The organism is Pseudomonas sp. zfem005 (genome assembly GCF_032621735.1).
In the GTDB taxonomy this organism is placed as follows: domain Bacteria; phylum Pseudomonadota; class Gammaproteobacteria; order Pseudomonadales; family Pseudomonadaceae; genus Metapseudomonas; species Metapseudomonas solani.
On the sequence record NZ_JAVYJE010000003.1, the window covers coordinates 507821 to 565491 of the forward strand.

Annotated in this window: 54 protein-coding genes, 1 tRNA gene and 1 pseudogene (2 of these 56 running past the window's edge); 21 read left to right on the top strand and 35 right to left on the bottom strand. The window is 65.4% G+C overall.

Annotated elements, in window-relative coordinates; translation table 11 throughout:
• A protein-coding gene (gene guaA, locus RTW82_RS09110; protein ID WP_316924882.1) for a glutamine-hydrolyzing GMP synthase crosses the window boundary here: on the bottom strand, positions 1-823 show its 5' portion. It extends 758 nt beyond the left edge of the window; the window shows 823 of its 1581 coding nt (coding positions 1-823); its start codon is at positions 821-823; its stop codon lies beyond the left edge, outside the window.
• A gap of 112 nt (positions 824-935) precedes the next feature.
• Complete coding sequence (gene guaB, locus RTW82_RS09115) at positions 936-2405, bottom strand: IMP dehydrogenase (protein ID WP_316924883.1); 1470 nt, start codon at positions 2403-2405, stop codon at positions 936-938.
• 521 nt (positions 2406-2926) lie between these two features.
• Between guaB and RTW82_RS09120 the strand changes: the two genes are divergently transcribed.
• A complete protein-coding gene (locus tag RTW82_RS09120; protein ID WP_316924884.1) occupies positions 2927-3628 on the top strand; it encodes a phosphatase PAP2 family protein in 702 nt (233 codons plus the stop codon).
• Between the two features lie 95 nt (positions 3629-3723).
• Positions 3724-5079 (top strand): annotated as a pseudogene (locus RTW82_RS09125) (OprD family outer membrane porin).
• Between the two features lie 43 nt (positions 5080-5122).
• Here RTW82_RS09125 and RTW82_RS09130 read toward each other — a convergent pair.
• Positions 5123-5902, bottom strand: coding sequence for a sulfite exporter TauE/SafE family protein (locus RTW82_RS09130; protein ID WP_316924885.1), 780 nt, complete (start codon positions 5900-5902; stop codon positions 5123-5125).
• Between the two features lie 109 nt (positions 5903-6011).
• Between RTW82_RS09130 and RTW82_RS09135 the strand changes: the two genes are divergently transcribed.
• The 7 genes from RTW82_RS09135 (at position 6012) to leuA (ending at position 14935) form a co-directional block, all read left to right on the top strand.
• Positions 6012-6911: a LysR family transcriptional regulator gene (locus RTW82_RS09135; RefSeq protein WP_316924886.1), complete on the top strand. Its 900-nt coding sequence runs from the start codon at positions 6012-6014 to the stop codon at positions 6909-6911.
• A gap of 72 nt (positions 6912-6983) precedes the next feature.
• The gene (locus RTW82_RS09140) at positions 6984-7535 is read left to right on the top strand and encodes a sugar ABC transporter ATPase (RefSeq protein WP_316924887.1); all 552 of its coding nucleotides are present in this window, start codon (positions 6984-6986) and stop codon (positions 7533-7535) included.
• Positions 7536-7582: 47 nt separating this feature from the next.
• Positions 7583-8962, top strand: coding sequence for an exodeoxyribonuclease VII large subunit (xseA, locus tag RTW82_RS09145; RefSeq protein WP_316924888.1), 1380 nt, complete (start codon positions 7583-7585; stop codon positions 8960-8962).
• A 3-nt stretch (positions 8963-8965) separates the two neighbouring features.
• Positions 8966-9787, top strand: a complete 822-nt coding sequence (locus RTW82_RS09150) for a peptidoglycan DD-metalloendopeptidase family protein (RefSeq protein ID WP_021220820.1) — start codon at positions 8966-8968, stop codon at positions 9785-9787.
• A 153-nt stretch (positions 9788-9940) separates the two neighbouring features.
• A complete protein-coding gene (locus RTW82_RS09155) occupies positions 9941-11227 on the top strand; it encodes a mechanosensitive ion channel family protein (protein ID WP_021220821.1) in 1287 nt (428 codons plus the stop codon).
• An 82-nt stretch (positions 11228-11309) separates the two neighbouring features.
• Positions 11310-12980, top strand: coding sequence for a flagellinolysin (locus RTW82_RS09160; RefSeq protein WP_043240123.1), 1671 nt, complete (start codon positions 11310-11312; stop codon positions 12978-12980).
• A 284-nt stretch (positions 12981-13264) separates the two neighbouring features.
• Positions 13265-14935 carry a 2-isopropylmalate synthase gene (gene leuA, locus RTW82_RS09165; RefSeq protein WP_316924889.1) on the top strand — a complete coding sequence of 557 codons (1671 nt, stop codon included), beginning with the start codon at positions 13265-13267 and terminating at the stop codon, positions 14933-14935.
• A 73-nt stretch (positions 14936-15008) separates the two neighbouring features.
• Here the strand turns inward: leuA and RTW82_RS09170 are convergent, their stop codons facing one another.
• The gene (locus RTW82_RS09170) at positions 15009-15374 is read right to left on the bottom strand and encodes a winged helix-turn-helix transcriptional regulator (protein WP_043240119.1); all 366 of its coding nucleotides are present in this window, start codon (positions 15372-15374) and stop codon (positions 15009-15011) included.
• A 114-nt stretch (positions 15375-15488) separates the two neighbouring features.
• On the opposite strand from RTW82_RS09170, the gene RTW82_RS09175 reads away from it, so the two are divergent.
• Positions 15489-16592 carry an alkene reductase gene (locus RTW82_RS09175; protein WP_316924890.1) on the top strand — a complete coding sequence of 368 codons (1104 nt, stop codon included), beginning with the start codon at positions 15489-15491 and terminating at the stop codon, positions 16590-16592.
• A gap of 55 nt (positions 16593-16647) precedes the next feature.
• On the opposite strand, the gene RTW82_RS09180 is transcribed toward RTW82_RS09175, so the two are convergent.
• The 23 genes from RTW82_RS09180 to trmJ form a co-directional block, all read right to left on the bottom strand.
• Positions 16648-17112 (bottom strand): hypothetical protein, encoded by a 465-nt coding sequence (locus tag RTW82_RS09180; RefSeq protein ID WP_316924891.1) that lies wholly within the window; start codon positions 17110-17112, stop codon positions 16648-16650.
• A 117-nt stretch (positions 17113-17229) separates the two neighbouring features.
• Positions 17230-20181 (bottom strand): discoidin domain-containing protein, encoded by a 2952-nt coding sequence (locus RTW82_RS09185; RefSeq protein WP_316924892.1) that lies wholly within the window; start codon positions 20179-20181, stop codon positions 17230-17232.
• 219 nt (positions 20182-20400) lie between these two features.
• Complete coding sequence (locus RTW82_RS09190; RefSeq protein ID WP_316924893.1) at positions 20401-21195, bottom strand: amidohydrolase; 795 nt, start codon at positions 21193-21195, stop codon at positions 20401-20403.
• A complete protein-coding gene (locus RTW82_RS09195; RefSeq protein WP_184487507.1) occupies positions 21183-22331 on the bottom strand; it encodes a pyridoxal phosphate-dependent aminotransferase in 1149 nt (382 codons plus the stop codon). The genes RTW82_RS09190 and RTW82_RS09195 overlap by 13 nt, the downstream gene beginning before the upstream one ends.
• A 157-nt stretch (positions 22332-22488) precedes the next feature.
• The gene (gene der / locus RTW82_RS09200) at positions 22489-23967 is read right to left on the bottom strand and encodes a ribosome biogenesis GTPase Der (RefSeq protein WP_263400122.1); all 1479 of its coding nucleotides are present in this window, start codon (positions 23965-23967) and stop codon (positions 22489-22491) included.
• A gap of 79 nt (positions 23968-24046) precedes the next feature.
• Positions 24047-25198, bottom strand: a complete 1152-nt coding sequence (gene bamB, locus RTW82_RS09205; protein WP_021220832.1) for an outer membrane protein assembly factor BamB — start codon at positions 25196-25198, stop codon at positions 24047-24049.
• Positions 25191-25835 carry a YfgM family protein gene (locus RTW82_RS09210; RefSeq protein WP_043240102.1) on the bottom strand — a complete coding sequence of 215 codons (645 nt, stop codon included), beginning with the start codon at positions 25833-25835 and terminating at the stop codon, positions 25191-25193. The genes bamB and RTW82_RS09210 overlap by 8 nt, the downstream gene beginning before the upstream one ends.
• Before the next feature lie 25 nt (positions 25836-25860).
• Positions 25861-27150, bottom strand: coding sequence for a histidine--tRNA ligase (gene hisS, locus RTW82_RS09215; protein ID WP_316924894.1), 1290 nt, complete (start codon positions 27148-27150; stop codon positions 25861-25863).
• A gap of 13 nt (positions 27151-27163) precedes the next feature.
• Complete coding sequence (gene ispG, locus RTW82_RS09220) at positions 27164-28276, bottom strand: flavodoxin-dependent (E)-4-hydroxy-3-methylbut-2-enyl-diphosphate synthase (RefSeq protein ID WP_043240098.1); 1113 nt, start codon at positions 28274-28276, stop codon at positions 27164-27166.
• Between the two features lie 3 nt (positions 28277-28279).
• Positions 28280-29323 (bottom strand): RodZ family helix-turn-helix domain-containing protein, encoded by a 1044-nt coding sequence (locus RTW82_RS09225; protein ID WP_316924895.1) that lies wholly within the window; start codon positions 29321-29323, stop codon positions 28280-28282.
• The gene (gene pilW / locus RTW82_RS09230) at positions 29320-30075 is read right to left on the bottom strand and encodes a type IV pilus biogenesis/stability protein PilW (RefSeq protein ID WP_173172882.1); all 756 of its coding nucleotides are present in this window, start codon (positions 30073-30075) and stop codon (positions 29320-29322) included. The genes RTW82_RS09225 and pilW overlap by 4 nt, the downstream gene beginning before the upstream one ends.
• Positions 30076-30088: 13 nt before the next feature.
• Positions 30089-31237 carry a 23S rRNA (adenine(2503)-C(2))-methyltransferase RlmN gene (gene rlmN / locus RTW82_RS09235; RefSeq protein WP_316924896.1) on the bottom strand — a complete coding sequence of 383 codons (1149 nt, stop codon included), beginning with the start codon at positions 31235-31237 and terminating at the stop codon, positions 30089-30091.
• Between the two features lie 24 nt (positions 31238-31261).
• Entirely contained in the window at positions 31262-31693 is a 432-nt protein-coding gene (gene ndk, locus RTW82_RS09240) for a nucleoside-diphosphate kinase (RefSeq protein ID WP_021220839.1), read from the bottom strand.
• Positions 31694-31786: 93 nt separating this feature from the next.
• Positions 31787-31987, bottom strand: coding sequence for a Fe-S cluster assembly protein IscX (gene iscX, locus RTW82_RS09245; protein ID WP_021220840.1), 201 nt, complete (start codon positions 31985-31987; stop codon positions 31787-31789).
• A 9-nt stretch (positions 31988-31996) separates the two neighbouring features.
• Positions 31997-32335, bottom strand: coding sequence for an ISC system 2Fe-2S type ferredoxin (fdx, locus tag RTW82_RS09250; protein WP_021220841.1), 339 nt, complete (start codon positions 32333-32335; stop codon positions 31997-31999).
• Positions 32336-32338: 3 nt separating this feature from the next.
• Positions 32339-34198, bottom strand: a complete 1860-nt coding sequence (gene hscA / locus RTW82_RS09255) for a Fe-S protein assembly chaperone HscA (protein ID WP_021220842.1) — start codon at positions 34196-34198, stop codon at positions 32339-32341.
• A gap of 48 nt (positions 34199-34246) precedes the next feature.
• The gene (hscB, locus tag RTW82_RS09260; RefSeq protein WP_316924897.1) at positions 34247-34768 is read right to left on the bottom strand and encodes a co-chaperone HscB; all 522 of its coding nucleotides are present in this window, start codon (positions 34766-34768) and stop codon (positions 34247-34249) included.
• A gap of 8 nt (positions 34769-34776) precedes the next feature.
• Positions 34777-35100 (bottom strand): iron-sulfur cluster assembly protein IscA, encoded by a 324-nt coding sequence (gene iscA / locus RTW82_RS09265; RefSeq protein ID WP_021220844.1) that lies wholly within the window; start codon positions 35098-35100, stop codon positions 34777-34779.
• A 26-nt stretch (positions 35101-35126) separates the two neighbouring features.
• Positions 35127-35513, bottom strand: coding sequence for a Fe-S cluster assembly scaffold IscU (gene iscU / locus RTW82_RS09270; RefSeq protein WP_021220845.1), 387 nt, complete (start codon positions 35511-35513; stop codon positions 35127-35129).
• Between the two features lie 31 nt (positions 35514-35544).
• Positions 35545-36759 (bottom strand): IscS subfamily cysteine desulfurase, encoded by a 1215-nt coding sequence (locus tag RTW82_RS09275; RefSeq protein WP_316924898.1) that lies wholly within the window; start codon positions 36757-36759, stop codon positions 35545-35547.
• A 30-nt stretch (positions 36760-36789) separates the two neighbouring features.
• A complete protein-coding gene (gene iscR / locus RTW82_RS09280) occupies positions 36790-37296 on the bottom strand; it encodes a Fe-S cluster assembly transcriptional regulator IscR (RefSeq protein ID WP_263400129.1) in 507 nt (168 codons plus the stop codon).
• A 148-nt stretch (positions 37297-37444) separates the two neighbouring features.
• Positions 37445-38221, bottom strand: a complete 777-nt coding sequence (gene cysE / locus RTW82_RS09285; protein WP_316924899.1) for a serine O-acetyltransferase — start codon at positions 38219-38221, stop codon at positions 37445-37447.
• Complete coding sequence (gene trmJ / locus RTW82_RS09290; RefSeq protein ID WP_043240082.1) at positions 38221-38994, bottom strand: tRNA (cytosine(32)/uridine(32)-2'-O)-methyltransferase TrmJ; 774 nt, start codon at positions 38992-38994, stop codon at positions 38221-38223. Before trmJ ends, cysE begins: the two co-directional genes overlap by 1 nt.
• A 145-nt stretch (positions 38995-39139) precedes the next feature.
• Here trmJ and suhB point away from each other — a divergent pair, with 145 nt between their 5' ends.
• The gene (suhB, locus tag RTW82_RS09295) at positions 39140-39955 is read left to right on the top strand and encodes an inositol-phosphate phosphatase (protein WP_021220850.1); all 816 of its coding nucleotides are present in this window, start codon (positions 39140-39142) and stop codon (positions 39953-39955) included.
• A 94-nt stretch (positions 39956-40049) separates the two neighbouring features.
• Here suhB and RTW82_RS09300 read toward each other — a convergent pair whose 3' ends face one another.
• The 6 genes from RTW82_RS09300 to queA all read right to left on the bottom strand — a co-directional run bounded on the left by RTW82_RS09300 (position 40050) and on the right by queA (position 46230).
• The gene (locus tag RTW82_RS09300; protein WP_021220851.1) at positions 40050-40604 is read right to left on the bottom strand and encodes a glycine zipper 2TM domain-containing protein; all 555 of its coding nucleotides are present in this window, start codon (positions 40602-40604) and stop codon (positions 40050-40052) included.
• Between the two features lie 202 nt (positions 40605-40806).
• Positions 40807-41721: a protein translocase subunit SecF gene (gene secF, locus RTW82_RS09305; RefSeq protein WP_184487499.1), complete on the bottom strand. Its 915-nt coding sequence runs from the start codon at positions 41719-41721 to the stop codon at positions 40807-40809.
• 7 nt (positions 41722-41728) lie between these two features.
• Positions 41729-43591: a protein translocase subunit SecD gene (gene secD / locus RTW82_RS09310; protein ID WP_021220853.1), complete on the bottom strand. Its 1863-nt coding sequence runs from the start codon at positions 43589-43591 to the stop codon at positions 41729-41731.
• A gap of 61 nt (positions 43592-43652) precedes the next feature.
• Entirely contained in the window at positions 43653-43994 is a 342-nt protein-coding gene (gene yajC, locus RTW82_RS09315; protein ID WP_184487498.1) for a preprotein translocase subunit YajC, read from the bottom strand.
• Between the two features lie 56 nt (positions 43995-44050).
• Complete coding sequence (gene tgt / locus RTW82_RS09320) at positions 44051-45166, bottom strand: tRNA guanosine(34) transglycosylase Tgt (RefSeq protein WP_316924948.1); 1116 nt, start codon at positions 45164-45166, stop codon at positions 44051-44053.
• A 14-nt stretch (positions 45167-45180) separates the two neighbouring features.
• The gene (gene queA, locus RTW82_RS09325; RefSeq protein ID WP_271658906.1) at positions 45181-46230 is read right to left on the bottom strand and encodes a tRNA preQ1(34) S-adenosylmethionine ribosyltransferase-isomerase QueA; all 1050 of its coding nucleotides are present in this window, start codon (positions 46228-46230) and stop codon (positions 45181-45183) included.
• A gap of 107 nt (positions 46231-46337) precedes the next feature.
• Here queA and RTW82_RS09330 point away from each other — a divergent pair.
• The 3 genes from RTW82_RS09330 to RTW82_RS09340 all read left to right on the top strand — a co-directional run bounded on the left by RTW82_RS09330 (position 46338) and on the right by RTW82_RS09340 (position 47591).
• Positions 46338-46423, top strand: a tRNA-Leu gene (locus RTW82_RS09330).
• 344 nt (positions 46424-46767) lie between these two features.
• Positions 46768-46980, top strand: a complete 213-nt coding sequence (locus RTW82_RS09335; protein WP_003298189.1) for a cold-shock protein — start codon at positions 46768-46770, stop codon at positions 46978-46980.
• A gap of 113 nt (positions 46981-47093) precedes the next feature.
• Entirely contained in the window at positions 47094-47591 is a 498-nt protein-coding gene (locus tag RTW82_RS09340; RefSeq protein WP_316924900.1) for an RDD family protein, read from the top strand.
• Positions 47592-47653: 62 nt separating this feature from the next.
• On the opposite strand, the gene lptG is transcribed toward RTW82_RS09340, so the two are convergent.
• Positions 47654-48715, bottom strand: coding sequence for an LPS export ABC transporter permease LptG (lptG, locus tag RTW82_RS09345; protein ID WP_316924901.1), 1062 nt, complete (start codon positions 48713-48715; stop codon positions 47654-47656).
• Positions 48708-49826, bottom strand: a complete 1119-nt coding sequence (gene lptF / locus RTW82_RS09350) for an LPS export ABC transporter permease LptF (RefSeq protein WP_043240067.1) — start codon at positions 49824-49826, stop codon at positions 48708-48710. Before lptF ends, lptG begins: the two co-directional genes overlap by 8 nt.
• Positions 49827-49969: 143 nt before the next feature.
• Here lptF and RTW82_RS09355 point away from each other — a divergent pair, with 143 nt between their 5' ends.
• From RTW82_RS09355 to RTW82_RS09385, 7 genes are all read left to right on the top strand, one after another.
• Complete coding sequence (locus tag RTW82_RS09355) at positions 49970-51454, top strand: leucyl aminopeptidase (protein ID WP_316924902.1); 1485 nt, start codon at positions 49970-49972, stop codon at positions 51452-51454.
• A 63-nt stretch (positions 51455-51517) separates the two neighbouring features.
• A complete protein-coding gene (locus RTW82_RS09360; protein ID WP_316924903.1) occupies positions 51518-51937 on the top strand; it encodes a DNA polymerase III subunit chi in 420 nt (139 codons plus the stop codon).
• A gap of 9 nt (positions 51938-51946) precedes the next feature.
• On the top strand, positions 51947-52420 hold the full coding sequence (locus tag RTW82_RS09365) for a DNA polymerase III subunit chi (RefSeq protein ID WP_316924904.1): 474 nt from the start codon (positions 51947-51949) through the stop codon (positions 52418-52420).
• 109 nt (positions 52421-52529) lie between these two features.
• Positions 52530-55379: a valine--tRNA ligase gene (locus tag RTW82_RS09370; RefSeq protein WP_043240057.1), complete on the top strand. Its 2850-nt coding sequence runs from the start codon at positions 52530-52532 to the stop codon at positions 55377-55379.
• 55 nt (positions 55380-55434) lie between these two features.
• A complete protein-coding gene (locus RTW82_RS09375; protein ID WP_316924905.1) occupies positions 55435-55884 on the top strand; it encodes a hypothetical protein in 450 nt (149 codons plus the stop codon).
• Positions 55885-55897: 13 nt separating this feature from the next.
• Entirely contained in the window at positions 55898-56194 is a 297-nt protein-coding gene (locus RTW82_RS09380) for a helix-turn-helix domain-containing protein (RefSeq protein ID WP_184487491.1), read from the top strand.
• A gap of 109 nt (positions 56195-56303) precedes the next feature.
• Positions 56304-57671, top strand: the 5' portion of a protein-coding gene (locus tag RTW82_RS09385; RefSeq protein ID WP_184487490.1) for an SLC13 family permease. Its footprint extends 462 nt past the window's final position; only the first 1368 of its 1830 coding nucleotides appear in the window; its start codon is at positions 56304-56306; its stop codon lies off the right edge, out of view.

Here is a 57671-nt window from a genome sequence, read left to right on the forward strand (position 1 = left end):
TCACCTGGTCACCCTCGTGCAGGCGCAGCAGGCCGTTGTCGACGAAGACGCAGGTCAGCTGGTCGCCGATGGCCTTGTGCAGCAGCGCCGCGACCACCGAGGAGTCGACGCCGCCGGACAGGCCCAGCAGCACCTTGTTGCTGCCCACCTGGGCGCGCACGGTGGCGATGGCGTCTTCGACGATGTTCGACGGGGTCCACAGGGCGGCGCAGCCGCAGATGTCCAGCACGAAGCGGGAGAGGATGCGACCGCCCTGCTTGGTGTGGGTCACTTCCGGGTGGAACTGCACGCCGTAGTAGGCACGGGCGTCATCGGCCATGGCGGCGATGGGGCAGCTCGGGGTGCTGGCGAGGATGTGGAAGCCCTCGGGCATGGCGGTGACCTTGTCACCGTGGCTCATCCACACGTCCAGGCCGAGCACGCCGTCAGCGTCGACGTGATCTTCGATGCCGTCCAGCAGGCGGGCCTTGCCGACCACGTCGACACGGGCGTAGCCGAATTCGCGCAGGTCGGAACCCTGGACCTTGCCGCCCAGTTGCTCGGCCATGGTCTGCATGCCGTAGCAGATGCCGAACAGCGGGACGTTGAGATCGAACACCGCCTGGGGCGCGCGCGGGCTGTTGGCCTCGTGCACCGACTCCGGGCCGCCGGCGAGGATGATGCCCTTGGGCGCGAAGGCGCGGATGGCATCGTTTTCCATGTCGAACGGGTGGATCTCGCAGTACACGCCGATCTCGCGAACGCGGCGAGCGATCAGCTGGGTGTACTGGGAACCGAAGTCGAGGATCAGGATGCGGTGGGCGTGGATATCTTGATTGGCCATGAGCTTTCCTTCGGAAAGAGCTTGAAGCTGAAAGCCAGAAGCTGGAAGTGCAGGGCGAAAGTCATGCTTCCGTCCTCCAGCTTCCAGCTTCCAGCACCTGTTACGCGGCCCCTTAACCTACGCGGTAGTTGGGCGCCTCTTTGGTGATCTGCACGTCATGCACATGGGACTCGGCCATGCCGGCGCCGGTGATGCGCACGAACTCCGGCTTGGTGCGCATCTCTTCGATGGTGGCGCAGCCGGTGTAGCCCATGGAGGCACGCAGGCCGCCCATCAGCTGGTGAACGATCGCGGACATGGTGCCCTTGTAGGGCACGCGGCCTTCGATGCCTTCCGGGACCAGCTTCTCGGCACCGGCGGAGGAGTCCTGGAAGTAGCGGTCGGAGGAACCCTGGGCCTGGGCCATGGCACCCAGCGAACCCATGCCGCGGTAAGCCTTGTAGGAACGGCCCTGGAACAGCTCGACCTCGCCCGGGGCCTCTTCGGTACCGGCCAGCATGGAGCCGATCATCACGGCGGAGGCGCCGGCGACGATGGCCTTGGACAGGTCACCGGAGTAACGGATGCCGCCGTCGGCGATCAGCGGAACGCCGGTGCCGGCCAGGGCAGCGGCGACGTTGGCGACTGCGGAGATCTGCGGGACGCCGACGCCGGCGACGATACGGGTGGTGCAGATGGAGCCCGGGCCGATACCGACCTTGACCGCATCGGCGCCCGCTTCGGCCAGGGCCTTGGCGGCTTCGCCGGTGGCGATGTTGCCGCCGATCACCTGGACTTCAGGGAAGGTCTGCTTGACCCAGCGAACGCGGTCGATCACGCCCTTGGAGTGGCCGTGGGCGGTGTCGACGATGATCACGTCGACGCCGGCATTCACCAGCGCAGTGACGCGGTCAGCGGTATCGGCGCCGGTGCCGACGGCAGCGCCGACGCGCAGGCGACCCTGGTCGTCCTTGCTGGCCAGCGGATAGGCCTTGGCCTTCTCGATGTCCTTCACGGTCATCATGCCCTTCAGGCTGAAGGCGTCGTCGACGATCAGGACTTTCTCGATGCGGTGCTTGTGCAGCAGCTCGCGGACGGTGTTCTTGTCGGCACCTTCCTTGACGGTGACCAGGCGCTCTTTCGGCGTCATCACGTCACGGACGCGGGCGTCCAGGCGGTTTTCGAAACGTACGTCACGGGAAGTGACGATGCCCACCAGGTCACCGTTGGACAGCACCGGTACACCGGAGATGTTGTGCTGGCGGGTCAGCTCGAACAGGTCGCGCACGGTGGCGTCGGCCTCGATGGTGATCGGGTCCTTGACCACGCCGGCCTCGAACTTCTTCACCTTGCGGACCTCGGCAGCCTGCTGCTCGACGGTCATGTTCTTGTGGATGATGCCGATGCCGCCTTCCTGCGCCATGGCGATAGCCAGACGGGCTTCGGTCACGGTGTCCATCGCGGCGGACAGCAGGGGGATATTCAACTCGATGCCGCGCGTCAGGCGGGTCTTGAGGCTGACGTCCTTCGGCAGGACCTCGGAATACCCCGGGATCAGGAGTACGTCGTCGAAGGTGAGGGCTTCTTGGCTGATGCGCAGCATGGCGGGGCTCCCAGGCGGGAAAATTGGAAGCGCGGCATTATATCTCAGCTGTGATGGCGCGCTCAATGAAACCGTTACCTTCGGCCTCACCTTCTTCACCGCCGTACCACCCTTTCCGATGGAGTGCCATCCCGCATCTGCAGGATAGCGGCGCCGCGCCGGGCCTTCCGATACTCCCCCATGACGCTGCGCCCCAGGCGGGGCGCGTTCGCCGACGCCGATAACGACAAGAATAAAGAGTGGGAGCCATGCACCAGCCACTTGCCCTCCATCCGTCACCCGCCGACTCGACGCTGGCCGATCCCCCAGGGCAACGCAACGGCCGCGCCTGGTTCCGCCGCAAGCGCAGCACCGGCGATCCGCGACCGCCCCACCCTGCCAGGCTTCATCCCCGCACCACCCTCCCGCGGCACCAAGCGCCCCGCGCGCACCGCCCCCAGGCGCCCCCAGACCTCCCGCCCGCTCACCACCACCGCCCATCAAGCGGCGACACCCGTTCGCCCCGAGGAAAGGACATCGTCATGACCCGTTCACCCTTGCCCCTTTTCGCCACCCTGCTGCTGATCCTGAGCCCAACCACCCAGGCCACCCAGCCGGAACTCATGCCCTACCTGCCGCAACAGACACTGGAGCTCGCGGAGTACCTGCCACCGCCGCCGCCCGCCGGCACCGCCGAAGACCGGCTCGACCTCGATACCGTGCTGCTCGTCCAGCGCGAGCGCACCCCGCAGCAGGTGGAGCAGGCCAAGCGCGACGACGCGGCCTTCCCCTTCGCCCAGGGCATCCTCGGGGCGGAGTTCACCGTCGAGCGGCACCCACAGACCGCGCACTTCTTCCGCCGCGTGCTGGTGGACCTGGAGCAGACGCTGATGCCCGCCAAGCACCACTTCGCCCGCCCCCGCCCCTACGAACTCAGCCAGGAGGTTAAGCCGATACTGCCGCCCCCCATGGGCGAGTCCTACCCCAGCGGCCACACCATGGATGCCTACCTCACCGCCATCCTGCTGGCCAAGATGCTGCCGGAACACCGCGCCGACCTCTTCGCCCGGGCCGCAGCAGCCGCGCAAAGCCGCGTGGTGGCGGGCGTGCACTACCCCACCGACCTGGAAGGCGGGCGCATATCCGCGGCGGTACTCGCCAACGAGCTGCTGAAGAACCCCGGCGCCCTGCGTGACTTCGAGCACGCCCGGCGCGAGGTGAGAAGCAACCTCGCCCTGGATTGACGCCCACACGGGCCGCGGCGGGCGACGCCGCGGCCCGCCATGGAAGGCACCACCCCACGCAGGGAGCCGTAGCCTCGATAAGAAGGAGCGACACCATGTTCGTGAATCGCCTCGCCCTCCCCCTCTGCCTGCCACTGCTGACCGCCCTCGCCTGCCACACCCAGGCGCAGGAGACCTCCTGGAGCGATGTTCTCGCCCAGGGCGACGCCCGCCTGTTCTTCGACAACCAGTACTTTGCCCGCGACTTCCGCGATGGCCCGAACAACGCCGGGCGCAACCGCTACAAACCCCGAGACGAACGCAACGGCTACCGCCAGGAATGGGGGCAGTCCGTACAGCTGCATTACCAATCGGGCTTCACGCCCGGCCTCATCGGCCTGGGCGTCGATGCCTTCGCCATGGCTGCGTTCAAACTCGACAGCGGCGGCGGGCGCACCGGCACGGGCACCCTGGCGGTGGACGGCCAGGGCCACCCGCGAGACAGCCACGGCAAGGCCGGCGGCGCGCTCAAGCTGAAAATCGCCGATGCGCAGCTCAGGTACGGCAACTTCAGCACCCAGGCGTCGGTGCTGGCGGCGGACAACAGCCGCATCATCCCCGGCATGGCCCACGGCCTGCACCTGCAGGGCGACTGGGCCGGGCTGCAACTGGAGGCGGCGCGTTTCACCGCGCTTTCCGGCCCCACCGAAAGCAAGAACCGTGGCGCCATCTCCACCGTCGTCGGCCGTCCGGACCGGCGCGGCCTCGATATCCACAGCGCCAGCTATATAGGGCTCAGCCATCGCGGCGAACCCTGGAGCCTCTCCTATTACCTGGGCCAGCTGGAGGACGTCTGGACCCAGCACTACCTGCACCTGGGCCACGAACAGGCGCTCGGCGCCGGCACCCTGAGCAACAGCACCCACCTCTATCGCACCCGCGACAGTGGCGCCTCGCTGTTCGGCCCCATCGACAACCTCATCGGCTCCCATGCCATCGCCTACCGTTTGGGCGCGCACCGCCTGACCCTGGCCTAACAACGCACCTTCTCGGACACGCCCTTCGACTACATCGGCTTCGGTGATGGGCAGAGCAGCCAGTCGATCGTCCTGGCCAACGCCGCCGCGTATTCGGACTTCAACGGGCCCCGTGAGCGCTCCTGGCAGCTTCGCTATGACCAGCGCCTGCACTGGCTGGGCCTGCCTGAGCTGAACCTGGCCCTGCGCTACCAGCGGGGCTGGGGCGCAGACGGCAGCCATGCCCCCAGCCACAGCATCTACCACGAGCTCTACGGTCGCGACGGCAAGCACCACGAGCTGGACCTGGACCTCGGCTACACCTTCGCCAGTGGCCCCCTGAAAAACCTGCACCTGCGCGCCACGCAGATCTGGCACCGGAGCAACCGCGCCTACGCGGACGCCTCCATCGACCAGACGCGCCTGCGCATCCAATACCCGCTGGAGCTGTTCTAACCCCGCGCCGCCCGCATCAGTGGCGCAGCGGGCGGCGCGCCCCTCAAGGCTGCAGCGCCAGGTAGCGCGCCACCAGCGCCACGCCGCTGCACAGCACCAGCCAGGTGACCAGCCGCACAAAGGCCTCGCGGGACAGGCGCAGGGTCAGGCACCGGCCTATCCACAGCCCCAGCGCCATGGCCGGCAGCAGGCTCAGGGCGAGCAGCAGTATCTGCCAGTCGGCGTAGAGCCCGGCCACAACGAACAGCCCCAGGCGCACCAGGGTGCTGCAGCCGATCAACGCACTCTGGGTCGCGCGGATCCGCTCCTTCTCGGGCAGACGGCCGCTGAGGTACAGCGCATAGAGGAAGCCACCGCTGCCGAACAGCGCCCCGAAGGTGCCGCCGAAGACACCGAAGGGCACCACCCAGAGGGGCTTCATCGGCGCCTGCCGCACCGGCTGCAAGAACAGCGACCAGATGGCATAGGCGCAAACGAACAGGCCGAACAGCAGCATCAGCAACTCGGCATCCAGGTTCACCAGCCCGTAGGCGCCGATGGCGCAGCCCAGCGCCATGCAGGGCAACAGCCGGCGCAGCTCGCTCCCGGCCACCGCCTGGCGCGCCGTGAACCAGCTGCCGGCGGAGGCGACGAAATCCAGCAGCACCAGCAGCGGGATGATCCGCGCCATGGGCAGGCTGCTCACCAGCAGCGGTCCGGCCACCAACGCCGTGCCGAAGCCGGCGATGCCGAACACCACATAGGCCAGGGCGATGGCCCCTGCGATGAGCAACCAGTCGGTCGGCGAAAACGACAGCAGGGCGAACAGGCTTTCGACACTCATGGAACGGCGCTCGGCAGGGAAGTGCCGTCAATCTAGCGAGCGCGACAGGCATCGGGCCAATACAATCCACCCCCTCGTCCCATCTCCAAAAGGCATGGCAGGAGCCCCCGTGATCTCATTACGACAACTGCGCTATTTCATCGAGATCGTCGAGAGCGGCAGCTTCAGCCGCGCGGCCGAACGCCTGTTCATCGCCCAGTCGGCCCTCAGCCGGCAGATGCGCGAACTGGAAACCCACCTCGCCACCCCGCTGCTGGAGCGCGGCCCGCGCCAGGTCGAGCTGACCCCGGCGGGCCGTGCCTTCCACCCCCTGGCCCTGCGCCTGCTGCAGGATCTGGAAGCCGCCGGCGAGCTGGCCCGCCAGGTCGGCCAGGGCCAGCACGGCACCCTGCGCCTCAGCCACTCCAGCTCGGTGCCCCTGGGCACGCCCTTGCAGGCGCCCCTGCGCACCTACCTGGAGCAGCACCCGGGGGTGAACCTGGAGATCGTCCAGCAATCCTCCGAGCAGCAACTGGCCGACTTGCAGGAAGGCCGCCTGGATGTGTGCCTGCTGCGCCTGCCGGTGCTGCGCCAGCACCCCGGCCTGGCCCTGCAGCCGCTGTACCGCGAACCGCTGCTGCTGGCCGTGGCGGCCGAGCACCCGCTGGCCGATGAGGCAGAGCCCATTCCCCTCGCCCGTCTGGCGGACGAACCCTTCGTTTCGGTGCCGCACATGCAGCGCGGCGGCCTCAGCTACCGTGCCGCCGAACTCTGCCTGCGCCAGGGCTTCTTTCCCCGTGCGGCCCGCGCCGTCTCACGCAAGACCAGCCAGCTGCAACTCATCGAAGTCGGGCTCGGTGTCGCCCTGGTGCCGGCCTCCATGCGCGCCATCGCGCCTGCCGGGGTGCGCTTCCTGGCACTGGCCGATGCCGACTGCGACAGCCAGGTCGCCCTGGCCTGGCGCCACGATGGCACGCCCCTGAGCCAGGGCTTGGTGGAGCACTTCCGCCAGCAACTGGGCGCAGGCTGATTCCGTCGCCTCGCGATTGACGCCCGCCGACTGGCGGTTAAGCTGCGCGCCCCTGATCCCTCGGAGCCCCGTGTGGAAACCCGTCAACTGATCATCGTCCCGCAGATTTCCACCGTGCCCGGCCACCATGCTCTGGCCGGCCGCATGCTGCGCTGGCTGGTGCGCCAGGGTGTGGTCGAGGCCTTCCCGAGCGCCTTCGCCCGGGGTGGCAACCGCATGATCCACGCCGTCGCACCCGGGGCGCGCCAGGTGGTCGAACATCCCGACCGGCTGCCGCTGGGCAAGCCCGGCGCCGGGTTGGAAATCGTCGACAAGCGCTGCATCTACACCCCCGCCCGTGGCTTCCTGCACGAGGCCGGCTGCCCGGAGTGCCGCCGCGAGATCGGTGAGCCGCTGTTCGAAAGCCTGGAAGAGTGGTGGCCGGGCGAGACCGATAACTTCACCTGCCCCGAATGCGGCTTCGAAGACGACATCAACGGCTTCCTTTATCTACAGGCCTGCGGCTTCTCCAACCTGGCGTTCGTCTTCAACGATTGGCTGGAAGCCGGCTTCAGCCGCGCCTTCCTCGCCGCCTTCGCCGACCGCCTGGGCTTCCCCGTGCGCCTGGTCGAAGTGCACGACTGAACAGCGCGCATTGAGCGCGGGCCATCGCCGCCCGTATCATGCCGCTCATGTTCAAAGACCCCTTCCAACGGCTCGGCCTCGACCGCGAGGTGCTGACCGTCAGCCAGCTCAACCAGCGTGCCCGCCATCTGCTGGAGGACGTGTTCCCCCAGGTCTGGGTGGAAGGCGAAATCTCCAACCTGGCCAAGCCCGCGTCCGGCCACCTGTACTTCACCCTCAAGGACAGCCAGGCCCAGGTGCGCTGTGCGCTGTTCCGGCAGAACGCCGCCAAGGTGCGCCAGGCGCTGCGCGACGGTCTGGCGGTGAAGGTGCGCGGCAAGGTCTCGTTGTTCGAAGGCCGTGGCGACTACCAGATGATCGCCGATGCCGTGGAGCCCGCCGGTGACGGCGCTCTGCGCCTGGCCTTCGAGGCCCTGAAGGACAAGCTCGCCGCCGAAGGCCTGTTCGACGCCGAATCCAAGCGCCCGCTGCCGGCCCACCCGCAACGCATCGGCATCGTCAGTTCGCCCACGGGTGCGGTGATCCGCGACATCATCAGCGTGTTCCGCCGCCGCGCCCCGCAGGTGGAACTGACCCTGGTGCCCACCGCCGTGCAGGGCCGCGAGGCCACCGCGCAGATCGTCCGCGCCATCGAGCGGGCCGACGCCCAGGGCTTCGATGCGCTGATCCTGGCCCGTGGCGGCGGCTCGCTGGAAGACCTCTGGTGCTTCAACGAGGAAGCCGTGGCCCACGCCGTGGCCGCCTGCCAGACGCCCATCGTCAGCGCCGTGGGCCATGAGACGGACGTGTCCATCGCCGACTTCGTCGCCGACGTCCGCGCACCCACGCCGTCCGCCGCCGCAGAACTCCTGGCCCCGGATTCCAGCAGCCTGCGCCAACGCCTGGAGAGCCTGCAGCGGCGCCTGGTGTTGCGCATGCAGCAACAGATCGCCCATCACCACCTGCGCGTCGACGGCCTGACCCGCCGCCTGCGCCACCCGGGCGAGCGCCTGCGCCAGCAGGCCCAGCGCCTCGACGACCTGGAGATGCGCCTGCAACGCGCGCTCGACCGCCAGCTGAGCACCCGCCGGGAACGCTTCGCGCGCCTGGAGACCCGCCTGGCCGCACAACACCCGGGCCGCGCCCTGAGCCTGCTGCGCCAGCGCCTGGACAGCCTCGCCGCGCGCCTGCCACGCGCCATGCAGGAAGGCCTGAAGGAGCGCCGCCTGCAACTGCAAAGCCAGGTGCAGACGCTCAACGTGGTCAGCCCGCTGGCCACCCTCGGCCGGGGCTACAGCATCCTGCTCGACGAACGCGGCCAGGCCATCCGCAACGCCGCCCAGACCCGCCCCGGCCAGCGCCTGAAGGCTCGCCTGGGCGAAGGCGAACTGGACGTGCGGGTCGAAGACAATCACCTGACCCCGGTCACCCTTTCCCTGCTGGATTGATAGATGCGCCTGCTGCTCGCCCTGCTTCTCGTCGTCACCCTCCCCGCCCAGGCCGAAGGCTTCATCAGCCGACTGCTGAACAAACCCGTGCCCGGCGGCGTTGCCGTGGTGCAACTGGGCCAGGGCGCCACGGCGCCGACGGCGCGCTTCCAGGACAAGCCCGTGCTGGTGGTAAAGGAAGAGGGCCGCGACTGGATCGCCATCGTCGGCATTCCCCTCGGCACCCAGGCTGGCACCCAACAGTTAAAGGTGAGCGATGGTCGCAGCCTGCCTTTCAGCGTCGGCAGCAAGCACTACAAGGAACAGCGCATCACCCTGAAGAACACCCGCCAGGTGAACCCGCTGCCCGAGGACCTCAAGCGCATCGACCGCGAACTGGCCGAGCAGACCCGTGCCTACCGCAGCTTCACCCCGGGCACGCCGAGCAACCTGCTGTTCGACAAGCCGGTGAACGGGCCGCTCTCCAGCCCCTTCGGCCTGCGCCGCTTCTTCAACGGCGAGGAGCGCAACCCGCACTCGGGCCTGGACTTCGCCGTGGGCGCCGGTACGCCGATCAAGGCACCGGCGGCCGGCAAGGTGGTGCTCATCGGCGACTACTTCTTCAATGGCAAGACGGTGTTCGTCGACCACGGCCAGGGGCTGATCAGCATGTTCTGCCACATGTCGAAAGTGGACGTGAAGCTCGGCCAGCAACTGCCGCGCGGCGGCGTGGTCGGCCGCGTCGGTGCCACCGGCCGGGCCACCGGGCCGCACATGCACTGGAATGTCAGCCTCAACGATGCGCGTGTCGACCCGGCCATCTTCATCGGCGCCTTCAAGCCCTGACCTCCTGCGCGGAATAGCCCGCCGCCGGCCACGCCATACAATTCCCCTTACAGACGTCGCCTGGGCCAAGCGGCGCATTTTTGCTAAGGTCCGCCAGCTCCGGAGGCCCGCCGCAACGGCCGGCCCGATCCCACCGCTGACATGGAGCCGCACATGCCCCACGAGCTGGCAACCTGGATGGACTGGCTGAAGGGCCACCCCGAACTCCTCACTCTCTGCGCCTCCACCCTGCTGGTACTGGGTGCCTGGCTGGCCAACTGGATGGTCAAGCGCATTCTCGTGCGCGGGCTCTATCGCGCCCTGAGCGCCACCGCCGTAGGCCGCAACACGCACCTGGGCGAGAACGGCATGATCAAGCGGCTGGCCAATATCGTGCCGGCACTGATCCTCTCCAGCGGCGTGGTCCTGATCCCCGGCCTGCCGGAAACCCTGGTCACAGTAGTGCGCAACGTCTGCGGCGCCTTCATCGTGCTGACCATCGCGCTGGCCCTGAGCGCCCTGCTCGACCTGATCAACACCCTCTACCAGCTGCGCAAGGACGCTCACCTGCACCCGATCAAGGGCTACCTGCAGGTGATCAAGATCCTGGTGTTCGCCATCTGCGCGATCCTCATGGTCGCCACCCTGATCGACCGCTCGCCGCTGATCCTGCTCTCCGGCCTGGGTGCCATGGCAGCCGTGCTGATGTTGATCTTCCAGGACACCCTGCTGTCCCTGGTGGCCAGCGTGCAGATCTCCTCCAACGATGTGATCCGCGTGGGCGACTGGATCGAGATGCCGCAGCTGAACGCCGACGGCGACGTGATCGACATCGCCCTGCACACGGTGAAGGTGCAGAACTGGGACAAGACCATCACCACCATTCCCACCAAGCGCTTCATCACCGACTCGTTCAAGAACTGGCGCGGCATGCAGGAATCCGGCGGCCGGCGCATCAAGCGCTCGATCTACCTGGACCAGAACAGCGTGCACTTCCTCGTCGCCGACGAGATCGCCCAGTTGCGCCGCTTCCGCCTGCTGGACCAGTACCTGAAGGCCAAGGAGAGCGAACTGCTGAGCTGGAACAGCCAGCTCGACGAACCGCTGCGGGTACCGGTCAACAGCCGCCAGCTGACCAACCTGGGGACCTTCCGCGCCTACGTGGAGAACTACCTGCGCCACAACGACGACATCCGCAAGGACATGACCCTGCTGGTGCGCCAGTTGAACCCCACCGCCGACGGCCTGCCGCTGGAGCTGTATTGCTTCACCAACACCACGGCCTGGGCGCGCTACGAGGCCATCCAGTCGGACATCTTCGACCACCTGCTGGCGATCCTCCCGGAGTTCGGCCTGCGCGTGTTCCAGCACCCGAGCGGCGCCGACATGCGTGAGCTGCGGCTGCCCGCCCAGCAGCCACAAGCCCCGGCTCCCGCAGCTTTCGACCACTCGTCGGCCTGAACCGAAGCGGCATCAAGAAGCCAGTACGCCCGCCGATGCAGTGTCGATACCGGAATTTCCGGTAGTGCGAGCGAGAAACGGGATGCTGACGGTCAATACCAACATCGCCTCCTCGTTCACGCGTAGACAGTTGAGCAACACGGACAACGCACTGGGTAAGGCCATGCAGCGTCTGTCGACCGGCCAGCGCATCAACAGCGCCAAGGATGATGCCGCCGGTTTGCAGATCTCCAACGCCCTTACGTCCCAGGTGCGTGGGCTCAACGTCGCCACGCGGAACGCGAATGACGGCATGTCGATGCTGCAGGTGGGAGAAGGCGCGCTGGAAAGCGTGACTACCGCCCTGCAGCGCATCCGTACGCTCGGCCTCCAGGCCATGAACGGCTCCAACACCGAGACCGATCGCGCCGCACTGAACCAGGAGGCGCAGAAGCTCCTGGAAGAGATCAACCGGGTCAACGAGACCACCACCTTCGGCGGCCGCAAGATCTTCAGCCAGGCCTCCGGCTCGCAATTGGGCAAGCTGGACGAGCGCGCGGTGCTCAACTCGCTCAAGGGCTTCTGGATCAGCGAGGGCGAGCAGCGCGTCTTCGACGCCTACGGCATCAAGGCCGACGGCGCCACGCTGAAGATCACCCTGAGCAACGACCCCTCCAGCACCACCCTCGCCTCGGTCGCCGGCTCGCCCGGTGCCGGGGGCAAGTACTACAACCAGGTGCTCGACGTGAACCTGGCCTACTTCGATGGGTCCAGCCTGCCCAACGGCGGCAACAACCCCGGCCAGTACACCGACCGCGTCCTGGCCCACGAGATGACCCACGCGGTGATGGGCCGGGCGATGAACTTCAACGCCCTGCCCGGCTGGTTCAAGGAAGGCACGGCGGAGGCGGTGCAGGGTGCCGACGAGCGCCTGCGCAGTGACATCGCCGCCAGCAGCATCGGCGCGGTGGTCGGCGCCTTCGGCGGCATCGGCAACAGCGCCGGCTACTCCGCCTCCTACGCCGCGGTGCGCTACATGCACGCCGAGATCAAGGCCGCCGGCGGCAACGGCATCAAGGACGTGATGCAGTACCTGGCCGGCCACGCCAACTCCACCCTCGACGACGCCCTGGCCAACGCCAGCCGTGGCGCTTTCGCCAGTGCAGCCGACTTCGGCACCCAGTTCTCCGCCAACGGCGCCGCGTTCATCGCCGGGATGGACCTGACCAACGAGGACACCGGCGCCATCGGCGGCTTCGATGCCGACGGTGGCGATGTGCTCACCGCCGAAAACGTGCTGCCCAACCGCGGCACCGGTACGCCCGGCTCACTGGGCTTCACGCTGGAAGAGCCCAAGCTGTTCGACGCCAACGCCACCGGTAACGGCGTGCAGACCTCGCTGCAGGTGGGCGCCAATGCCTGGGAAACCATCGACGTCGGCCTCGCCTCCTTCAACACCGGGGCAATGGCGCTGAACAACGTCAACCTGATCAAGACTCCGGGCCTGGCGGTGATGGACATCGACGATGCCCTCGCCTACGTGGACCGCCAGCGTGCCTATATGGGTGCCATCCAGAACCGCCTGGACAACACCGTCGCCAACCTGCAGAACATCGCCGAGAACGCCAGCGCCAGCCGCTCGCGCATCACCGATGCGGACTTCGCCTCGGAGTCCGCCACCCTCGCCTCCCAGCAGATTCTCCGGCAGGCGGCGCAAAGCATGCTGGTGCAGGCCAACCAGATGCCCCAGGCGGTACTCTCGCTCCTCGGCTGACGCGCAATTCTCGCTACGTTTGGCCTCCCTCCGAGCAAGAATCTCTCACCTCACCAATCCCTTCGCACGAAATCACCAATTTTCTGACAAGCCTTGCCATATTCAACCCGAGTGAATAGGGTTGTCGGCATGAAAACCGCTCACACCCTCATCCTCCTGCGTCAACACGCCTGCCTACGTCTGGTCAGCCCACGACTGCGTAGCTGAATCGCGACGCCCTGCTCCACCCCGCATTTCATTTGGCCGGCCGCCGTCATCAGGCCCATCAGAACAAGGATTTCCCCATGAGCATGCTCAACGACCCGTCTCGCAAGTACCGCGCCTTCCCCGCCATCAACCTGCCCGACCGCACCTGGCCGTCGAAGACCATCACCGACGTGCCGATCTGGTGCAGCTCCGACCTGCGCGACGGCAACCAGTCGCTGATCGAGCCGATGGACGCGCAAAAGAAGATGCGTTTCTTCAAGACCCTGGTGCAGGTGGGCCTGAAGGAAATCGAGGTGGCCTTCCCCTCCGCCTCGCAGACCGACTTCGACTTCGTCCGCGAGCTGATCGAGAACGGCCACATCCCGGATGACGTCACCATCCAGGTGCTGACCCAGGCCCGCGAAGACCTGATCACCCGTACCTTCGAATCCCTCAAGGGCGCGAAGAAGGCCATCGTCCACGTCTACAACGCCACCGCGCCGTCCTTCCGCCGCATCGTCTTCAACCAGGACCGCCAGGGCGTGATCGACATCGCCACCGGTGCCGCCCGCCTGATCAAGCAACTGGCCGCCAAGCAGCCGGAAACCCAGTGGACCTTCCAGTACTCGCCGGAAATCTTCAGCTCCACCGAGCAGGACTTCTCCCTGGAAGTGTGCAACGCGGTGATCGACGTCTGGGAACCGACCCCGGCCAACAAGATCATCCTCAACCTGCCGGCCACCGTGGAGTGCGCCACGCCGAACGTCTACGCCGACCAGATCGAGTGGTTCGGCCGCCACATCAACAAGCGTGACAGCGTGATCATCAGCCTGCACACCCACAACGACCGTGGCACCGGCGTAGCCGCCACCGAGCTGGGCCTGATGGCCGGCGCCGACCGCGTCGAAGGCTGCCTGTTCGGCAACGGCGAGCGCACCGGCAACGTCGACCTGGTGACCCTGGCGCTGAACATGTACACCCAGGGCCTGCACCCGCAGCTGGACTTCTCCGACATCGACGCCGTGCGCAAGGTGGTCGAGGAGTGTAACCAGCTGCCGGTCCACCCGCGTCACCCCTATGTGGGCGACCTGGTGCACACCGCCTTCTCCGGCTCCCACCAGGACGCCATCCGCAAGGGCTTCGCCCAGCAGAAGGAAGACGGTGTCTGGGAAGTGCCCTACCTGCCGATCGACCCGGCCGACATCGGCCGCAGCTACGAGGCGGTGATCCGCGTCAACAGCCAGTCGGGCAAGGGCGGCATCACCTTCCTGCTGGAGCAGGAATACGGCATCAGCCTGCCGCGTCGCATGCAGATCGAATTCAGCCAGGTGGTGCAACGCGAGACCGACCGCCTGGGCCTGGAGATGACCGCCGAACAGATCTACAAGCTGCTCGACAGCGAGTACCTGCAGGCCACCACGCCCTACACCCTGAAGGGCCACCGCCTGCAGGAAGAGAACGGCACCAGCGCCGTGGACATCGAAGTGCAGATCAAGGGCGAGACCCAGCACCTGCGCGGCATGGGCAAGGGCCCGCTGGAAGCCCTGGTGGCCAGCCTGCCGGTGAAGGTGGAGATCATGGACTACTCCGAGCACGCCATCGGTGGCGGCGCCAACGCCAAGGCCGCAGCCTATATCGAACTGCGCCTCGACGGTGGCCGCGCGCTGCACGGCATCGGCATCGACGAGAACATCACCACCGCCAGCTTCCGTGCCCTGTTCAGCGCCCTCAACCGCGCCCTGAGCCAGACCGAAGCCGAAGCCGCCTGACACCCGGCCAGTAAACGAAAACCCCGCCAATCGGCGGGGTTTTGTTTTTCCGGGGATAACCCGGCGTGCATCTCTAGCCCTGTTGCTGCCAGTGGCAACGGCCCCAGGCGCACATCGCTTCCAGCACCGGCTGCAGGCTGGCGCCGTGCTCGGTGAGGCGGTACTCCACACGCGGCGGCACCTCGGCGAACACCGTGCGCGACAGCACGCCATCGTGCTCCAGCTCGCGCAGCTGCTGGGTCAGCATCTTTTCGGTGATGCCCGGCACCCGGCGCTTGAGCTCGGAGAAGCGCAGCGCCTCCTTCATCAGGTGATACACCAGCAGCGACTTCCACTTGCCGCCGATCACATCCAGCGTCACCTCCACCGGCGTGTTGTAAACCTTGTCGCCCGAAACCAGACGCTTGGATTCGGTGGCGATCGGCTCGTGTTCGCTCATATTGCTTACCCACTAGTAAGTGACTGCCAGAATCGTACGTACTTGTCAGCAAGAATGCCACCTGCATAATCGACCGCCACATTCATGCCGAATGCAGCCGATGGAGATCGAACCATGACCGCACGCAACCTGTTCCAGCCCACCCGACTGGGCAGCCTCCAGCTCCCCAACGCGGTGGTGATGGCGCCCCTAACCCGCCAGCGCAGCCTGCAACCCGGCAACATCCCCAGCGAACTCAATGCCACCTACTACGCCCAGCGCGCCGGCGCCGGCCTGATCATCAGCGAAGCCACCCAGGTCTGCCCCGAAGGCCAGGGCTATGCCTGGACCCCGGGCATCCACAGCGCCGAACAGATCGAAGGCTGGAAGAAGGTCACCCGCGCCGTGCACGACAAGGGCGGCCGCATCGTCCTGCAGCTCTGGCACGTGGGGCGCATCTCCCACCCGCTGCTGCAACCGGGTGGCGTCGATCCCGTCGCCCCCTCCGCCATCCAGGCCAAGGCTGATTGCTATGTGCAGGAAGCCGACGACAGTCACCACCGCGAACCCACCGCCAAGCCCCGTGCCCTGGAGATCGACGAACTCCCCGGCGTGGTCGCCGCCTACGCCCAGGGCACGGCCAACGCCCTGCGCGCCGGTTTCGACGGCGTGGAGGTGCACGCCGCCAACGGCTACCTGCTGGATCAGTTCCTCTGCTCCGGCAGCAACCAGCGCACCGACGCCTACGGTGGCTCGGCTGCGAACCGCGCGCGCTTGGTACTGCAGGTGATCGACGCCGTGATCGCCACCACCGGCGACAGCGGTCGCGTGGGCGTGCGCATTTCCCCCATGGGCACCTTCGGCGACATCAGCGACGCCAACCCGCGCGAAACCTTCGGCTACCTGGTGGAGCAGCTGAACAGCCGCAACCTCGCCTACCTGCACATCAACAAGCCGGACTGGCTGGGCGGCACCTTCGAAGGCTTCGACGACCTGCTGCGTGAACTGCGCGACCGCTACCAGGGCAAGATCATCCTCGCCGGCGGCCTGGACAGCAGCAGCGCCGAAGCAGCCCTGAGCACCGGCCTGGCCGACGCCGTCGCCTTCGGCCGCCCCTACATCGCCAACCCCGACCTGGTCGAGCGCCTGCGCCAGGACGCGCCCCTCAACCAACCGGACGCCAACACCTTCTACGGTGGCGCCGAAGCCGGCTACACCGACTACCCGACCCTGGGGTGAACGGAGGCTGAAACGAAAACGCCGGGCAATGCCCGGCGTTTTTCATGGCGACGGCTCAGACGAGCCCGAACAGCAGAAGGACCGGCACCATGGCGACGATGAACCCCAGCATGAACAGCAGGCCGATGCCCACACTGCGCCACAGCGAGAAGAACGCGCCATTGGCGATCTTGTGCTGGTTCACTTGCGTACCGAACAACTGCCGGGCATAGGCATTCATCGCGATCACCTGGACCACGCCGAACACGATGGCGGGCACGTTCTCCGGCAACAGGGCGCCGGCGACGATGATCGCGATGAAGAAACCGATCGAGACGGCCCAGAGCTTCCCGGTCTCACCACCCCGCCCCATCGCCTTGAGATTGGCGGCGATGACATAGGCCCCCGCCAGCGGCGTGCCGAAGAAGGTAGCGATGCCGATGCCGGGGATGCTGTAGAGGCGCAGATGCTCGGTGCCGGTAGTCGGCGCCAGCAGCTCGGCGGCGGGGGTCTGGAAGGGGTTTTCGGCTTCCGTGCTCATATCGGGCTCCTTGGGGTAACGCAGAAGAAGGATGCAGGAGCGCCATGATACGGAGCCGCCCGGCATCGGGCGACCCCGGATGAAGGGGCGACCAGTATCAACTGGCCGCCCCGCCCATCAGTTGCAGGCGCCCTCGTCGCGCCACACCTTGCCGCTGCCTGCACCACCGGTGAATTCCGGGTTGCCGGGCTCGTTACCCTTGGTCCACCAACCCGCGGTATAGAAACGGCCCTTGTGGCTCACCCTGTCCTTGGCCACGTAGGTGCTTTGGGGGTTCCACGGGCCCTGGCAACCAACCGGGGTTTCCACCTTGTCGGCGATGACCTTGACCGAGTGATCCCGCGTCACCGTCTGCTTGCCGTTGCTCAAGCTGAGGGTGACCCGGTAGGTGACGTCCTGGGCCGCTTTCGGGGCCATGAACTTCATCAGGGCGCCCGCAGCCTGGAAGTCGACGCGAGGCGTCACGCTCCATGCATAGTTCAGGGGCAGGCCGGCCGGGTCGCTGGAGGCCGTGGCATTGAGGTAGACGGTTTCGCCGGACTTGGCCTCAGTGGCTCCGCCGATGATGGCCACAGGCGGCTTGACCGATTCCACCGGCGGCTCGACCGGGTCTACTGGCGGCTCGCTCGGCTGCCCACCCGCGCCCTGGCAAGGCCCCAGGTCACGCCAGACCTTGCCGGCGCCATCCATGCCCGTGGTGGAGACCTGGCCCGGCTCGGCGCCGGAGGTCCACCAGCGGGCCTGGTACTGGCGCCCCTTCCACTGCACCACATCGTTGCCGACGTAGGTGGCGGTCTTCTTCCATTCCGGCTTGCAGTTGCCCACCGTCGCCTTGGCCTTGACCAGCACCTCATGGGTGCGGGTAGTGCTCTGCTTGCCGTTGCTCAGGGTCAGGGTGAAGCGGTAGCGGGTGTCTTCCTGCAGGTCCGGCGCGGTGAAGCTGATGCGTGCACCGTCGAAGCTGAAATCAAGCCTGGGCGTCGACTCCCAAGCGAAGCTCAGCGCCAGCCCCTGTGGGTCGCTGGAGGCGGAAGCATCCAGGACGATCCGGTCACCGGCATTGGCTTCGGTCTTGCCGCTGATCTGCGCCACGGGTGGCTTGCTGGCTTCCATGGGTTTGAGCGCTGTGGCCTTGGCCTGGTTGTCGCCACTGAACTGGCCGTCGGCGAGCAAGGTCCAGCCGCCGTTGGGGCTGTCGCCGCCGTACACCTGGTAGCCCTTGATAACGCCGCTCTGGCCCGCGTCCTGACGGGGCAGGTAGTGCAACTGGGAGAAGCGGCTGTCCGCCCCCAGGTCGATGACGATCTGGTGCGGGTAGCGGGCCCCGGCGGCGGAGCTCCAGTAGGACGCCGGGTTGCCGTCGATGGCATGGGCCGCGGGCGCAGAACCGGCAATGGCACTGCTGGTGGAGTGGACCTTCCAGCTGTTACGCGGCAGCTGCTTGCCCTGGGCATCCACCAGCAACAGTTCGGCGACGCTGGCGCCGTCCTTACCGTCCTGGGAAGAGGTGGCCACCAGTTTCAGGTAGCGGCCCTGGGCCGTGTCTTGGGTGACACCGAAGGCCTGGCCTTCAAGCACCAGGTCACGGGTGGCCTTGATATCCGACTCGATCGCCAGGTACCAGCGCCCGGGCTGAGGGTCGTTCACCCCCAGGGCCACGCTGTACTGCATGATCGAACGGTAATCGAAGCTGGAATTGCTGGGGTGCGCACCACGCTTGAGCAGCAGCCGGACCTGGCCGGCTCTCTCCGAGCCCTCGCCATCCAGCACGCTGAATACCAGGCGCTGGGTGCCTTCGGGCACATCGACCGGGTAATAACGCGTTTCACGCGGAGCCAGGCTGACCCTCTGCTCGAGAATCGAGGTTACCTGCTCACCCTCAAGCGGCACCACCGATGGGCTATAGGCCGACATCCGCGCCGCGTTCTCACGCCAGACACGGGCCATGTTGGCGGTACGGGCATCCCCGAGCGGCACCCCCTGGTTGTCCTTGATGTCCGGGTTGGAGTAGTAGCCCACGTGGTTACCGCAGAGGATGGTGCCGATCCGGCCGTTGTTGTAGCCGAACCGATAGCTGCTGCCGTCCGAGCAATGGTTGCCACCGATGTTGTGAGCCAGCTCGTGACGGAAGGTGGTCGACGAGTTGATGTAGTTGATCGAGTAGCGGCCGGGAAGGTAGCCCCAGCCCACGGCGGTATCCACGCCCGGGGTGCCCATGATGAAGCTGGCGACCACGTCCGGGCTGTACTGGCGCATGCCCTGGGCATAGACGCGGCTCACCTGGCTCAAGGTCCCGGTGGTGATCGGGTAGTCCTCGGCCACCACCTGGGTGCCCACCAGGCGCACGCGCACGCCCTGGACCTGGGATTGCTTCAGCGCGCGGTTGACCGAGGCCACCTGGACCAGCGCATAGGCTTCGTGGTCCCCCACCCAGTTGGCCGCCTTCTGCGAGAACCCCGCCAGCAGGTCGATCACGGTTTCGCCCTGGGCGTTGCGATGGGCCTGGAAGCTGCGCTGGCCGCTTTGCGACTCCTGCTGCCCCGCCACGTCGTTCTCGTCACCGGCCACGTAGTCGATGCTGCCCGGGGTGTGGGACGGTGCGGCGTCGAAGCGGATCAGCGATTGCTCGCCATCGGCGGTGCCGCGAATGATCGCGTTGGCATCGGGCAGCAGCGCGATGAAGCTGCCGTCGGGGCGGGCCGCCAGGGTCATTTCACCGGGTGCCTGCAGGGAGCGGGCGCGGCCTTCCAGTTGCCCGGTCATCACCTGCAGGTCCTTGAAGCTGTCGCCTTGCAGCGCGGTCAGGCTGCGGATGCGCATCCCGGTTTCCTGCAGCAACAGCTCGGTTCCCGCTTCGGCGGTGCTGCGCAGCGAGGTACCGGCGGCCGGAGCCTGGAGGTTGATGAAGTGACCAGGGGTCACCCGCTCATGGCCCGCTGGAACGCTGGCGGCAGCCTGCTCATCCTGTGCGACAACGGGGGAAGACAACGGCAGCAGCACGGCCAGGCTGAGGTGGGTGCCCCAGCGTCGGGTGGCTCGGGTCAGTGCATTCAATCGGAAGCTCGGCATAACCAGTCCTTCAATACCCAGCGCAGCCGTCAGCCTGACGAACAGCGGCCATCGGGCCGCAGCGCTGGAAGGTTCATGGAGTTGGAGGTGTGCCGGCGGCGCGATGGTAGGCAAGGCGCCTGGTCGCTGTAAAACGTAGAGGGGGTATTTCAGACCCGTCCTAGGAACGGCCTATCGACGAGCACCTGAGCACCCCGAACGGTGCCCAGGTGACGGGCATCAGGGCTGCAGGGTGAAGCCATCCGCATCCAGGTGCGCGGGGAAGCGCTCGCGGTAGCTGGCCAGGGCGCTGGCGCTGAGGGTGACGCTGAATACGCCCTCCTGCGCGGCGGCATCGAGCAGCGTCTCGCCCTGGAAGTCCAAGGCCTGGCTATCACCACTGTAGGGATGGCCCTTGCCGTCCTCGCCGACGCGGTTAACCGCTGCCACGTAGCAGAGGTTTTCGATGGCCCGGGCGGGTAGCAGGCGGTTCCAGTGGTGGCGGCGTGCGGCAGGCCAGTTGGCGGTGTAGAGCAGCAGGTCGGTGTCGTGGGGGTCGCGGCTCCAGACCGGGAAGCGCAGGTCGTAGCAGACCAGCGGGCGCACCCGCCAGCCCTTGAGCTCGAACAGCGCCTGGGTCTCGCCCGGCGTGTAGTGCTTGTGCTCGCCGGCCATGCGGAACAGGTGGCGCTTGTCGTAGTGCAGCACTTCGCCGTCGGGGCGCGCCCAGAGCAGGCGGTTGCGATGGCTGCCGTCGGCGGCGCGGATGATCAGGCTGCCGGTGACCACGGCATCGATGCGCCGGGCCTGCTCGCGCAGCCAGGCGTAGGTGACGCCCTCTTCCTCCTCGGCGAGGGTGGCCGAATCCATGGAGAAGCCGGTGGTGAACATCTCCGGCAGCACCACCAGGTCGGCGCCACGGGCCTGTTCCAGCAGCACCTCGAAGTGGCTGCGGTTGGCAGCGGCGTCGTGCCAGACCAGGGTGCTTTGCACCAGGGCCAGCTTGAGGTCGGGCAACGTGGTCAAATCGCGCATAGTTTTTCCGCTGCCTGGCGCAGCGTCTCCTCACGTTTGGCGAAGCAGAAGCGCACCAGACGCAGGTCGCGCGGGGCGCTCTGGTAGAACACCGACACGGGAATGGCGGCAACGCCATGTTCACGGGTCAGCCATTCGGCCATGGCCACATCGTCCAGCTCGGGGCGGATGGCGCTGTAGTCCACCAGTTGGAAGTAGGTACCGGCGGCGCGGGTGAAGCCGAAGCGGGAGCCGGCCAGCAGGTCGCAGAACAGGTCGCGCTTGGCCTGGTAGAAGCCGGGCAGCTCGGTGAGATGTTCCGGGTGCGCGGCCATGAAATCGGCCAGCGCCCACTGCAGCGGGGTTACGCCGCAGAAGTTGACGTACTGGTGCACCTTGCGCAGCTCGGCGGAGAGCGCCGGTGGCGCGACCACGTAGCCGGTCTTCCAGCCGGTGACGTGGTAGGTCTTGCCGAAGGAGCTGACCACGAAGGCGCGGGCGTAGAGCTCGTCGTGGGACAGCACGCTGACATGGGCCTGGCCGTCGAACACCAGGTGCTCGTAGACCTCGTCGGACACCAGGTAGATGTCACGGCCACGGATCAGCGCCGCCAACTGGTCCAGCTCGGCGCGGGAGATCAGTGCACCGCTGGGGTTGTGCGGGCTGTTGAGGATGATCATCCGGGTGCGGTCGCTGAGGGCGTCGGTCATGCGCTGCCAGTCGATGGCGAAGCCCGGCAGGGCCAGGGGAACATGCACGCAACGTCCACCGGCCAGCTCCACGGACGGCTCGTAGCTGTCGTAGCAGGGGTCGAGGACGATGACTTCGTCACCGGCGCGCACCACCGCCTGGATGGCACAGAAGATCGCTTCGGTGGCGCCAGGGGTGACCGTGACCTCGGTGTCGACATCCACCTGGCGGCCGTAGAAGGTCGCGACCTTGGCGGCCACCTGCTGGCGCAGCGCCGGCAGGCCGGTCATGGGCGCGTATTGGTTGTGGCCAGCGCCGATATGACGGGCCACCGCATCGCACAACGCGGCAGGGGCGGAGAAATCCGGGAAGCCCTGGGACAGGTTGATGGCGCCGGTTTCGGCGGCGAGCTGGGACATGCGGGTGAAGATGGTGGTGCCGACGTTGGGCAACTTGCTGGCGATCATTTCTTCAGGCTGCTGGCGACTGGGGATGGCGGCTAGCTTAAGGCCTGACGGGGCTCGTGACCAAGATGAAAGCGGTGCCGGGTGGCGCTGCGTGAGGGCCCGGGACAACAGAAATGAAAAAGGCGCCCATGGGCGCCCTTTTCCGGTGCTGCGAGAATCAACGGTTCTTGTCGCGGCGCTTCTTGTCAGCCTTCTTGTGGTGGGACATGAGGCGGCGCTTCTTGTTCACCTGGCGGTCGGTGAGGGTGTTCTTCTTGCCCTCGAAGGGGTTGTCGCCCCCCTTGTACTCGATGCGGATGGGCGTACCCACCAGCTTCAGCACGCGCCGGTAGGTGTTCTCCAGGTAGCGCGAGTACGACTTGGGCACCGACTCGACCTGGTTGCCGTGGATCACGATCAGCGGCGGGTTGGCACCCCCGAGGTGGGCATAGCGCAGCTTGATGCGGCGACCGTTGACCAGCGGCGGCTGGTGCTCCTGCACCGCGCCCTCGAGGATCTGAGTCAGGCGGCTGGTGGGCCAGCGGGTGATGGCGGATTTGAAGGACGCCTGCACCGACTTGTACAGGTTGCCGACGCCGGTGCCATGCAGCGCGGAGATGAAGTGGATGTCGGCGAAGTCGACGAAGAACAGCCGGCGCTCCAGCTCGGTCTTCACGTAGTCGCGCTCACCGGATTCCATGCCGTCCCATTTGTTCAGGGCGATGACCAGCGCGCGGCCGGTTTCCAGCACGAAGCCGAGCAGGTTGAGGTCGTGCTCGACCACGCCTTCGCGGGCATCCATGACGAAGATCACCACGTTGGCGTCCTGGATCGCCTGCAGCGTCTTGACCACCGAGAACTTCTCGACCGCTTCGAAGATCTTGCCGCGACGGCGCACGCCGGCGGTATCGATCAGGGTGTACTTCTCTTCGTTGCGCTCGAAGGGGATGTAGATGCTGTCGCGGGTGGTGCCGGCCTGGTCATAGACGATGACCCGCTCCTCGCCGAGCATGCGGTTGACCAGCGTCGACTTGCCGACGTTGGGGCGCCCGATGATGGCGATCTTGATGCCGTCCTTCTCGCTCGGCCCGGGGATGCGGCTGAGCTCTTCGCCTTCGGCGACCTCCTCGGTCTGGAGCGCAGCGTCTTCCTCGGCCGCGTCATCGCGGGGGAATTCGCCGAGGGCTTCCTGCAGCATCTGGCTGATGCCACGCCCGTGGGCGGCGGCGATCGGCAGGGCGTCGCCCAGGCCCAGGGGGCTGAACTCGGCGCGGGCGAGGTCCGGGTCGACGGTGTCGACCTTGTTCGCGACCAGGTAGGTCTTCTTGTTGCGCTTGCGCAGGTGCTCCGCGATGGACTGATCGGCAGCGCTCATGCCGGCGCGGGAGTCGACCATGAACAGCACTGCATCGGCCTCTTCGATGGCCTGCAGGGACTGTTCGGCCATCTTCGCGTCGATGCCCTGCTCGTCACCCGAGATACCACCGGTATCGATGACGATGAAGGTGCGGCCGTTCCACTTCGCCTCGCCGTACTGGCGGTCACGGGTCAGCCCCGCGTACTCCGCGACGATGGCGTCGCGGGTCTTGGTCAGGCGGTTGAACAGGGTGGACTTGCCGACGTTCGGGCGGCCCACCAGGGCAATTACGGGAACCATGAGGCTCTCCAATTCGTTATTTCAGAAAACGCAACGGCCGCTGCCGTCAGACGGCAGCGGCCGGACACTATTTTTCAGCTTAGCGGATGGTCAGCGCGACCAGCTTCCCGCCGTTGCCGAAGGCATACAGCATGTCGCCGATCACCAGCGGACGGGCACGCAGGCCGTCGCCGTCGATCTTCTCGCGGCCCACGAAGTGACCATCCACCTGGCTCAGCAGGTGCAGGTAGCCTTCGAAGTCGCCGACAGCCACGTAGCTGGAGAACACTTCCGGAGCCGAAAGCTGGCGACGGGCCAGGGATTCGTTGCTCCACAGCGCCGAGGAGGAACGCTCGTCGATGCCTTCGATGGTACCGCTGGCCTGGCTCACGTAGACGTTGCCGAAGCCCTGGGCGACGCCCACGTAGCTGGAGGCTTCGCGCTGCCAGAGCACACGGCCGCTGTCCAGGTCCAGGCCCGCGACGCGGCCCTGGTAAGTGGCGACGTACAGGGTGCCACCGGACAGCAGCAGACCACCGTCGATGTCGACCACGCGATCCAGCTCGGAACGGCCTTGCGGCACGGCGACGCGTTGTTCCCAGATGGGCAGGCCACGTTGCACGTCGAGGGCGATGACCTTGCCCGACGACAGGCCGGCAACAGCCAGGCGGTTGGTCACGATCGGCGCACCGGTGCCACGCAGGGTCAGCACGGCGGGGGTGTTTTCGTAGATCCAGCGCTGCTCACCGGTCGCGGCGTCGAAGCCGAACAGGGTGTCGTTCTGGGTCTGTACCACCACCACGTCACCGTTGGTGGCCGGCGGAGCGAGGACTTCACCGTTGACCCGGGCACGCCACTTCTCTTCGCCAGTGCTGGCGTCGAGGGCGATCACCTGGCCCTTGAGGGTACCGACCAGCACCAGGCCGTAGCCTGCACCGACCGCGCCGGATACCGGCAGGTCCAGTTCCTGTTCCCAGAGCTTGTCGCCGCTCATGCGGTCGATGGCGACCACCAGGCCTTCGACGTCACCGGCATAGATGACATCGCCGTCCACGGAGGGGACCAGCATGTTGTAGGAATCACCCTGACCTTCGCCGATGGAGCGGCTCCAGACTTCTTTGAGCTGGACCTCTTCGGTGATGTCGGGCAGTTCGGCAGGCGGCAGTTCCTTCTTGCTATTGCTGCTGCAACCTGCGGCCAGAACGGCCATGGCCAGCAGTGCGGCAAATTTCCAGCGCATCACGTCACGCATCCCCTTTGGCCAGGTCGTCGAGCTTCATCTGCAAGCCACCGACCGCCGCGTCTTCCGGCAGGGCGGCCTTGGCTTTCTCATAGGCGGCATGCGCCTCGTCGGAACGACCCAGCTGTACCAGCAGATCGCCTTTCAGTTCTTCACGGCTGGCCAGGTAGGACTTGCTGGCATCGCCTTCGAGCAGCTTCAACGCGTCGTCGACCTTGCCCTGGGCAGCCAGGACACGGGCCAGGCGCTGACGGGCCAGCTCGCCGAGGGTGGCGTCGGCAGGCTTGTCCACCACGGCCTTGAGTTCGGCGGCAGCGTCATCAAGCTTGCCGGATTCGACCGCCACCTTGGCGACGAACAGGCTGCCGTACTGGGCGTAGTGGGTACCGCCGAAATCGGTCTTGAGCTTGGTGGCCAGTTCGGCGACCTTGCCGGCGTCGGGCTTGCCGGACGGATTCAGCGCGGTTTCCAGCAATTGCTGGTAGACCTGGGACGCGCCCTGGGCCTGGTTGGTCTGGTGCTTCTGCCAGGCCTGCCAGCCGAAGACCACCACCAGCGCGAGGGCGCCGCCGGTGAGCAGGGGCTTGCCATTGCGCTGCCACCAATCCTTGATCGCCGCCAGCTCTTCATCTTCGGTACGCGTGCTCACCCCAATACTCCTATGTTCTAAAGGCTCAAGCCTGATCGATGCAGGCCGCCAGGCGCTCTGCGAGAGCGTCCCAGGCGATGTTCTGTTGTTCGCTGTCGTCGCGCAGGGGTTTGAAACCTACCACGCGGTTGGCCAGTTCGTCCTCACCCAGGATCAGGGCGAAGCGCGCGCCGCTCTTGTCGGCTTTCTTGAACTGGCTCTTGAAGCTGCCAGCACCGGAGTTGACCAGCAGGCGCAGGCCGGGAACGGCATCGCGCAGTTGCTCGGCCAGGGCCAGGGCCGCGAGTTCGGCAGGCTCGCCGAATGCGCAGATGAAGGCATGCGCCGGGGCGTTGAGCTCGGCGGGGATCAGCTCCAGGGTTTCCAGCAGCAGCACCAGGCGTTCGACGCCCATGGCGAAGCCAACACCCGGGGTCGGCTTGCCGCCGAACTGGGTGATCAGGCCGTCATAGCGACCACCGCCGCAGACGGTGCCCTGGGAGCCGAGCTTGTCGGTGACCCATTCGAAGGCGGTGCGGCTGTAGTAGTCCAGCCCGCGCACCAGCTTCTGGTTGATCTCGTAGCGGATGCCGACCGCGTCCAGGCGCGCCTTGAGGCCTTCGAAGTGGGCCACGGACTCGGCGTCCAGGTAGTCGTGCAGGCGCGGTGCCTCGACCAGCAGGGCCTGGGTTTCCGGCACCTTGCTGTCGAGGATGCGCAGCGGGTTGGTGGTCATGCGGCGCTGGCTGTCTTCGTCGAGACGGTCGAAGCGCTCCTGCAGGTAGGCCACCAGGGCCTCGCGGTAGGCGGCACGTGCCTCGCTGGAACCCAGGCTGTTGAGCTGCAGGGTCACGGCGTCGCCGAGGCCGAGCTTCTTCCACAGGCGCCAGGTGAGCACGATCAGCTCGGCGTCGATGTCCGGGCCGGGCAGGTTGAAGACTTCCACGCCGATCTGGTGGAACTGGCGATAACGGCCTTTCTGCGGCTTCTCGTAGCGGAACATCGGGCCCGCGTACCACAGTTTCTGCACCTGGCCGCCTCCGGTCATGCCGTGCTCAAGCACCGCACGCACGCAGCCCGCGGTGCCTTCGGGGCGCAGGGTCAGGGATTCTTCGTTGCGGTCGAGGAAGGTGTACATCTCCTTGTCGACCACATCGGTGCCTTCGCCGATGCCGCGGGCGAAGAGCTCGGTGAACTCGAGGATCGGCAGGCGGACTTCACGGTAGCCGTAGCTGTCCAGCAGGTCTGCCAGGGTGCGTTCCAGATACCGCCAGGCAGGGGTCTGCTCCGGCAGGATGTCGTTCATGCCACGGATGGCTTGCAGCGTCTTGCTCACTCGGAATCCTTAATCAGCTGCGGGCGATGACGGCCGCGTCAGCCTCGACCTTTTCGGCCGCTTTGCGACGGATCAGCTTTTCCAGCTCATCCACCAGGTTGTCATTGTTCAGCTTCTGCGCCGGCTTGCCGTCGATGTAGATCAGGTTGTTCGGCGTGCCGCCGGTCAGCCCCACATGGGCTTCCTTGGCTTCGCCGGGACCGTTGACCACGCAGCCGATGACCGCGACGTCCAGCGGAACCAGCAGGTCCTCAAGGCGCCCTTCCAGCTCGTTCATGGTCTTGACCACATCGAAGTTCTGCCGCGAGCAGCTCGGGCAGGCGATGAAGTTGATGCCACGGGAGCGCAGGCGCAGGGACTTGAGGATGTCGTAACCGACCTTGATCTCTTCGACCGGGTCGGCCGCCAGCGAGATGCGGATGGTATCGCCAATCCCGTCGGCGAGCAGCATGCCCAGGCCCACGGCGGACTTCACGGTGCCGGAGCGCAGGCCGCCGGCTTCGGTGATGCCCAGGTGCAGCGGCTGGACGATCTGCGTGGCCAGCAGGCGGTAGGCTTCCACCGCCATGAACACATCGGACGCCTTGACGCTGACCTTGAAGTCCTGGAAGTCCAGGCGATCCAGGTGCTCGACATGGCGCAGCGCGGACTCCACCAGGGCTTGCGGGGTGGGTTCGCCGTATTTCTTCTGCAGGTCCTTCTCCAGCGAACCGGCGTTGACGCCGATGCGGATCGGGATGCCACGGTCACGGGCGGCATCGACCACGGCGCGCACGCGGTCTTCGCGACCGATGTTGCCAGGGTTGATGCGCAGGCAATCGACGCCCAGCTCCGCCACGCGCAAGGCGATGGTGTAGTCGAAGTGGATGTCGGCAACCAGGGGTACGTTGACCAGCTTCTTGATCTTGCCGAAGGCCTCGGCGGCGTCCATGTCCGGTACCGAAACGCGGACGATATCGGCGCCGGCTTCTTCCAGGCGACGGATCTGGCCAACGGTGGCAGCCACGTCGCAGGTATCGGTGTTGGTCATGCTCTGCACGGCGATGGGGGCATCACCGCCCACAGGTACCGAGCCGACCCAGATCTTGCGGGACTGGCGGCGTTTGATCGGGGATTCACAATGCATGGCTTATTGCCCCAGCTTCAGGCGAGCGGTCTCGCCGTGAGTGTAGGGCGCTACGTCGACGGACTGGCCGTTGTAGCTGACCTGGGCGCCACGGGCGTAGCCGAGGCGCAGTTCGAACGGCGGCCGGCCAGCCAGCTCGACGCTCTCGCCGCTGCGCTTCAGGGCACTGAGCAGGACCTTGCCATCGGCATCGGTCACCTGGGTCCAGCAGTTGGCGACGAACTGGATACGCACCAGGCCCTGGCCTGCGGCGGCAACCACCGGAGCCTGAGCGGGCGCGGTAGCGGCCGGAGCAGCCGGAGTGGTCGGCGTAGCCGAAACGACGGGAGCGGACGGGGCTGCGGGGGCCGACGACACGGCCGGAGCTGCCGGGGCGCTGGTGGCGGGTGCGCTGCCCTGGGGCAGCGGCAGGGCCTGGGCCGGTGCCGGGCTGGTGCCTGCGGTGGGCGGCGTGCCTTCCGGCTGTGCGGCCACTTCCGGGGACAACTCGCCCGGTGCAGCGTCTTCGCCCTCCTGGGCGTCGGCCACGGCCTGGTCTTCGGGCTCGTCCAGCGGGTGGATCTGGGTGGTGCCGTCGGCGCTTTCGACTTCGACGTGCTCCATGCTGATGTCGGCGGTTTCGCCGCTGCGGCGCTCGGCCTGGTCCTGCCACCAGAGGAAACCGATGACGCCGAGGACCAGCAGGAGGGCGAAGCTGACGAAGCGCAGCACGCTCTGCGACAGGCGCACGGGCTCCTCGATGCGGCCGAGGCTGTGGACATTGCTGCCGGTGGCGTCGGTACCGGTATAGAGGTCGAAATCGGTCACCAGGCGCGCCTGGTCCATGCCCAGCAGCTTGGCGTAGGCGCGGATGTAGCCACGGGCGAAGGTGTGGCCGGGCAACTGTTCGAAAGAGCCCGCTTCGAGCTGGCGCAGGGCCTGCTCGGTCAGGTTCAGCTGTCGGGCGACTTCGGCAAGGCTCAGGTCCTTGCTCTCACGTGCCTGGCGCAGGGTCTCGCCTGGGTTGGCACGGGTCGCGGCGGCAATTTCGGGTTGCGACGCTTTCATCTTTGCTCCGACAGGTATTGCTGGTATTCCGGCGTGCCGGGATAGAGTCGTTTGAGTTGCAGACCCAGGCTCGCGGCCTGGTCGCGATCATCGAATACGGTAGCCAGACGAGTGCCCAGCAGCAGGCTGCGGGCGGTCTGGGGGGCGATCTTGCTGTAGCGGTCGTAATAGTCGCGGGCCGGGACGTATTGTTTCTCGGCGTAGGACAGGTCGGCCATCTCCAGCAGCGCAACGGGCTGCTGGCGGTTCAGGCGCAGGGACTTGTCGAAATGCTGCTTGGCCAGGTCCGGGCGGTTCATCCGCAGGGCGGTCAGGCCGAGGTTCTCGAATACGCGGGAGCGTTCGGGATAGAGGCTGTCTTCAGCGGCCTGCTCGAAGCGCTTGTAGGCTTCCTCGTAGCGTTTCTGCTCATAGAGGAAACCGCCGTAGTTATTGAGGATGCGGGAGTCGGTACGCGAGGACAGGGCCTTGCGGAAATGCTCGTCGGCGAGCTTGGGTTCCATCTCGGTCTGGAACACCAGGGCCAGCGCAGCGTTGGCGTCAGCGCTGGACGAGTCGAGCTCCAGAGCCTTGCGCAGCGGCACCTTGGCCCGCTCGGCCGCCCCTTGGGAGAGATAGCCGATGCCCAGCTGGATGTAGGCGTCGCGGGCCTTGTCGCGGCCTTCCGCGGTCTTCATCGGGTCAACGGAGCCAGTGGACACGCAGCCCACCAGGCTGGCGAAAACGAGAAGCAGCGCGGGGCGCAGGGTCATGGATGTCCTCTCTTCAGTTTCGGTTGGCAGCGTTCTGTGGCGCGTCGGTATCGCCATTGAGTTGGCGTACGGCGATGTAGCGCTCGCTGCGACGGGTACGGTCCATGACCTGGCCAACGAGTTGACCGCAGGCGGCGTCGATATCATCCCCGCGCGTAGTGCGCACGGTGACATTGTGGCCGGCTTTGTGGAGCAGGTCCTGGAAACGGCGAATGGCGTTATTGCTCGGCCGCTCGTAACCGGAGAAAGGGAAGGGATTAAACGGAATCAGGTTGATCTTGCAAGGAAAATCCTTGAGGAGTGCGATCATCTGCTCAGCGTGGGCCGGCTGATCGTTCACATCCTTGAGCAGGGTGTATTCGATGGTCAGGAAACGCTTCTCGCCCAGCCGGGAGATGTAGCGCTTGCACGCCTCGAGCACCACCGCCAGGGGGTACTTCTTGTTGATCGGCACCAGCTTGTTGCGCAGCTCGTCGTTGGGCGCGTGCAGCGAAAGCGCCAGGGAGACGTCGGTCTGCTCGGCCAGCTTGTCGATCATCGGCGCCACGCCCGAAGTGGACAGGGTCACCTTGCGCTTGGAAATACCGTAGCCGAGGTCGTCCATCATGATGTTCATGGCGGAGACCACGTTGTCGAAGTTCAGCAACGGCTCGCCCATGCCCATCATCACCACGTTGGTGATGGCGCGATCGATCTTGGCGGGGACGGTGCCGAAGGACTTGTTGGCGATCCACACCTGGCCGATGACTTCCGCCGCGGTGAGGTCGCTGTTGAAACCCTGCTTGCCGGTGGAGCAGAAGCTGCAATCCAGCGCGCAGCCCGCCTGGGAGGAGACGCAGAGGGTGCCGCGCCCGCCTTGCGGGATGTACACGGTCTCGACGCAGCTGCCGGATGCCACGCGCACGACCCACTTGCGGGTGCCGTCGGTGGAGATGTCCTGGCTGACGATCTCGGGGCCGCGAACTTCGGCAGAGGCCTTGAGCTTGTCGCGCAGGGCCTTGCCGATATTGCTCATGGCGTCGAAATCATCGACGCCAAAGTGGTGAATCCATTTCATCACCTGTCCGGCACGGAAACGCTTCTCCCCGATGGACTCGAAGAAGCTCTCCAGTTGCGGCTGGGTCAGACCCAGCAGGTTAACTTTACCGGTTGATTCAGTCATGGCTTCACCCTCGTGCCTTCGCTATCAGCGAATACGAGCGCACACCTCGGTGGCGGCGAAGAAGTAGGAGATCTCGCGAGCAGCGGAAGCCTCGGAGTCGGAACCGTGTACGGCGTTTTCGTCGATGGAAACGGCGAAATCAGCGCGGATGGTGCCAGCGTCGGCTTTCTTCGGGTCGGTAGCGCCCATCAGTTCGCGGTTCTTGGCGATGGCGCCTTCACCTTCCAGTACCTGCACGACAACCGGACCGGAGGTCATGAAGGAAACCAGATCCTTGAAGAAGGGACGCTCTTTGTGCTCGGCGTAGAAACCGCCAGCTTCGCGCTCGGAGAGCTGAACCATCTTGGCAGCGACGACGCTCAGGCCGGCTTTTTCGAAACGGGTGACGATCTCGCCCACTACGTTCTTGGCAACGGCGTCGGGCTTGATGATGGAAAGGGTACGTTCAACGGCCATGTGAAACTCCAGAAATCAGGATTAAAGCGAAAAATTAAACCCGCGAATTATACGCGGGTTCCTGTTAAATGCGTAGGGTCAGCAGACCGGGCTTCAGTCGGCTTCTTCGATCCATGCCGCCTGGATGGCTTCAAGGACCTTCTCGCCGCCGCGCTGACTGTTGTCATCGAACTCCGGCAGGCTCACGACCCAATTGTGCAGATCGACGAAGTTGACGTAGCGCGGGTCAACCTCGGGCTTGCTCTCGGCCAGCTGGATGGCGATCTCCAGAACATCGACCCATTTGAGACTCATGACCTTTCCTCAGTGCTTTTCAGAAACCTGGTTGAGAGTGTACTTCGGAATCTCCACGACGAGATCCACCTCCCCCACGACGGCCTGACAGGACAGTCGCGACTCGGCTTCCAGGCCCCAGGCCTTGTCCAGCATGTCGTCTTCCAGCTCGTCGGACGCTTCGAGGGTGTTGAAGCCCTCGCGGATCACGACGTGGCAGGTGGTGCAGGCACAGGACATCTCGCAGGCGTGCTCGATCTCCAGGCCGTTGCGCATGGCCGCCGCAATGATGGTTTCACCCGGCTGGGCCTCGACCACCATCCCTTCAGGGCAATGCTCGGCATTGGGCAGAAATACGATCTGCGGCATCAGTCATTCCTCGATTTCATTCAGTCGGCGCCCCGCCAGGGCAGCCTTGACGCTGGCATCCATGCGACGCGCCGCGAAGGCGTCGGTCACTTGGGTCAGCCGCTTGGTTTGCTGTTCGATGGCGGCACCGTCGGTGCCCTCCAGCAGAGCCTGCAGTTGCTCCAGCTGGAAGTCGATGGCGATCCGCTCTTCAGCGGTGAGCAGCGCGTCGCCATCCGCCTGCAACGCGGCCTGGACCGCCTCGATCAGGCGCTGGGCATCGACTTGCTGCTCACGCAGCACGCGGGCAACCTTGTCGTCGTTGGCGTGCTGGAAGGAGTCCTGCAGCATGCGGGTGATTTCACCGTCGGTCAGGCCGTAGGAAGGCTTGACCTGGATGCTCGCCTCCACGCCGGAGGCGGTTTCGCTGGCCGTCACGCCCAGCAGGCCGTCGGCATCCACCTGGAAGGTCACACGGATCTTCGCCGCGCCGGCAACCATAGGCGGTATGCCACGCAGCTCGAAACGGGCCAGGGATCGGCAGTCCTTGATCAACTCGCGCTCACCCTGGAGCACGTGGATCATCATGGCCGTCTGGCCGTCCTTGTAGGTGGTGAACTCCTGGGCACGGGCGACGGGAATGGTGGTATTGCGCGGAATCACCTTCTCCATCAAGCCCCCCATGGTTTCGAGCCCCAGGGACAGCGGAATGACGTCCAGCAGCAGCAATTCTTCGCCACGCTTGTTGCCCGCCAGGGTGTCCGCCTGCACGGCAGCGCCGATGGCCACGACCTGATCAGGGTCGATATCGGTCAGGGGCGGACGGGAGAAAAGCTCGCCGACCGCTTCGCGCACGCGCGGGACACGGGTGGAGCCGCCGACCATGACCACGGCCTCGACCTCGTCAACTTCGATGCCGGCGTCACGAACAGCACGACGGCAAGCCTTGAGACTGCGAGCGACCATGGGCTCGATCAGCTCGTCGAAGCGTGCACGGGTCAGCTGGCCCGACCACTGCGCATAACGAACCTCGACCGTATCGGCAGTGGTCAGCGCTTCCTTGGCGGCGCAAGCGGCCTCCAGCAGGCTGCGCTGGGCACCGGGATCGAGATCGGCGGAAAGCCCGGCCTGCTCGACGATCCAGCCCGCCAGGGCATGGTCGAAATCATCACCACCGAGGGCGCTGTCGCCACCGGTTGCCATGACTTCGAAGACGCCACGGGTCAGACGCAGGATGGAAATATCGAACGTGCCGCCACCCAGGTCATAGATGGCTACGACGCCTTCGGCCTGCTTGTCCAGCCCGTAGGCAACGGCAGCAGCAGTGGGCTCGTTGAGCAGGCGCAGAACATTCAGCCCGGCGATGCGGGCAGCGTCCTTGGTGGCCTGGCGCTGGGCATCGTCGAAATAAGCGGGAACGGTGATCACAGCACCCACCAGCTCACCACCCAGGGTGGCTTCGGCGCGCTGGCGCAAGGCGCGGAGGATTTCGGCCGAGACTTCAACGGGGCTCTTGGCGCCCTGCACGGTCTCGATGAAGGGCATGTGCGACTCGCCGGTGGCGAAGCGGTAGGGGAGCTGCTCGCCCAGTTGCTTCACGTCTTCCAGGCCGCGCCCCATGAAGCGCTTGACCGAGAGGACGGTGTTCAGCGGATCGGCGGAAGCCGCCTCCTTCGCCGAACGGCCGACTTCGACGCGATCCGCGTGGTAGCGCACGGCGGACGGCATGATGACCTGCCCATCGGCATCGGCCAGCGGTGCGGAAACACCACTGCGTACAGCGGCCACCAGGGAATTCGTGGTGCCCAGGTCAATGCCCACCGCCAGGCGGCGCTGGTGCGGTTTGGGGCTCTGTCCGGGTTCAGCGATCTGCAGTAGGGCCATGCTTGTCTGATTTTCAGGCGCACCATCGTCCATGCGGCGATGCGCGGGTTAGTCGTCGAGGCGCTCTTCCAGTTGGCGCACTTCGTGAGTCAGCTTGTCGAGGAACTGCATGCGGCGCACCAGGCGCTCGGCATCCTCGCGGCGGGCATCGTCGTTCCAGCAGGCGGAGAAGGCGCCATCCAGATTGGACTGGGCCGCCTTGAGACGCCGCTTGAAAGCAGCCACGCCGGGCAGGTCCGCACTGTCGTGGAGCTCTTCCAGCTCTTCCCGCCATTGCATCTGCTGCAACAGGAACTCGGGGTCCTTGACGGTCGCCTCCAGGGGCAGCTCGTGGCCACGGATCGCCAGCAGGTAACGCGCCCGACGAGGCGCGCTCTTCAGCGTCTGGTAGGCCTCGTTCAGCTGCGCCGCGTGCTCCACGGCCAGGCGCTGCTCGCGCTCGGAGGTATCGACAAAGCGATCCGGATGGGCGCTGCGCGCCAGCTCGCGATAGCGGCTCGCCAACTGATCCAGATCGAGGTCGAAGCCAGGCTTCAGTTCAAACAATGCGAAATGACAGGGGGTGCCCACGAGACGCCTCAGACGTTGAAGCTCTCGCCGCAACCACACTCGCCGCGAACGTTCGGATTGTTGAACTTGAACCCCTCGTTGAGGCCTTCGCGGACGAAGTCCAGCTCAGTGCCGTCGAGGTAGGACAGGCTCTTCGGATCGATGATCACCTTCATGCCGAAGCTTTCGAAGACCATGTCCTCGCTCGCCACTTCATCGACGAACTCCAGGACATAAGCCAGGCCGGAGCAGCCGGTGGTGCGAACACCCAGGCGGATACCTTCACCCTTGCCGCGCCCTTCGAGGGAGCGACGCACGTGATCGGCGGCGGAAGCGGTCATGCTGATGGCCATAGCGGCTCCTTAACTCAGTCGAGCGGTTAGAGCAGACCCTTTTTCTGCTTGTAATCCTGGACGGCCGCCTTGATGGCGTCCTCGGCCAGAACCGAGCAGTGGATCTTCACCGGCGGCAGCGCCAGTTCTTCGGCGATGGTGGTGTTCTTGATCGCAGCGGCTTCGTCCAGGGTCTTGCCCTTCATCCACTCGGTGGCGAGAGAGCTGGAGGCGATGGCCGAACCGCAACCGTAGGTCTTGAACTTGGCGTCTTCGATAACACCCTGCTCGTTGACCTTGATCTGCAGGCGCATCACGTCGCCGCAGGCCGGCGCGCCGACCATGCCGGTGCCGACATCGGGATCTTCAGCGTCGAGCTTGCCGACGTTGCGCGGGTTTTCGTAGTGGTCGATGACCTTTTCGCTGTATGCCATGGTGCTTATTCCTCACTCATCAGGGGTGGCGTCAGTGCGCCTGCCATTCGACCGTCGAGAGGTCGACGCCCTCTTTGTACATGTCCCACAGGGGAGACAATTCACGGAGCTTGTCTACGGCTTCACGGACCTTGCTGGCTGCGTAATCCACTTCTTCTTCGGTGGTGAAGCGGCCAAAGGTGAAACGAATGGAGCTGTGGGCCAACTCGTCGTTGCGGCCCAGTGCGCGTAGCACGTAGGACGGCTCGAGAGAGGCCGAGGTGCAGGCGGAACCCGAAGAGACCGCGAGGTCCTTCAGTGCCATGATCAGCGACTCGCCTTCGACGTAGTTGAAGCTGATGTTCAGGTTGTGCGGGACACGGGAAGTGGCGCTGCCATTGAGGTAGAGCTCTTCCATGCCATCCACTGCAGCCCAAAAGCGGTCCGCCAGTGCCTTGATGCGCTGGTTCTCGGAGGCCATTTCCTGCTTGGCGATGTGGAAGGCTTCGCCCATGCCGACGATCTGGTGGGTGGCCAGGGTGCCGGAACGCATGCCGCGCTCGTGACCACCGCCATGCATCATGGCTTCCAGACGCACACGCGGCTTGCGACGCACGTAGAGCGCGCCGATGCCTTTGGGGCCGTAGGTCTTGTGGGCGGAGAAGGACATCAGGTCGACCTTCAGCTTGTCCAGGTCGATCTCGACCTTGCCGGTGGACTGGGCCGCATCGACGTGGAACAGGATGCCGCGAGCACGGGTCAGTTCACCGATGGCCGCGATGTCGTTGATGGTGCCGATCTCGTTGTTCACGTGCATCACCGACACCAGGATGGTGTCGTCGCGCAGGGCCGCTTCGACCATCGCGGGGGTGATCAGGCCGTCTTCGCCCGGCTCGATATAGGTGACTTCGAAGCCTTCACGCTCGAGCTGGCGAGTGGTGTCCAGGACCGCCTTGTGCTCGATCTTGGAGGTGACGATGTGCTTGCCCTTGGTGTTGTAGAAGTGCGCGACACCCTTGATGGCAAGGTTGTCGGACTCGGTGGCACCGGAGGTCCAGACGATTTCGCGAGGGTCGGCATTGACCAGCTCAGCGACCTGGCGACGGGCATTCTCCACCGCTTCCTCGGCCTTCCAGCCGAACACGTGGGAACGCGAGGCCGGGTTGCCGAAGTTGCCATCGACCAGCAGACAGTCGCTCATCTTCTGGGCAACACGAGGGTCCACCGGCGTGGTAGCGGAGTAGTCCAGGTAAATCGGCAATTTCATCGGTTATCTCCTATCAGGCGGGCGCCCTGCTCATTCGATGGCGGACACTTCAATCTTTTCTGAACGCGGCATCCTGCCACCGAGGCGGCGCTGGTCATGGCGCTCGTTCTGGCGCTGGGCCACCTCTTGGACTTCGTTACGGGCGACGATGTCACTCAGGCTGATGCTGCTGAGGAACTCGTGGATCTGCATGCTCAGGTCATCCCACAGATGGTGGGTCAGACAGGCGCCCCCGGAGGAGTCGCAGTTGCCCTGCCCCTGGCAGCGCGTGACATCGACCGACTCGTTGACGGCGTCGATGACTTCGGCCACGTAGATGCTGGCCACATCGCGGGAAAGCTGATAACCGCCACCCGGGCCACGAACGCTGCTGACCAGATTGCCACGGCGCAACTTGGCGAAGAGCTGTTCGAGGTAGGAAAGGGAGATGCCCTGACGCTCGGAAATATCTGCCAGAGAAACCGGACCTTGCTGCGAATGCAAAGCCAGGTCGAGCATGGCTGTGACGGCGTAGCGGCCTTTAGTGGTCAAGCGCATGGGAGTTCCACGGTTCGCTGATTTGCCAGCGAGTATGCGATTCCCGACTATTTAAGTCAACTATAAGACCTATCAAATTAGTCGGAATTAGCAGATACAGGGGCGCGTATGATATCAGAATTACACCCCCTATCGCACCCCTCGCCTATCAGGCCGCCGGCGGCCGCGCCTCGTCCTTTACACCCTCGAAATCTTCTTCGCGAAGCGCCGGCAGTGCCTTGCCGCAATAGTCGCTACCCAGGGCCGTCAGCGCCTTGCACATGCCCTCCAGACGCTCATCCACCGCCTGGACGTGGTCCAGCAACTGCCCGATCGCGCGCGCCACCGGGTCAGGCATGTCCTGGCTCACGCCATAAGCATCGAAACCGAACTTCTCGGCGATGGCCTGGCGCTTGGCCACTTGCTCCGGGTCTTCCTTGACGATGACCCGCCCCGGAATCCCCACGGCAGTGGCGCCGGCCGGCACCGCCTTGGTCACCACGGCGTTGGAGCCGATCTTGGCGCCAGCTCCCACCGTGAACGGGCCGAGCACCTTGGCGCCCGCACCGACCACCACGCCGTCTTCCAGCGTCGGGTGGCGCTTGCCGGCATTCCAGCTGGTGCCACCCAGGGTCACCCCTTGATAGAGGGTGACGTCATTGCCGATCTCGGCGGTTTCGCCAATGACGATGCCCATGCCGTGATCGATGAAGAAGCGCCGACCGATGCGAGCACCCGGGTGGATCTCGATACCGGTCATCCAGCGACTGAAGTTCGACACCAGGCGCGCCAGCCACTTCCAGCCCGCCAGCCACAAGGCATTAGCCAGACGATGCAGCCAGATAGCGTGCAGGCCGGGGTAACAGGTGAGCACCTCGAAGGCATTGCGCGCAGCCGGGTCACGGTGGAATACGCTTTGAATGTCTTCTCGCATGCGTTCGAACATCACTTCTCTCTCCGCTTCTGGATTTCTCCACGCGCAGCCTTCTGGGTCTCAGTCAGGATGCCGCGCAGGATATTCATCTCGAGCTTGCTGATGGCACTACGCCCGTACAGGCGACGCAGCCGTGGCATCAAATGGCGCGGGCGCTCCGGGTCGAGAAAACCGATATCGACCAACGTACGTTCGAGGTGGCCGAAGAACAGTTCCAGCTCATCCACCGTCACCGGCTGGATGTTTTCCTCGGCGGTCAGCTCCACCTTTTCCATCTTGGTCGGCTTGCCCTGCACGCCCAGCCAGGCCATGCGCGCCTCATAGGTCAGCACCTGGACAGCCGCCGCCAGGTTCAGCGAGCCGAATTCGGGATCGGAAGGGATATGCACATGGAACTGGCAGCGCTGCAGCTCTTCATTGGTGAGGCCGGCGTACTCACGCCCGAACACCAGCGCCACTTCAGCACCACCCTCCACCTGCTCGACGCAACTGGCACCGCACTCGCGAGGGTCGAGCAACGGCCAGGGAATATGGCGATCACGCGCGCTGGTGCCGTAGACCAGGCTGCAGCCGACCAACGCTTCTTCCAGCGTTCCGACGACCTGCGCGGACTCGAGAATGTCATCAGCACCAGAGGCCCGCGCCCAGGCCTCCTGATGCGGGAACTGCTCGGGCTCGACCAGCACCAGGCGCGATAACCCCATGTTTTTCATGGCACGCGCCGCACCACCGATGTTGCCGGGGTGACTGGTACCCACCAGGACCACGCGAATGTTTTGCAGCAAGGCGCTGGCTCCAACCTAGACTTCAGGGGACGAAATCTTACAGAAGCACTCGGCCGAACGCCATGAAAGCGCCGGCCTGCACTTCATGCGCAACGCTTTTCTGTTAGAATGTCCGGCTTTCTTTAACGACCCAGGTGACTCCCCCATGCAGCCTATGCTGAACATCGCCCTGCGCGCCGCTCGCAGCGCCGGTGAATTGATCTTCCGCTCCATCGAGCGCCTGGACGTGATTTCGGTGAACGAAAAGGACGCCAAGGACTACGTCACCGAAGTCGACCGCGCCGCCGAAGAAACCATCATTCAAGCACTGCGCAAAGCCTATCCGACCCACAGCATCCTCGGCGAGGAAGGCGGCTCCATCGCAGGCAGCGGCGAAGGCGCTGACTACCAGTGGATCATCGACCCGCTGGATGGCACCACCAACTTCATCCGCGGCGTGCCGCACTTCGCCGTCAGCGTCGCCTGCAAATACAAGGGTCGCCTGGAGCACGCCGTCGTAATCGATCCGGTTCGCCAGGAAGAGTTCACCGCCAGCCGCGGCCGCGGCGCCGCCCTCAACGGCCGCCGCCTGCGTGTCAGCCCGCGCAAGAGCCTGGAAGGCGCCCTGCTGGGCACCGGCTTCCCCTTCCGCGACAGCCAACTGGACAACCTCGACAACTACCTGAACATGTTCCGCAGCCTGGTCGGCCAGACTGCCGGCATCCGGCGCGCCGGCTCCGCCAGCCTGGACCTGGCCTACGTTGCCGCCGGTCGCTTCGACGCCTTCTGGGAGTTCGGCCTGTCCGAGTGGGATATGGCAGCAGGCGCCCTGCTGGTTCAGGAAGCCGGCGGCCTGGTGAGCGACTTCACCGGCGGCCATGACTTCCTCGAGAAAGGCCACATCGTTGCCGGCAACACCAAGTGCTTCAAGGCGGTCCTGACGGCCATCCAGCCGCACCTGCCGCCTTCGCTGAAGCGCTGATACGTATAGCGACAAGAAGAACCCGGCCAGGCGCCGGGTTTTTCATGCCCACGAAAAAGGCGCCCTCGGGCGCCTTTTTCCTTTCACCGACGGATCACTGCTGGATGCCGGCCTGACGCTGCGTCAGCACCAGACGACCTTCCTTGGTGACAGGGATCTGCGCGCCCGGATCGTGATCCATGCGCACCTGGTTCACCTTGCCATCCAGCTGGTACTGCACGTCATAGGCAACCACTTTCTCGTTGCTCTCCTGAACGGTGTTGCAGCGGGTTTCAGTGGTGGTATAGGTGTCGCTGTTCTGCATGTGCTCCTGCACCTTGTTACCGGCATAACCACCGCCTACGGCGCCTGCCACGGTGGCGATCTTCTTGCCGTTGCCGCCACCGACCTGGTTGCCCAAAAGGCCACCCGCCACAGCACCCAGTACGGTACCGGCGATCTGGTGCTGGTCCTGGACCGGCCTCTGACGGGTCACAGCGACATCCTTGCAGACCTCACGCGGGGTCTTGAAAGTCTCCTTGACCGGCTGGACCGCGAGCACCTCGGCATATTCCGGGCCGTTACCCACAAGGCTGTAGGTAGCGACGGCGCCACCGGCGGTTACACCGACGGCACCCAATACGGCGCCGACGAGCATCGACTTGTTCACATGGACCTCCTGGTTCAAAACCGGCGCATCTGCGCCCTACTCCCTGCCTTGGAGTACAGCTCTTTGCCCGAGTTCCCGTAGGACCTATCCCACGCAAGCGACTGGGACAGCCATCACACCGCGCCACTTCCCCAGAAAGAACACCGCCGCCCCAAACAAAAAGGGCCTGCAGATGCAGGCCCCATAGGCAACACGCTCAAACTCAGGGACGTTCGTCCACCTCGGTGGCCACGGCCGGAGGAATCAGGTCCTCCGAACGCAGGCCCAGCCAGATGAGGACGGGGGCACTGATGTAGATCGACGAGTAGGTACCCACGACCACACCCACCAGCAGCGCGACCGCGAAGCCGTGCAGGCTGTCGCCCCCGAACACCAGCAGCGCGACCAGAGCCAGCGCGGTGGAGGTCGAGGTAGCGATGGTACGCAGCAGGGTCTGGGTGCAGGAGACGTCGATGTTCTCGATCAGGTCAGCCTTGCGCAGCACGCGGAAGTTTTCGCGGATACGGTCGAAGATGATGATGGTGTCGTTCAGCGAGTAACCGATCATCGCCAGCACCGCCGCCAGCACCGTCAGGTCGAATGGCAGCTGGAAGAACGCCAGGATGCCCAGGGTGACGATCACGTCATGCACCAGGGAAGCGATCGCGCCGACGCCGAACTTCCACTGGAAGCGGAAGGCCAGGTACAGCAGGACACCGCCCAGCGCGAGCAGCATGGCGAGGCCACCCTGGTCACGCAGCTCTTCGCCCACCTGCGGGCCGACGAACTCGACGCGCTTGACCACGAACTTGCTATCGGCGTCAATCTTGCGCAGCGCCGCGGCGACCTGGTTGCCCAGTTGCGGGTCCTCGCCAGCCATACGCACCAGCACATCGGTGCTGGCGCCGAAGCTCTGTACCACGGCATCGCGATAGCCAGCCTGCCCCAACTCTTCCTTGATCAGCTCGAGGTTGGCGGGCTTCTCGTAGGACAGTTCGATCAGAGTGCCACCGGTGAAGTCCAGGCCGAAGTTCAGCCCCTTCATGAACAGGGCACCAATACCGACCAGGCTGATGACGACAGTAACGGCGAACGCAAGATTGCGGATCGCCATGAAGCGGATTGTTGACTTGATCATGGCTGCCTCAGATCCACAGTTTCTTGAAGTTACGGCCACCGAAGATCAGGTTGACCAGACCACGGGTGAACATGATCGCGGTGAACATCGAGGTGACGATACCCAGGGACATGGTGACGGCGAAGCCCTTGATCGGACCGGTACCCAGTGCGAAGAGAATGCCGCCCACCAGCAGGGTGGTCAGGTTGGAGTCGACGATCGCCGCATAGGCACGGTCGAAGCCTTCATGAATGGCACGCTGTACGGACATGCCATTGGCCAGCTCTTCTCGTATCCGTGAATAGATCAGTACGTTGGCGTCCACCGCCATGCCCAGGGTCAGCACGATACCCGCGATGCCCGGCAGGGTCAGGGTCGCACCGATGGCAGACATCAGGCCCACCAGCAGGGCCAGGTTGAAGGCCAGGGCAACGGTCGCCAGCACACCGAAGAAACGGTAGATGGCGATGATGAACAGCGAGACGAAGACCATCGCCCACTCGGTGGACTCGATGCCCTTGACGATGTTCTCGGCACCCAGGCTCGGGCCGATGGTGCGCTCTTCAGCGAAGTACATCGGCGCAGCCAGGCCACCGGCGCGCAACAGCAGGGCCAGCTCGGACGACTCGCCCTGGCCGTTCAGACCGGTGATGCGGAACTGGTTGCCCAGCGGCGACTGAATGGTCGCCAGGCTGATGATCTTCTTCTCTTCCTTGAAACCGGGAACCACGACTTCCTGCTCGACACCGTCCACCACCTGCTTGACCTTGCGGTTCATCGGGCGCTGCTCGATGAAGATCACCGCCATGCTGCGGCCGACGTTGTTTCGGGTGGCGCGGTTCATCAGCTCGCCGCCATGGCCATCCAGACGGATGTTCACCTGCGGGCGACCGTTCTCGTCGTAGCTGGCCTGGGCATCGGTAACCTGGTCACCGGTGATGATCAGGCTGCGCTCCAGCGGTACCGGCGGGCGACCCGGCTCGCGGAATTCGAAGGATTCGGTGCTGGCCTTGCTCGCATCGGGGGCGGCAGCCAGGCGGAACTCGAGGTTGGCGGTCTTGCCGAGAATACGCTTGGCTTCGGCCGTGTCCTGCACGCCCGGCAGCTCGACCACGATGCGGTTGGCGCCCTGACGCTGTACCAGCGGCTCGGAAACGCCCAGCTCGTTCACGCGGTTGCGTACGGTGGTCAGGTTCTGCTTGATCGAGTATTCGCGGATTTCGGTCAGCTTGGCCTGGGTCAGGGTCAGGCTCATCACCTGCTGATCACCACGCTCGGCGGTCTTCAGGTCGAAATCGGTAAAGGATTTGCGGATCAGCGACTGCGCCTTGTCCAGCGACTCCTGGTCACTGAAGCCGAGCTGGAAGCCGTTGTCGATGCCCGGCAGGCTGCGGTAGCGCACGCGCTCCTTGCGCAGCAGGGTGCGGACTTCGCCTTCGTAGATCTTCACCCGGGCGGAAACGGCCTTCTCCATGTCCACTTCCAGCAGGAAGTGCACACCACCGGAAAGGTCGAGGCCCAGCTTCATCGGCGTCGCACTCACGCTGCGCAGCCAGTCCGGCGTGGTCGGTGCGAGGTTCAGCGCAACCACGTAGTCCTCGCCCAGCACCTGGGTGACGACCTCCTTGGCCGGCAGTTGATCACCCAGCTTGGTCAGGCGCAGCAAGCCACCACGCTCACTGAGGCTCGCGCTTTTGACTTCGAACCCGGCAGCCTTGAGAGCCGCCACGGAGCGATCAAGATCGCCCTGCTGGATCTTCAGCGCGGTGCTGTTGCCAGAGATCTGGATGGCCGGATCATTGGGGTAGAGGTTAGGTGCGGAATAGACCAGGCCGAGGGCGAGAACCGCCAGGATCAGCAGATATTTCCACAGAGGGTACTTGTTGAGCATGACACCGCCCGTTATGACGCGGGGCGCCTTAAGCGCCCCGTGAATGGTGAAGAACGAATCGTTAGATGGCTTTCAGCGTGCCTTTCGGCAGCGTGGCCGCGATGGCGACCTTCTGGATCTTCAGTTCGACGGTGTCGGACACCTCAATGACCACGAAGTCATCGGAGACCTTGACCACCTTGCCGGCGATACCGCCAGAGGTAACCACTTCGTCACCCTTCTGCAGGTTGCCCAGCAGATTCTTGTGCTCTTTGGCGCGCTTGGACTGGGGACGCCAGATCATCAGGTAGAAGATGACCAGGAAACCGACCAGGAAAACCCACTCGAAGCCAGTGCCGGCGGGACCAGCTGCTGCGGCCGGGGCGGCAGCGTCGGCATAGGCGGCGGGAATCAGAAAGCTCATGTAGCACTCCTGTTGCGAAAATTTGAAGAATGTTCAGCTCTATATATGCGGCTTTATCAGTCCAGGGGCGGTGTCGGTAGTCCGCGCCGGGCATAGAAGGCATCGACAAAGGCGGCCAATTTACCCTGTTGGATTGCCTCGCGCAAACCAGCCATCAGGCGCTGGTAATGCCGCAAGTTGTGGATTGTATTCAACATGCTGCCGAGCATTTCACCGCATTTGTCCAGATGATGCAGATAGGCCCTGGAGAAATGTTTGCAGGTGTAACAGTCGCAGGTCGGGTCCAGCGGCGAGTCGTCGTGCTTGTGCACCGAGTTACGGATTTTCAGCACCCCGGTCTCGACGAACAGGTGGCCGTTGCGGGCGTTACGGGTCGGCATCACGCAGTCGAACATGTCCACACCGCGGCGCACGCCTTCCACCAGGTCTTCCGGCTTGCCCACGCCCATCAGGTAGCGCGGCTTGTCCGCCGGCATCTGTGCGGGCAGGTAATCGAGTACACGGATCATTTCCTCCTTGGGCTCACCCACGGAGAGGCCACCGATGGCCAGGCCGTCGAAACCGATCTCGCTCAACCCGTCCAGCGAACGCATGCGCAGCTCTTCATGCATGCCGCCCTGGACGATGCCGAACAACGCGGCCGTGCTTTCGCCATGAGCGGTCTTCGAGCGCTTGGCCCAACGCAGCGACAGCTCCATGGAGCGCTTGGCCACATCGAGGTCGGCCGGGTACGGCGTGCACTCGTCGAAGATCATCACGATGTCGGAGCCGAGATCGCGCTGTACCTGCATGGACTCCTCAGGGCCCATGAACACCTTGGCGCCATCCACCGGGGAGGCGAAGGTCACGCCCTCCTCCTTGATCTTGCGCATGGCGCCCAGGCTGAAGACCTGGAAACCACCCGAGTCGGTGAGGATCGGCCCCTGCCACTGCATGAAGTCATGGAGGTCGCCGTGGCGCTTGATCACCTCGGTACCGGGGCGCAGCCAGAGGTGGAAGGTATTGCCGAGGATGATCTGCGCACCGATGTCCTCGATGTCACGCGGGAGCATGCCCTTGACCGTTCCATAGGTGCCAACCGGCATGAAGGCCGGCGTTTCGACCACGCCACGGGGGAAGGTCAGACGGCCACGACGGGCCTTGCCTTCGGTGGCCAGCAGTTCGAAGGTCATGCGGCAGGTACGGGTCATGCTTGGTCCTCGGGCCCGCGGGGAGCGGGGTTGCGGGTGATGAACATGGCATCACCGTAACTGAAGAAGCGATAGCCCTGCTCAACCGCTGCACTGTAGGCAGCCATTGTTTCCGGATAACCGGCAAAGGCCGACACCAGCATCAACAGGGTGGATTCGGGAAGATGGAAATTGGTCACCAGGGCATCCACCACATGGAAGGGCCGGCCCGGGTAGATGAAGATATCGGTGTCGCCACTGAAGGGCTTGAGCACGCCATCGCGTGCAGCGCTTTCCAACGAGCGCACGCTGGTGGTACCGACGGCGATCACCCGGCCGCCACGAGCACGGCAGGCCGCCACGGCGTCAACCACTTCCTGGCCAACCTCCAGCCACTCGAGGTGCATGTGGTGCTCCTCGATGCGCTCGACGCGGACCGGCTGGAAGGTACCGGCCCCCACGTGGAGGGTGACGAACGCGGTTTCGACGCCCTTGGCAGCGATGGACTCCAGCAACGCCTCGTCGAAATGCAGCCCGGCCGTGGGCGCCGCAACCGCACCGGCATGGCGGGCATAAACGGTCTGATAGCGCTCGCGGTCCGCGTCTTCGTCCGGCCTGTCTATATAAGGAGGCAACGGCATGTGCCCGAGGCGGTCCAGCAGCGGCAGCACGTCCTCGGCAAAGCCCAGCTCGAACAGCGCATCGTGGCGCGCCAGCATGGTCGCCTCGGCACCGCCGTCGATGAGAATGGTCGAGCCCGGCTTGGGCGACTTGCTCGAACGCACATGGGCCAGCACGCGATGGCTGTCCAGCACGCGCTCCACCAGTATCTCCAGCTTGCCGCCGGAAGCCTTCTGACCAAACAGGCGCGCCGGGATCACCCGGGTGTTGTTGAACACCATCAGGTCGCCTGGGCGCAGATAGCCCAGCAGGTCGGCAAAGCCCTTGTGGGCCAATTCACCCGTGGGGCCATCGAGCACCAGCAGGCGGCTGGCACGCCGTTCGCTCAGCGGATGACGGGCGATGAGGTGCTCGGGGAGCTCGAAATGGAAGTCGGCAACGCGCATGGTGGGGTCTTCTTGCAGGGGCGCGAATATTAACGGAAATGCGTAAATCTGACCACGCGGGCGGATTGACCCGACTCGGCCGCCTCCCTATACTCCGCCGCCATCGTGCCCCGGTGGCGGAATGGTAGACGCGGCGGATTCAAAATCCGTTTCTGGCGACAGAGTGAGAGTTCGAGTCTCTCCCGGGGCACCACGATTTCAGCAAGCCCGCTTCTCACGCGGCCTGCAGTCCATAGCTACACCTCAGAACAACCCTGCCGAAACCCCTTTTTCAGAAGCCGTACATCGGCACTGGAAATCTTCTTAAACCCCGCCTAGGATTGACCTTTCGGGGGGTTGGCAATTCCAAGAAAGTTAGCGTAGAGTGTGCGCACTGTGTTTGCATGGGTCGCTGTTGAATCGTGACCTGGTGCAGTAGATCCTACAGATCCGCTACATCCCGCTCGACTTCTCTTACTCTCTGCAACCAGTTCCAGCCCTCTATGCTTTAAGAAAAGCAAGAGGCTGTCATCAACTCTAGTTTCAAGGAAATAAGACATGTCGAATCGTCAAAACGGCACCGTTAAGTGGTTCAACGACGAGAAGGGTTTTGGTTTCATCACTCCCGAAAGCGGTCCGGATCTGTTCGTGCACTTCCGCGCTATCGAAGGTAACGGCTTCAAGAGCCTGAAAGAAGGCCAGAAAGTCAGCTTCGTAGCTGTGCAAGGTCAAAAAGGCATGCAGGCTGACCAGGTTCAAATCCTGGGCTAAGCCTTCTGCTTTGAAAGAACCCCTGATGGAAACATCAGGGGTTTTTTTATGCCCGTGATTCTATGGAGCCCAGCCCTTAGAATGTCGCGACCCCACGTTTGCAAGGGCTTTCCATGCCGAACCAGAAACTGCGTCCCGAAGGCGATTTCCCCGTCGCGGGTCCGATCCGCCGCTTCGCTGCAATCTTCTACGACTTCCTTCTCTGCGTTGCCCTGATGATGGTCGTCACCCTCTTCTATCAGCAGGCGATCCTGCGCGCGATCTTCGGCGGCGAACGCCTGCGGCAGATGGCCGAACAGGGCGCATTGATCGGCGACCCGGTGCTTTCCAGCCTGCTGTTCCTCAGCCTCTTCGCCTTCTTCAGCAAGTTCTGGATGCGCGGCGGCCAAACCCTCGGCATGCAGGTCTGGGGCGTGCGCATCCAGAACCGCGACGGCTCGGCCATCAGCCTGTGGCAGGCCCTGCTGCGCTTCGTGGTCGCCATCGGCTCCTGGCTGTGCTTCGGCCTCGGCTTCCTGTGGATGATCTTCGACAAGCAGAAACGCAGCTGGCACGACATGTACTCCGACAGCCAGGTCGTCCAGTTGCCGAAGAACATCCACAAGAAGTAGCGCCGCCGAATCGCACCCAAGAAAAAGCCGGCTCGCAGCCGGCTTTTTCTTGCCCGGGAGAACTACCCCGCGCGCCTCAGCAGCAGCACGCCGGCCAGCGCGCAGATCCCCGCCGGGATCAGCACCGCCAGCAGCGGCGAGAACCCGAACACCAGGCTGGATGGCCCGAGCAGGTCCTGGCTGATGCGCACCACGAAGCCGATCACCACGCCGGTGAACACGCGCTGCCCCAGCGTCACCGAGCGCAGCGGACCGAAGATGAAGGAGATCGCCATCAGCACCAGCGCGCCGGTGACCAGCGGCTGCAGCACCTTGGTCCAGAACGCCAGCCAGTAGCGGCCGTTGTTCAGCCCCTGGTCCGCCAGGTAATGGGTGTAGCGCCACAGACCGGTGATCGACAGGGCCTCCGGCTCCATCACCACCGTGCCCAGCAGTTGCGGGTTCAGCTCGATGTCCCAGCGCTCGTTCGCCGCTTCCACCACCTCGGTGTGGTCGCCACGGAAGTACGTCGTGGAAACATCTTCCAGTTGCCAGTGATCGGCCTGGTACAGGGCGCGCCGGGCGAAGCTCGCCGACTGCATATGGCGTTCGCCGTCGAAGTCGTAGCGGGTCACACCATAGAGCACGCCATTGGGCTGCACGGCGTTGATATGCACGTACTGGTTACCCTGACGGTGCCACAGACCACGCTTGGCGCTCTGCGCCTCACCGCCGCCTTGCGCCAGGGCGCGGTTGCCCTGTGCCAGGTTCTCGCTCCACGGCGCGACGTACTCGCCGATCAGCACGCCCACTAGCATCAGCACCAGCAGCGGCTTCATCACCGCCCAGACGATGCGCCCGATGGACACGCCCGCCGCACGCATGATGGTCAGTTCGCTGCTGCTGGCCAGGCCACCGAGGCCGATCAGGCTGCCGATCAGCGCCGCCATCGGCAGCATCTCGTAAACCCGGCGAGGCGTGGTCATCAGCACATAGGTGGCCGCTTCCAGCACACCGTAGGAGCCATCCACATCGCCCAGTTCGTCGATGAAGGCGAACAGCAGCGCCAGCCCGACTATCACCCCCAGCACCGCGAGGATGCCGAAGAACACGCTGGTGCCGATATAACGATCCAACCTAACCATGGGCCACCTCACGGGCATCACGACGAGCTGCCCACTTCAGCCGCAACGGCTCCCAGTAAAGCAATGACAGGCCGACCAGCAGGAACATCCCGTGCACCCACCAGAGGCCGAGCGCCATGGGGATCTTGCCTTTGTCCAGCTGGCCGCGCGCAGCGATCAGCAAGGACAGGTAAGCCATATAGAGAAGGATCGCCGGCAGCAGCTTGAGGAAGCGGCCCTGGCGCGGATTGACCCGCGACAGCGGCACCGCCAGCAGGGTCACCACGAACACCAGCAGCGGAATGGACAGGCGCCATTGCAGTTCGGCCTGGTAGCGCGGGTTATCGCTGCCGATCAGCTCGGAAGTCGGGATCGCCTCGCGCTCGCCGATCTCGCCACTGATTTCCGGCTTGGGCAGGAGGATGCCGTAGGTCTCGTACTTGATGGCACGGTAGTCGGCCTTGCCCGGGTTGCCGTCGTAGCGGTAGCCGTTCTCCAGGATCAGGTAGCGGCTGCCATCCTTGTGGATGACCTGGCTGCCCTTCTCCGCCACCAGCACGCCGATGCCACGTTCCTTGTTGTTCTGCGACAGGCGCTTCTCGGAGATGAACACCCCGCCCAGCTCGCCACGGTCGGCCGAAAGGCTCTCGGTGTAGGTCACCCGCGTGCCGTTCTTCATGGTCTGGAAGCGGCCCGGCACCAGGGTGTCGAACTCGGTCAGCGCGTCCTGCTCATTGAGGATGCGCGCCACCTGGGCCACGCCCTGGGGCGCCAGGCCCAGGCTCAGCCAGGCCACCAGCAGCGCCACCAGGGTCGCCGGCGCCAGGCTATAGGCCATCAGCCGTTGCTGGCTCATGCCGGTGGCGGCGAGCACGGTCATCTCGCTGTCCAGGTAGAGCCGGCCATAGGCCAGAAGGAAACCGAGGAACAGGCCCAGCGGCAGGATCAGCTCGAGGAAGCCCGGCAGGCGGAAGCCCATGATCAGGAACAGCACGCCCGGGTCCAGAACGCCTTGCGCGGCCTGGGCCAGGTACTTGATGAAGCGACCACTCATGATGATCACCAGCAGCACCGCACTCACGGCGCTCAAGGTGACCAGGACTTCGCGGGACAGATATCGGAAGACAATCAAACCAGACACTCCAGGGTTGTCAGGCTCAGGCGGCTACGCTCAAACTAGCCGCTTTGTGGCCAGCCCGCCGAACCGGCGGACCACTGAAAAATGGCCGGCATTATATCCTGCAATCCCGACTCTTTGTCTTGGGGACATACGTCATGGAATTCCTCGTCAAAAGCGCTCGTCCCGAAACCCTGAAAACCGCCACCCTGGTCGTCGCCGTCAGCGAAGGCCGCAAACTGGGCCCCGCCGCCAGCGCACTGGATGGCGCCACCGGTGGCGCCATCAGCGCCCTGCTCAAGCGTGGCGATATCGCCGGCAAGGTCGGCCAGACCCTGCTGCTGCACAGCCTGCCCAACCTCAAGGCCGACCGCGTGCTGCTGGTGGGCGTGGGCAAGGAACGTGATCTCGGCGACCGCCAGTTCCGCAAGGTCGCCGCCGCCGTCAACGGCGTGCTCAAGGGCCTCGGCGGCAGCGACGCCGTACTGGCCCTGGGCGAACTCGCGGTCAAGGGCCGCGACGCCTACGGCAAGGCCCGCCTGCTGGTGGAAACCCTGGCCGACGGCTCCTACCGCTTCGACCGCTTCAAAAGCACCAAGGCCGATGCCCCGGCGCTGAAGAAAATCACCCTGCTGGCCGAGAAGGCCGAAGTCGCCGACGTCGAGCGAGGCAGCGCCCATGCCCAGGCCATCGCCACCGGCATGGCCTTCACCAAGGACCTCGGCAACCTGCCGCCGAACCTCTGCCACCCCAGCTTCCTCGCCGAGGAAGCCAAGGCACTGGCCAAGGCCCACAAGAACCTCAAGGTCGAAGTGCTGGACGAGAAGAAGCTCAAGGAGCTCGGCGCCGGTGCCTTCCTCGCCGTCGCCCAGGGCAGCGACCAGCCGCCGCGGATGATCGTGCTCAACTACCAGGGCGGCAAGAAGGACGACAAACCCTACGCCCTGGTGGGCAAGGGCATCACCTTCGACACCGGCGGCATCAGCATCAAGCCCGCCGCCGGCATGGACGAGATGAAGTACGACATGTGCGGCGCCGCCAGCGTGCTCGGCACCTTCCGTGCTCTGCTCGAGCTGCAGCTGCCGATCAACGTCGTCGGCCTGCTGGCCTGCGCCGAAAACATGCCCAGCGGCGGCGCCACCCGCCCCGGTGACATCGTCACCACCATGAGCGGCCAGACCGTCGAAATCCTCAACACCGACGCCGAAGGCCGCCTGGTGCTGTGCGACACCCTCACCTACGCCGAGCGCTTCAAGCCCCAGGCGGTGATCGACATCGCCACCCTCACCGGCGCCTGCATCGTCGCCCTGGGCAGCAACGTCTCCGGCCTCATGGGCAACAACGACGGCCTGGTGAAGCAGATCCTCAAGGCCGGCGAATACGCCGACGACCGCGCCTGGCAGCTGCCGCTGTTCGACGAATACCAGGAGCAGCTCGACAGCCCCTTCGCCGACATCGCCAACATCGGCGGCCCCAAGGCCGGCACCATCACCGCCGGCTGCTTCCTGTCGCGCTTCGCCAAGAAGTTCCACTGGGCCCACCTCGACATCGCCGGCACCGCCTGGGTCAGCGGTGGCAAGGACAAGGGCGCCACCGGTCGTCCGGTGCCCCTGCTCACCCAGTACCTGCTGGACCGCGTGTAAACTGCAGCATCGCCCGGCGGCACAGGCCGCCGGGCACCCGCCTCACCTCAGGAACACCCAGCCATGACCCGCGTCGAGTTCTACGTCCTTTCTTCCAGCAGCCCGGCGGACCGCCTGCGCGCCGCCTGCCAGCTGGCGAGCAAGGCCTGGCGCCATGGCCTGCCGGTGTTCGTGCGCTGCGCCGACAAAGCCCAGAGCAACGAGCTGGACGAGCTGATGTGGCGCTTCAAGGCCGAAACCTTCATCCCCCACAGCCAGCATGAAGACGACCCGCAGGCACCGGTGGTGATCGGCGCCAACGAACAGCCCGAAGCCGCCCAGGGCCTGCTAATCAACCTCGACGCCAGCCTCTCGCCGCATCTCGAACGCTTCAGCCGCATCATCGAGATCGTCAACCAGGAGCCGGCGCTGCTGGCCGCCTGCCGTGAGAATTTCCGGACCTATCGCCAGCGCGGCTATGATCCAAAGCGAGTCGAACTCTAAGTACGCCCCATGGACAACTCCAGACCGCCGCAAAAGCCCGCTCACCTGCTCGACGACCTCGAGTCGATCCGCGCCCTGCTCGATGAACACACCAGCAGCGAGCCGCCCCTGCTCACCGAATCCGTCGACCCGGACAGCATCCCCCTGCTCTCCGAAATCGTCGAACCACCGCCCTTCGAGCTCACCCCGCTGGGCAGCGAACCCGTCGCCCCGCGCCCGGCTCCGGCCGTGCAGCCCGCCCCCGCACCTGCTCCGCGGATCGAGCAGCCGAGCACCACGCCCATCCAGTCCGCCCTGCAGCGCAGCGCCGAAGCCGCCAGCGCCCAGGAATTCAGCCGCCTGGACACCGAGCTGCGCGCCGCCGCGCAACTCATCCTGCAAGACGTCATCGACGATTTCGTGCCCCAGATAGAAGCCGAGCTCAAGCGCCGCCTCAGCGCCCGCCTGACCCGCCTCCTGCCCCAGCCGCCCCGCCGCGGCTGACCGGCGCGCGCCTCGCGCCGCCCCATCGCGCCCCGCGCTTGGGGCTTGTACCCGCAGCCGCTATACTCGGCGGCTTTCCGATCAGTTGCCGACACGGTCCCGCCGCACCATGGACAAGACCTACCAGCCCCACGCCATCGAAACCTCCTGGTACCAGACCTGGGAGAAGAACAACTACTTCGCCCCGCAAGGCTCCGGCGAGTCCTACACCATCATGATCCCGCCGCCGAACGTCACCGGCAGCCTGCACATGGGTCATGGCTTCAACAACGCCATCATGGATGCGCTGATCCGCTTCCGCCGCATGCAGGGTCGCAACACCCTGTGGCAGCCGGGCACCGACCACGCCGGCATCGCCACCCAGATGGTGGTAGAGCGCCAGTTGGCCGCCCAGGGCGTCGATCGCCACGACCTCGGCCGCGAGAAGTTCCTCGACAAGGTCTGGGAATGGAAGGAACAGTCCGGCGGCACCATCACCCGCCAGATCCGCCGCCTCGGCTCCTCCGTCGACTGGTCGCGCGAGCGCTTCACCATGGACGACGGCCTCTCCGAAGCGGTCAAGGAAGCCTTCGTGCGCCTGCACGCGGATGGCCTGATCTACCGTGGCAAGCGCCTGGTCAACTGGGACACCAAGTTCCACACCGCCATTTCCGACCTCGAAGTGGAAAGCCACGACGAGAAGGGCCACCTGTGGAACCTGCGCTACCCGCTGGCCGATGGCCTGAAGACCGCCGACGGCAAGGACCACCTGGTGGTCGCCACCACCCGTCCGGAAACCCTGCTCGGCGACAGCGCCGTGGCCGTGCACCCGGAAGACGAGCGCTACAAGGCCCTGATCGGCAAGTTCGTCGAACTGCCCCTGGTCGGCCGTCGCATCCCCATCATCGCCGATGACTACTGCGACCCCGAGTTCGGCACCGGCTGCGTGAAGATCACCCCGGCCCACGACTTCAACGACTATGAAGTCGGCAAGCGCCATGACCTGCCGCTGATCAACATCTTCGACAAGAACGCCGCCGTGCTCGCCACTGCCCAGGTGTTCCACATCGACGGCAGCGTCAACGGCGAATTCGACGGCAGCCTGCCCGCCGCCTATGCCGGCCTCGACCGCTTCGACGCGCGCAAGCGCATCGTCGCCGACATCGAAGCCCTCGGCCTGCTGGAAAAGATCGACGACCACGCCCTCAAGGTGCCCAAGGGCGACCGTTCCGGCACCGTCATCGAACCCTGGCTGACCGACCAGTGGTACGTCTCCACCAAGCCCCTGGCCGAACCCGCCATCGCCGCCGTGGAAGACGGCCGCATCCAGTTCGTGCCCAAGCAGTACGAAAACATGTACTTCTCCTGGATGCGTGACATCCAGGACTGGTGCATCAGCCGCCAGCTCTGGTGGGGCCACCGCATCCCGGCCTGGTACGACGAAGCCGGCAACGTCTACGTCGGCCGCGACGAAGCCGAAGTCCGCGCCAAGCACAACCTGGGCGACATCGCCCTGCGCCAGGACGACGACGTCCTCGACACCTGGTTCAGCTCGGGCCTGTGGACCTTCTCCACCCTCGGCTGGCCGGAACAGACCGACTTCCTCAAGACCTTCCACCCCACCGACGTGCTGGTCACCGGCTTCGACATCATCTTCTTCTGGGTCGCCCGGATGATCATGCTCACCATGCACCTGGTGAAGAACGACGACGGCAGCGCCCAGGTCCCCTTCAAGACCGTGTACGTCCACGGCCTGGTCCGCGACGGCCAGGGCCAGAAGATGTCCAAGTCCAAGGGCAACGTCCTCGACCCGCTGGACATCGTCGACGGCATCACCCTCGACGCCCTGCTGGAGAAACGCACCAGCGGCATGATGCAGCCCAAGCTGGCCGAGAAGATCGCCAAGCAGACCAAGGTCGAGTTCCCCGAAGGCATCAACAGCTACGGCACCGACGCCCTGCGCTTCACCTTCTGCTCGCTGGCCTCCACCGGCCGCGACATCAAGTTCGACATGGGCCGCGTCGAGGGCTACCGCAACTTCTGCAACAAGCTGTGGAACGCCGCCAACTTCGTCACCGAGAACACCGACGGCCAGGACACCGGCATCAACGGCGAAGCCGTCGAGCTGTCCTCGGTCGACCGCTGGATCATCTCCCAGCTGCAGCGCACCGAAGCCGAAGTCACCCGCCAGCTCGACGCCTTCCGCTTCGACCTCGCGGCCCAGGCCCTCTACGAATTCGTCTGGGACGAGTACTGCTCCTGGTACCTGGAGCTGGTCAAGCCGGTGCTGTGGGACGAAAACGCCCCCATCGAGCGTCAGCGTGGCACCCGCCGCACCCTGGTGCGCGTGCTGGAGGTCATCCTGCGCCTGGCCCACCCGTTCATGCCCTTCATCACCGAAGAGATCTGGCAGCGCATCAAGGCCCAGGCCGGCGTCAGCGGTGACACCCTGATGCTGCAACCCTGGCCGGTGGCCAACGAAGCCCGTATCGACGCGGCCGCCGAAGACGACATCGAATGGGTCAAGACCCTGATGCTCGGCGTGCGCCAGATCCGTGGCGAGATGAAGATCTCGATGGCCAAGCGCATCGACGTGGTCCTGGCCAACGCCAGCGATGAAGACCTGCGCCGCCTCGCCGACAACGGCCCGCTGCTGAACAAGCTGGCCAAGTTCGAATCGGTCCGCGTCCTCGCTGCCGGCGAAGAAGCCCCCATGTCCGCCACCGCCCTGGTGGGTGACCTGCAGGTGCTGGTGCCCATGGCCGGCCTGATCGACAAGGAAGCCGAGCTGGCTCGCCTGGACAAGGAAATCCAGCGCCTGGACGGCGAAGTGAAGCGCGTCGGCGGCAAGCTCGCCAACGAAGGCTTCGTCGCCAAGGCCCCGGCCGAAGTGCTCGACAAGGAGCGCGCCAAGCTGGCCGAAGCCGAACAGGCCCTGGCCAAGCTGGCCGAGCAGCGCGAGAAGATCGCCAACCTGTAAGCCCACAAGGCCCGCCAATCGGCGGGCCTTGCTCTTTCATAGGGACGTGGAAGACATGCCCATCCAACTGCGCTTCGAATCCACCCTCGCCGTCAGCCCCGGCCAGGCCTGGAGCTGGATCACCGACGTCGACCGCCTGCGCGAGGAAATGCGCCCCTGGCTGCGCATGACCGTGCCCGCCGGCGTCCGCAACCTCGAAGACCTCGCCTTCCAGCCCGGCGAGCCGCTGTTCACCAGCCACCTCTGGCTGTTCGGCTTTCTGCCGCTGGGCACCTCGCGACTGACCCTGCGCGAACTCAACCCCGGCGTCGGCTTCGTCGAGGAATCCCCCATGACCGGCATGCGCCTGTGGCGCCACGAACGCCGCCTGGAAGCGGACGGCAATGGCACCAAGGTGATCGACCGCCTCACCGTCGAGCCACTGTTCGGCGCCCCGCTGGTGCGGCTATTCCTGCGCCTGTTCTTCGCCAACCGCCACCGCGTGCTGCGCCATCGCGCGCCCTGAACCCGGAGCCCCCATGGAAACCAGCAAGACCAAGACCAGCTTCTACCGCCGCCTCTACGTCGCCTGGCTGATCGACAGCGGCACCGCCGCCAGCGTCCCCGCCCTGATGGACGCCACCGGCATGCCCCGCCGCACCGCCCAGGACACCCTCGCCGCCCTCGCCGACCTGGACATCGATTGCCAGTTCCAGCAGGACGAAGGCGCTCGCAACAACGCCGGCCACTACGTGATCCGCGACTGGGGCGCCATCGACAAGCATTGGATCGCCGCCAACCTGCAACAGATCAAGGCCACTCTCGGCTACCCCTGACAGAATCACGCCCGTAAACAGACGTAGCCCGGGCTTCAGCCCGGGAAACTCCTCCGGTTGAAACCCGGGCTACGGTGCAACGGCCACACCCCATCCAGGAGCCCCCGCCATGACCCCGCAACTCCTCTGGGTACTCGGCCTGCTGCTGGTGGTCGTCACCCTCTTCGTGCGCAACCGCCCGCGTATGGACGCCGTCGCCCTGCTGGCCCTGGTCGCCCTGGCGCTGAGCGGCGTGCTCACCACCGAGCAGGCCCTGGCCGGCTTCAGCGACCCCAGCGTGGTGCTGATCGCCGCGCTCTTCATCATCGGCGACGGCCTGGTGCGCACCGGCATCGCCTACCGCCTGGGCGACTGGCTGGTGGCCCGCGCCGGCAGCAGCGAGACGCGCCTGCTGGTGCTGCTGATGCTCAGCGTCGCCGGGCTCGGCTCGGTGATGAGTTCCACCGGCATCGTCGCCATCTTCATCCCCGTAGTGCTTGGCGTCGCCGCCCGCCTGAAGATCGCCCCGGCGCGGCTGATGATGCCCCTGGCCTTCGCCGGCCTGATCAGCGGCATGCTCACCCTGGTGGCCACGCCGCCGAACATGGTGGTGCACAGCGAACTGCGCCGCGCCGGCTTCGACGGCTTCGGCTTCTTCGGCCCCACGCCCATCGGCCTCGCCGTGCTGGTCCTCGGTGTGCTCTACATGCTCGTCGCCAGCCGCTGGCTCGGCCGCGACACCCGTGACCAGAGCACCGCCGCCCCGCGCCTGACCCTCGCCGACCTGGCCGGCGCCTACCACCTCAGCGAGCGCGAACGGCGCCTGCGGGTGCGCGCCGATTCTCCCCTGGCGCGCCAGGCCCTCAACGAGCTGGAGCTGCGCCGCGAATACGGCATCAACGTCATCGCCGTCGAGCGCCAGCGCAAGTTCCGCACCCTGCTGCTGATGGCCACCGGCAACACCCAGCTGGAGCCCGGCGACGTGCTGCTGGTGGACCTCGCCAGCCCCGCCATCGGCCTGCTCGGTGCCTACCACGCGCTGGGCCTGGAGCCCATGCCCCTCAACGCCTCCTACTACAGCCTGCACGCCCACCAGCTGGGCCTGGCCGAAGTGGCCCTGCCGCCGGAATCGGAGCTGCCGGGCAAAACCATCCAGGAACTGGGCTTCCGCAGCCGCCACCGCCTCAACGTCGTCGGCCTGCGCCGCCACGGTCGCCCTCTCGAAGGCGTGCTGGTGGATGAAAAGCTCAAGGGCTCCGACACCCTGCTGGTGGCCGGCGAATGGAAGGACATCCACCGCCTGCAGGCCCAGGGCCGCGACTTCCTGGTGCTCAGCCTGCCCGCCGAGGTGGACGAAGTCGCCCCCACCGCGCACAAGGCGCCCCACGCCCTGCTCAGCCTGGCGGTGATGGTGGTGCTGATGGTCAGCGGTCTGGTGCCCAACGTCATGGCCGCGCTGGTGGGCTGCCTGCTGATGGGCGCCTTCCGCTGCATCGAC

Coding starts and splice junctions, on each gene's coding strand:
- guaB (WP_316924883.1), bottom strand. CDS start 2,405: ATGCTGCGCATCAGCCAAGAAGCCCTCACCTTCGACGACGTACTCCTG.
- RTW82_RS09120 (WP_316924884.1), top strand. CDS start 2,927: ATGACCCGTTCACCCTTGCCCCTTTTCGCCACCCTGCTGCTGATCCTG.
- RTW82_RS09130 (WP_316924885.1), bottom strand. CDS start 5,902: ATGAGTGTCGAAAGCCTGTTCGCCCTGCTGTCGTTTTCGCCGACCGAC.
- xseA (WP_316924888.1), top strand. CDS start 7,583: ATGTTCAAAGACCCCTTCCAACGGCTCGGCCTCGACCGCGAGGTGCTG.
- RTW82_RS09150 (WP_021220820.1), top strand. CDS start 8,966: ATGCGCCTGCTGCTCGCCCTGCTTCTCGTCGTCACCCTCCCCGCCCAG.
- RTW82_RS09155 (WP_021220821.1), top strand. CDS start 9,941: ATGCCCCACGAGCTGGCAACCTGGATGGACTGGCTGAAGGGCCACCCC.
- RTW82_RS09160 (WP_043240123.1), top strand. CDS start 11,310: ATGCTGACGGTCAATACCAACATCGCCTCCTCGTTCACGCGTAGACAG.
- leuA (WP_316924889.1), top strand. CDS start 13,265: ATGAGCATGCTCAACGACCCGTCTCGCAAGTACCGCGCCTTCCCCGCC.
- RTW82_RS09170 (WP_043240119.1), bottom strand. CDS start 15,374: ATGAGCGAACACGAGCCGATCGCCACCGAATCCAAGCGTCTGGTTTCG.
- RTW82_RS09175 (WP_316924890.1), top strand. CDS start 15,489: ATGACCGCACGCAACCTGTTCCAGCCCACCCGACTGGGCAGCCTCCAG.
- RTW82_RS09180 (WP_316924891.1), bottom strand. CDS start 17,112: ATGAGCACGGAAGCCGAAAACCCCTTCCAGACCCCCGCCGCCGAGCTG.
- RTW82_RS09185 (WP_316924892.1), bottom strand. CDS start 20,181: ATGCCGAGCTTCCGATTGAATGCACTGACCCGAGCCACCCGACGCTGG.
- RTW82_RS09190 (WP_316924893.1), bottom strand. CDS start 21,195: ATGCGCGATTTGACCACGTTGCCCGACCTCAAGCTGGCCCTGGTGCAA.
- RTW82_RS09195 (WP_184487507.1), bottom strand. CDS start 22,331: ATGATCGCCAGCAAGTTGCCCAACGTCGGCACCACCATCTTCACCCGC.
- der (WP_263400122.1), bottom strand. CDS start 23,967: ATGGTTCCCGTAATTGCCCTGGTGGGCCGCCCGAACGTCGGCAAGTCC.
- bamB (WP_021220832.1), bottom strand. CDS start 25,198: ATGCGTGACGTGATGCGCTGGAAATTTGCCGCACTGCTGGCCATGGCC.
- ispG (WP_043240098.1), bottom strand. CDS start 28,276: ATGCATTGTGAATCCCCGATCAAACGCCGCCAGTCCCGCAAGATCTGG.
- RTW82_RS09225 (WP_316924895.1), bottom strand. CDS start 29,323: ATGAAAGCGTCGCAACCCGAAATTGCCGCCGCGACCCGTGCCAACCCA.
- pilW (WP_173172882.1), bottom strand. CDS start 30,075: ATGACCCTGCGCCCCGCGCTGCTTCTCGTTTTCGCCAGCCTGGTGGGC.
- rlmN (WP_316924896.1), bottom strand. CDS start 31,237: ATGACTGAATCAACCGGTAAAGTTAACCTGCTGGGTCTGACCCAGCCG.
- ndk (WP_021220839.1), bottom strand. CDS start 31,693: ATGGCCGTTGAACGTACCCTTTCCATCATCAAGCCCGACGCCGTTGCC.
- iscX (WP_021220840.1), bottom strand. CDS start 31,987: ATGAGTCTCAAATGGGTCGATGTTCTGGAGATCGCCATCCAGCTGGCC.
- fdx (WP_021220841.1), bottom strand. CDS start 32,335: ATGCCGCAGATCGTATTTCTGCCCAATGCCGAGCATTGCCCTGAAGGG.
- hscA (WP_021220842.1), bottom strand. CDS start 34,198: ATGGCCCTACTGCAGATCGCTGAACCCGGACAGAGCCCCAAACCGCAC.
- iscA (WP_021220844.1), bottom strand. CDS start 35,100: ATGGCCATCAGCATGACCGCTTCCGCCGCCGATCACGTGCGTCGCTCC.
- iscU (WP_021220845.1), bottom strand. CDS start 35,513: ATGGCATACAGCGAAAAGGTCATCGACCACTACGAAAACCCGCGCAAC.
- RTW82_RS09275 (WP_316924898.1), bottom strand. CDS start 36,759: ATGAAATTGCCGATTTACCTGGACTACTCCGCTACCACGCCGGTGGAC.
- iscR (WP_263400129.1), bottom strand. CDS start 37,296: ATGCGCTTGACCACTAAAGGCCGCTACGCCGTCACAGCCATGCTCGAC.
- cysE (WP_316924899.1), bottom strand. CDS start 38,221: ATGTTCGAACGCATGCGAGAAGACATTCAAAGCGTATTCCACCGTGAC.
- suhB (WP_021220850.1), top strand. CDS start 39,140: ATGCAGCCTATGCTGAACATCGCCCTGCGCGCCGCTCGCAGCGCCGGT.
- secF (WP_184487499.1), bottom strand. CDS start 41,721: ATGATCAAGTCAACAATCCGCTTCATGGCGATCCGCAATCTTGCGTTC.
- secD (WP_021220853.1), bottom strand. CDS start 43,591: ATGCTCAACAAGTACCCTCTGTGGAAATATCTGCTGATCCTGGCGGTT.
- yajC (WP_184487498.1), bottom strand. CDS start 43,994: ATGAGCTTTCTGATTCCCGCCGCCTATGCCGACGCTGCCGCCCCGGCC.
- tgt (WP_316924948.1), bottom strand. CDS start 45,166: ATGACCTTCGAACTGCTGGCCACCGAAGGCAAGGCCCGTCGTGGCCGT.
- queA (WP_271658906.1), bottom strand. CDS start 46,230: ATGCGCGTTGCCGACTTCCATTTCGAGCTCCCCGAGCACCTCATCGCC.
- RTW82_RS09335 (WP_003298189.1), top strand. CDS start 46,768: ATGTCGAATCGTCAAAACGGCACCGTTAAGTGGTTCAACGACGAGAAG.
- RTW82_RS09340 (WP_316924900.1), top strand. CDS start 47,094: ATGCCGAACCAGAAACTGCGTCCCGAAGGCGATTTCCCCGTCGCGGGT.
- lptG (WP_316924901.1), bottom strand. CDS start 48,715: ATGGTTAGGTTGGATCGTTATATCGGCACCAGCGTGTTCTTCGGCATC.
- RTW82_RS09355 (WP_316924902.1), top strand. CDS start 49,970: ATGGAATTCCTCGTCAAAAGCGCTCGTCCCGAAACCCTGAAAACCGCC.
- RTW82_RS09360 (WP_316924903.1), top strand. CDS start 51,518: ATGACCCGCGTCGAGTTCTACGTCCTTTCTTCCAGCAGCCCGGCGGAC.
- RTW82_RS09365 (WP_316924904.1), top strand. CDS start 51,947: ATGGACAACTCCAGACCGCCGCAAAAGCCCGCTCACCTGCTCGACGAC.
- RTW82_RS09370 (WP_043240057.1), top strand. CDS start 52,530: ATGGACAAGACCTACCAGCCCCACGCCATCGAAACCTCCTGGTACCAG.
- RTW82_RS09375 (WP_316924905.1), top strand. CDS start 55,435: ATGCCCATCCAACTGCGCTTCGAATCCACCCTCGCCGTCAGCCCCGGC.
- RTW82_RS09380 (WP_184487491.1), top strand. CDS start 55,898: ATGGAAACCAGCAAGACCAAGACCAGCTTCTACCGCCGCCTCTACGTC.